General features: G+C 56.6%; 37 protein-coding genes. 23 read left to right on the forward strand and 14 right to left on the reverse strand.

Annotated elements, in window-relative coordinates:
* Positions 1-569, forward strand: a 569-nt coding sequence (locus tag Q4G72_RS17685) for a hypothetical protein (RefSeq protein WP_303312764.1), incomplete at its 5' end; no start/stop codon positions are given.
* A 241-nt stretch (positions 570-810) separates the two neighbouring features.
* On the opposite strand, the gene Q4G72_RS17690 is transcribed toward Q4G72_RS17685, so the two are convergent.
* Positions 811-1,743: a replication initiation protein gene (locus Q4G72_RS17690; protein WP_303312765.1), complete on the reverse strand. Its 933-nt coding sequence runs from the start codon at positions 1,741-1,743 to the stop codon at positions 811-813.
* A 766-nt stretch (positions 1,744-2,509) separates the two neighbouring features.
* On the opposite strand from Q4G72_RS17690, the gene Q4G72_RS17695 reads away from it, so the two are divergent.
* Complete coding sequence (locus Q4G72_RS17695) at positions 2,510-3,253, forward strand: ParA family protein (protein ID WP_303312766.1); 744 nt, start codon at positions 2,510-2,512, stop codon at positions 3,251-3,253.
* A 12-nt stretch (positions 3,254-3,265) separates the two neighbouring features.
* Positions 3,266-3,739, forward strand: a complete 474-nt coding sequence (locus Q4G72_RS17700) for a hypothetical protein (protein WP_303312767.1) — start codon at positions 3,266-3,268, stop codon at positions 3,737-3,739.
* A 1,850-nt stretch (positions 3,740-5,589) separates the two neighbouring features.
* On the opposite strand, the gene Q4G72_RS17935 is transcribed toward Q4G72_RS17700, so the two are convergent.
* Positions 5,590-5,922, reverse strand: coding sequence for a DinB/UmuC family translesion DNA polymerase (locus Q4G72_RS17935; protein WP_368409018.1), 333 nt, complete (start codon positions 5,920-5,922; stop codon positions 5,590-5,592).
* Between the two features lie 87 nt (positions 5,923-6,009).
* On the opposite strand from Q4G72_RS17935, the gene Q4G72_RS17710 reads away from it, so the two are divergent.
* The 9 genes from Q4G72_RS17710 (at position 6,010) to Q4G72_RS17750 (ending at position 14,062) form a co-directional block, all read left to right on the forward strand.
* The gene (locus Q4G72_RS17710) at positions 6,010-6,198 is read left to right on the forward strand and encodes a hypothetical protein (RefSeq protein WP_303312769.1); all 189 of its coding nucleotides are present in this window, start codon (positions 6,010-6,012) and stop codon (positions 6,196-6,198) included.
* A gap of 55 nt (positions 6,199-6,253) precedes the next feature.
* Entirely contained in the window at positions 6,254-8,587 is a 2,334-nt protein-coding gene (locus Q4G72_RS17715) for a S9 family peptidase (RefSeq protein ID WP_303312770.1), read from the forward strand.
* 741 nt (positions 8,588-9,328) lie between these two features.
* On the forward strand, positions 9,329-9,808 hold the full coding sequence (locus Q4G72_RS17720; protein WP_303312771.1) for an RNA polymerase sigma factor: 480 nt from the start codon (positions 9,329-9,331) through the stop codon (positions 9,806-9,808).
* Position 9,809: 1 nt separating this feature from the next.
* A complete protein-coding gene (locus Q4G72_RS17725) occupies positions 9,810-10,430 on the forward strand; it encodes a hypothetical protein (protein WP_303312772.1) in 621 nt (206 codons plus the stop codon).
* Positions 10,431-10,488: 58 nt separating this feature from the next.
* Positions 10,489-11,118, forward strand: coding sequence for a hypothetical protein (locus Q4G72_RS17730; protein ID WP_303312773.1), 630 nt, complete (start codon positions 10,489-10,491; stop codon positions 11,116-11,118).
* A 738-nt stretch (positions 11,119-11,856) separates the two neighbouring features.
* Complete coding sequence (locus tag Q4G72_RS17735; protein ID WP_303312774.1) at positions 11,857-12,678, forward strand: alpha/beta fold hydrolase; 822 nt, start codon at positions 11,857-11,859, stop codon at positions 12,676-12,678.
* A 215-nt stretch (positions 12,679-12,893) separates the two neighbouring features.
* A complete protein-coding gene (locus tag Q4G72_RS17740) occupies positions 12,894-13,058 on the forward strand; it encodes a hypothetical protein (protein WP_303312775.1) in 165 nt (54 codons plus the stop codon).
* 76 nt (positions 13,059-13,134) lie between these two features.
* Positions 13,135-13,638 carry a polysaccharide deacetylase family protein gene (locus Q4G72_RS17745; protein WP_303312776.1) on the forward strand — a complete coding sequence of 168 codons (504 nt, stop codon included), beginning with the start codon at positions 13,135-13,137 and terminating at the stop codon, positions 13,636-13,638.
* A gap of 250 nt (positions 13,639-13,888) precedes the next feature.
* Entirely contained in the window at positions 13,889-14,062 is a 174-nt protein-coding gene (locus Q4G72_RS17750) for a hypothetical protein (RefSeq protein WP_303312777.1), read from the forward strand.
* On the opposite strand, the gene Q4G72_RS17755 is transcribed toward Q4G72_RS17750, so the two are convergent.
* The 4 genes from Q4G72_RS17755 to Q4G72_RS17770 all read right to left on the reverse strand — a co-directional run bounded on the left by Q4G72_RS17755 (position 14,059) and on the right by Q4G72_RS17770 (position 15,738).
* Positions 14,059-14,268, reverse strand: coding sequence for a hypothetical protein (locus Q4G72_RS17755; RefSeq protein ID WP_303312778.1), 210 nt, complete (start codon positions 14,266-14,268; stop codon positions 14,059-14,061). The two genes, Q4G72_RS17750 and Q4G72_RS17755, sit on opposite strands and share 4 nt — an antisense overlap.
* Before the next feature lie 146 nt (positions 14,269-14,414).
* Complete coding sequence (locus Q4G72_RS17760; protein WP_303312779.1) at positions 14,415-14,771, reverse strand: hypothetical protein; 357 nt, start codon at positions 14,769-14,771, stop codon at positions 14,415-14,417.
* A gap of 96 nt (positions 14,772-14,867) precedes the next feature.
* Positions 14,868-15,140, reverse strand: coding sequence for an RNA polymerase sigma factor (locus Q4G72_RS17765; RefSeq protein ID WP_303312780.1), 273 nt, complete (start codon positions 15,138-15,140; stop codon positions 14,868-14,870).
* Between the two features lie 373 nt (positions 15,141-15,513).
* Complete coding sequence (locus Q4G72_RS17770; RefSeq protein ID WP_303312781.1) at positions 15,514-15,738, reverse strand: hypothetical protein; 225 nt, start codon at positions 15,736-15,738, stop codon at positions 15,514-15,516.
* Between the two features lie 271 nt (positions 15,739-16,009).
* On the opposite strand from Q4G72_RS17770, the gene Q4G72_RS17775 reads away from it, so the two are divergent.
* Positions 16,010-16,942 carry an alpha/beta fold hydrolase gene (locus tag Q4G72_RS17775; protein WP_303312782.1) on the forward strand — a complete coding sequence of 311 codons (933 nt, stop codon included), beginning with the start codon at positions 16,010-16,012 and terminating at the stop codon, positions 16,940-16,942.
* On the opposite strand, the gene Q4G72_RS17940 is transcribed toward Q4G72_RS17775, so the two are convergent.
* Positions 16,832-17,182 carry a ferritin-like domain-containing protein gene (locus tag Q4G72_RS17940; protein ID WP_368409021.1) on the reverse strand — a complete coding sequence of 117 codons (351 nt, stop codon included), beginning with the start codon at positions 17,180-17,182 and terminating at the stop codon, positions 16,832-16,834. The genes Q4G72_RS17775 and Q4G72_RS17940 overlap by 111 nt on opposite strands.
* Before the next feature lie 598 nt (positions 17,183-17,780).
* Between Q4G72_RS17940 and Q4G72_RS17780 the strand changes: the two genes are divergently transcribed.
* The gene (locus tag Q4G72_RS17780) at positions 17,781-19,391 is read left to right on the forward strand and encodes a hypothetical protein (RefSeq protein WP_303312783.1); all 1,611 of its coding nucleotides are present in this window, start codon (positions 17,781-17,783) and stop codon (positions 19,389-19,391) included.
* Between the two features lie 265 nt (positions 19,392-19,656).
* On the opposite strand, the gene Q4G72_RS17785 is transcribed toward Q4G72_RS17780, so the two are convergent.
* The 6 genes from Q4G72_RS17785 to Q4G72_RS17810 all read right to left on the reverse strand — a co-directional run bounded on the left by Q4G72_RS17785 (position 19,657) and on the right by Q4G72_RS17810 (position 28,730).
* Positions 19,657-20,673, reverse strand: a complete 1,017-nt coding sequence (locus Q4G72_RS17785; RefSeq protein ID WP_303312784.1) for an alpha/beta hydrolase — start codon at positions 20,671-20,673, stop codon at positions 19,657-19,659.
* A gap of 560 nt (positions 20,674-21,233) precedes the next feature.
* Entirely contained in the window at positions 21,234-22,454 is a 1,221-nt protein-coding gene (locus Q4G72_RS17790; protein WP_303312785.1) for a 5'-methylthioadenosine/S-adenosylhomocysteine nucleosidase family protein, read from the reverse strand.
* A 3-nt stretch (positions 22,455-22,457) separates the two neighbouring features.
* Positions 22,458-22,913 (reverse strand): response regulator, encoded by a 456-nt coding sequence (locus Q4G72_RS17795; protein WP_303312786.1) that lies wholly within the window; start codon positions 22,911-22,913, stop codon positions 22,458-22,460.
* Positions 22,894-26,349 (reverse strand): hypothetical protein, encoded by a 3,456-nt coding sequence (locus Q4G72_RS17800; protein WP_303312787.1) that lies wholly within the window; start codon positions 26,347-26,349, stop codon positions 22,894-22,896. The genes Q4G72_RS17795 and Q4G72_RS17800 overlap by 20 nt, the downstream gene beginning before the upstream one ends.
* Before the next feature lie 114 nt (positions 26,350-26,463).
* Complete coding sequence (locus Q4G72_RS17805) at positions 26,464-27,444, reverse strand: tyrosine-type recombinase/integrase (RefSeq protein WP_303312788.1); 981 nt, start codon at positions 27,442-27,444, stop codon at positions 26,464-26,466.
* Positions 27,445-27,620: 176 nt separating this feature from the next.
* The gene (locus Q4G72_RS17810) at positions 27,621-28,730 is read right to left on the reverse strand and encodes a Fic family protein (protein ID WP_303312798.1); all 1,110 of its coding nucleotides are present in this window, start codon (positions 28,728-28,730) and stop codon (positions 27,621-27,623) included.
* 486 nt (positions 28,731-29,216) lie between these two features.
* On the opposite strand from Q4G72_RS17810, the gene Q4G72_RS17815 reads away from it, so the two are divergent.
* The 4 genes from Q4G72_RS17815 (at position 29,217) to Q4G72_RS17830 (ending at position 34,265) form a co-directional block, all read left to right on the forward strand.
* On the forward strand, positions 29,217-30,353 hold the full coding sequence (locus tag Q4G72_RS17815; protein WP_303312789.1) for an SWIM zinc finger family protein: 1,137 nt from the start codon (positions 29,217-29,219) through the stop codon (positions 30,351-30,353).
* The gene (locus Q4G72_RS17820; RefSeq protein WP_502213692.1) at positions 30,350-31,351 is read left to right on the forward strand and encodes a DUF5691 domain-containing protein; all 1,002 of its coding nucleotides are present in this window, start codon (positions 30,350-30,352) and stop codon (positions 31,349-31,351) included. The genes Q4G72_RS17815 and Q4G72_RS17820 overlap by 4 nt, the downstream gene beginning before the upstream one ends.
* Positions 31,352-31,844: 493 nt before the next feature.
* Positions 31,845-33,173, forward strand: a complete 1,329-nt coding sequence (locus Q4G72_RS17825; protein WP_303312790.1) for a DUF2254 domain-containing protein — start codon at positions 31,845-31,847, stop codon at positions 33,171-33,173.
* A 129-nt stretch (positions 33,174-33,302) separates the two neighbouring features.
* Positions 33,303-34,265: a 1-phosphofructokinase family hexose kinase gene (locus Q4G72_RS17830; RefSeq protein ID WP_303312791.1), complete on the forward strand. Its 963-nt coding sequence runs from the start codon at positions 33,303-33,305 to the stop codon at positions 34,263-34,265.
* Between the two features lie 70 nt (positions 34,266-34,335).
* On the opposite strand, the gene Q4G72_RS17835 is transcribed toward Q4G72_RS17830, so the two are convergent.
* On the reverse strand, positions 34,336-34,692 hold the full coding sequence (locus Q4G72_RS17835) for a hypothetical protein (RefSeq protein WP_303312792.1): 357 nt from the start codon (positions 34,690-34,692) through the stop codon (positions 34,336-34,338).
* A gap of 229 nt (positions 34,693-34,921) precedes the next feature.
* Between Q4G72_RS17835 and Q4G72_RS17840 the strand changes: the two genes are divergently transcribed.
* The 5 genes from Q4G72_RS17840 (at position 34,922) to Q4G72_RS17860 (ending at position 41,875) form a co-directional block, all read left to right on the forward strand.
* Complete coding sequence (locus tag Q4G72_RS17840) at positions 34,922-36,265, forward strand: sigma-54-dependent transcriptional regulator (protein WP_303312793.1); 1,344 nt, start codon at positions 34,922-34,924, stop codon at positions 36,263-36,265.
* A 195-nt stretch (positions 36,266-36,460) separates the two neighbouring features.
* Positions 36,461-38,218 (forward strand): ATP-binding protein, encoded by a 1,758-nt coding sequence (locus Q4G72_RS17845; protein ID WP_303312794.1) that lies wholly within the window; start codon positions 36,461-36,463, stop codon positions 38,216-38,218.
* A 44-nt stretch (positions 38,219-38,262) separates the two neighbouring features.
* Positions 38,263-40,245 carry a KUP/HAK/KT family potassium transporter gene (locus Q4G72_RS17850; RefSeq protein WP_303312795.1) on the forward strand — a complete coding sequence of 661 codons (1,983 nt, stop codon included), beginning with the start codon at positions 38,263-38,265 and terminating at the stop codon, positions 40,243-40,245.
* A complete protein-coding gene (locus tag Q4G72_RS17855; protein WP_303312796.1) occupies positions 40,242-41,369 on the forward strand; it encodes a porin in 1,128 nt (375 codons plus the stop codon). Before Q4G72_RS17850 ends, Q4G72_RS17855 begins: the two co-directional genes overlap by 4 nt.
* Positions 41,370-41,482: 113 nt before the next feature.
* On the forward strand, positions 41,483-41,875 hold the full coding sequence (locus tag Q4G72_RS17860; protein ID WP_303312797.1) for a hypothetical protein: 393 nt from the start codon (positions 41,483-41,485) through the stop codon (positions 41,873-41,875).
* The last annotated feature ends 114 nt before the right edge of the window (positions 41,876-41,989 follow it).

The following is a 41,989-nucleotide window of genomic DNA, read 5'->3' on the forward strand; positions in this document are numbered from 1 at the left end:
TGTACTTTCTGGCAAGAGTAGGCAAAAGATTAATAGCTTCCCTTCTCAGAAATTTCCCTTTACATAAGATTAGGTATGGGACCCGCCTCGGAAAAATGGTAGGTTTTACCTCCTCTAACCTTACCCTGGAATGGTGGTACTTTCGCCTTACCCACAGAGTACATCTGATGCTTGGTTTTCCGCGCTATCCCATGACCTGTTCTGATTCCTGTTCTGCAGAAGGTGCCTTTGTCTTCGGCGAAACGGGCTTTCGCCTCATCCAGCCCTATGGAAAGGGGCATTATGAGTGGGCTGCTCTGCAGAGTGCGTTTGGCTTTAAGCTCGACTGCCTCACTACTGACGAAATCTGCCTGGACCTGTTCTTTAGCAATGGATCGTACTTGAGGTTGACGGAATCCCTTCTCGGATGGCCCGCTTTTTTGCAGCAGCTCAGCAACCATTTTCCGAGCATCCCCTTGGGGTGGGAGTGGGACGTGATGCAGCCGCCCTTTGCCACCAACATGACCCTGCTCTTTGACCACGTCGGGCGAACCCTCCAACAAGCCGAAGACGCTTGGTATAAAGCCTAGCATCGTCCTCATTCCTTTACAAAACAATGCTTTAACCAAGGCATTGGCGGGCCTTAGCGCCCTTGTCCCATCTTACAAACGGTGGTTTCAGCAAAGCGACAAGCGCGAGATAGGAGGCCTAATAACTCTGCCATTATAAAATCATGACTTATAAGCCATTAGAGATTATGATAACATAGTGTTACTGATATTACTGTGTAACATTTAGTTTGGATGCACTTATAAAAAGTGGTTTTTCGACTTATCGTAAACCCTGCATCTTCAGAAATAACCCCCCTGGGTTACGATCAGCCTTTACTTTATCTGTTTTGAGCTTATACATGAATTTGAATAGCTCATCTACTAGCCTTGGCTGGCTTAAAATCTGCTGCACTAATTCGACTTGCGCAATACCTAACGTTTCCAAATGCTGCCGGGCTATCTGCGTCCGCGTATCATCCGGCCCATCGCCAAAGAGAATAGGTAATTGCTGTGGCTGTTGGCGCTGCACATAAAAGCGAACCCCAGTGAAAGACCTCCCCTTCTTCTGTAGCTTATAGTCAATCTGCAGGTCAGTGTGCTCATTGATCTGCCGAACCGCTATATCCAACACCCGGGCTTTGAGTTGACTGATGTTCTGGAACTGCTCGGGTTCTTTTCCGGTCGGATCCTTGAGCTTAAGCATGAGCTTAAAATCTTCCAAGTCATAGGCTTTCGTCTCTCCAATGTCCTTCCACTGTGAAGCCAGCTGGTAAATGCGCTTAGCATATTTGCTAGTCAGCTTAAGAGCAGAATGCAATTGATAGGAGGTGAAGTTATCTTTCAGCTCATAGAGGTAGGGGCGGATATGACGCGAAAGCTCAATCTCTAGATAGCCCTTCCCTTTGATGTATTCTACCTTCTGAAACATCCAGATCTGCTTATACACCTGGGCATTTTCCACCTCAAACATCCGTGAACCCATATCGGCGGTGGCTTCACGCAACTGCTGGTAATTCCACTTACGGCCAGTCATGTCCTCGATATCTTTGACGTAGATGCAGTATTGGGTATCCGGCCCATCATCTTTCCGCAGCTTGGAAAGTACATAGAATAAGATATCTAACTGACATGCCGAGTAATCGTACCGCGCAGTGGTTATCGCATTGTGCTGGCGAATAGCTAAGGCCGATAAGGATGTACTATCTTGCTGCATAGGGGGAATATTTCGCTAAATGTAGGAAAGAGACAGTACAAAAACCACTAGTCTTTTTATACGTGGTTTTACACTTATAATATGTGGTAGATAGACTTATAAAACGTGGTTTTTCGCTTATAAAACGTGCGTCCTAACTGATAAAAAGTGGTATAAAACTTATAAAACGTGGTTTAATACTCTTATATACCATTGATATTTAGTGAGTTATATCCCCTGCAAATAGATAAATGCTTAAAGATTTCACAAATTTGATGTTACCCTCTGACTTAAGCTCTTAGAGATGTTGTGCCGCTTATAAAACGTGGTTTTATCAGAACAGCAACAAAAAGCATCAAATGGGTGGGAAAGACCCATACGAGCTCGGCGATTGCACTATGTTAAGTATTTGTATTACCAAACTAATATAAAACCACATTTTATAAGTCGCTTTCTAAAAACCACGTTTTATAAGTTTCAATACCCCCTGCCAGTTCAAGCCCTGGTCACATTCCTACCTCAAATAACAAGATGGCGTCACCGCGCTTAGTAAACCACAATAGTTAGGTGCCGATCCCTAGCATCTCTACCTAACTATTGGTATTCCATAAATTGTAGGATTAATAAACTGGTGTCACATTAACATGTTACGTGGGTAATACCTGGAACATTAATAACAAAATGAACATAAGTAACACTAGTAACATTAATAACACTTGAAACATTTATAACACGCCCGTGCATCAGTAACATATATAACCTGAATTTCTATTTGTAGTATTGCCGCATGAGCAAGATTATCGCTTTCACAAACCAAAAAGGTGGGGTGGGCAAGACCACCTCTGCCGCTAACGTGGGTGCTGGATTAGCCCGGGAAGGGTATAAAGTACTCCTAGTCGATTTGGACCCTCAGATCAATCTAACCCGTGGACTGGGCCTAACGGATGCTGAGTTCAACGTGTATGGCGCCCTGCTGCAGGAGTATAAAGTCAAGGCGTATCCTCTTCAGGAGAACCTTGCTCTGATTGCCGGCTCTCCTGCACTGTCCAGCTTTGAGAAAGTGAAAGGGGATGAGCTTGACAGGGAATTTCTGCTGAAGGAGCTTCTGGAACCACTACAAGAGCGCTGCGACTACATCCTTCTGGACTGCCCTCCAGCGCTGGGACTGATCACCCTCAACGCTTATGCCTGCGCTGATGCTCTGTATATTCCGCTGGAAGCGCAGCTCTACGCGACGGATGGGCTGGAAAAGGTACTGGAGATGGTTTCCCGGGTTAAGAAGCGCCTAAACCCAGGTTTAACGGTGGGAGGTATCTTCTTTACCCGCTTCGATGCGCGCAAAGTGTTGCGGCGTGAAACGGCCGAGACTATCCGGGAGAAGTATCCGGATATGGTACTCACTAGTACGGTACGGGAAACTATTGCCCTGGGCGAGGCACCCCACTTGGGCCAGGATATCTTCAGCTACGCCCCTAGCAGCGCTGGGGCTGCCGACTACCACTCGCTCATTCAGGAAATTTTGACGCGTTAAACACGGCTCTTTATGGCAAAATCATTTAAACAGTTGCCGGCTAAACCGGAAGCCGCCAAACGGATATCGGAGAAGGACATCCTAGATTTTCTAGAACAAGACCGTAGCCCAGTAGATTTGCAAACGGTAAAGGAGAAAGCTGCGCAAGCAAGGGAAAGGATCAAAGTCTTAAACGCCAGGGCCCTGGCTAGTAGAGAAGCCAATGATATTACTAGTGTTACTGATGTTGCTACTGTTACTAATGTTCCTGAAGAGGATATTGATGTTCGACAGACCTTCATCATTGGCCAGCAGTACCTAGAGCAGCTAAAAGACTACGTGCATACCAAGCGCACGAAAGGGCAGTACGAGTACACCCAAAAGCAGGCTTTACATGAAGCCCTAGACATGCTCTTTAAAGGAGCGAAAATAGAACCACGCCCGGCCCATATCCGGCAGCAGGAGGAAAGCCGAAAGCAGAAAATCCGGCGCGGAATTCCTAAGTAGAAGGAAGTCCATAGTAAAGGTTAGCTTGTTTAATGTGCCTTAACTAGCCGAAGCTTTTTGGGCTTGAAGCATGAATAAATATTCCTGATAAAACTTCTTCCGGTTGGTACCTATCACCTCGGTAGCATACGTTACTAGCCTACACTCTAGAAGCACCGGCAGAAAGCCGTTGTTCAACAGGCAACATTAGGGCTAGGAATAGAGGCAACCAAACCATACTTCAAGTAATACTTGAGGTTCTCAGCAACTCTGTATTCCTCACAAGCACTTATGGAACTTCCGTAAGTGCTTGCTGAAGTACTTCTCGGAGTGTTACAAGAACTTTGTATCAGCGGCACGACGCGCCACTTACTCGGCAAAATACCATTTTCCGGGAAATTGATTCCTATGCTCCTCAAAGGGGGTACTGCGCGGCCTTTTTTGCAGGAATTTTCGCTGGAAACAGTGGCGTTTCACGCGCGAAATGGGGGCTCTTCTCCACGAAGGAAATCGCGACAGGCAATAGGAGGGGTGTTGATACGGAAGCGCCTGCTCGCCATGGGATGGCATGACGCGTCCGCATAGCGTGTAAAACCGCGTTTGCAGCTCATGGGCTGTGACAGGGGGGGGCGCTGCTTTCCAGCAGACGACACGGAAGCCTGCTGTTCTCCCCTGTACCAGGTGCCGTTTTTCACGGTATTTGGCGTACGCGCACCGGCTGTTTTCTGGTCCGCGGCATCCTGCGAACACGCTCCCTTCCCGATGCCCGGAAAAGGCGGGACAGCGCATCCGAAAACAGCGCCTATTAACGGCGAGAGACCCGTAGAATTATCCTGTTTCGGCCTGAATTTTCGCGGTAGGCACCTGATTTCTCTGTCCAGTTAGGCCAACAGGGGAGACGACGAGCTCGCTTTTCCGTATTTCCAAGGGTTTCCAGTAGATACAAGGTTTCAAACCCTTGTATCTACTGGAAACCCTTGGAAATACGGGCGCAGTACGTGCTGATAGCGCGCACGATAACCCTGGCTTCTCTACCTAGGGCAGCTGGTGAAGCGAAAAGAGCGGCAAAATGCAATTTTTACGGCTAGCCGTTAATGGGCACGCAAATAGGCGGCTATTGATGGGGCATTTTTCAAGGTATTTCAAGCGAAAAAAGGCAGTACCGGCACCAGGAAAGAGGACTCCCTATCTGCCCGGCAACGAGGCGCAGCAAAATAGCGGATGACCATAGGAGCGGGCATGCTGGGCCACGCGGGTTGCAGCGTGGGCGCGGGCAGGCAAAAAGGGCGTTTGCAGCGAATGGGCCGTGCCGAAGCGGCTGTTTCTAGTGTCTCCCGGTGAAGCACGCATATGGGTCGTGTCAAGTACCGGCAGTAGGGGGGCTTTTGGCATGTAATCCCTATACGGTACGGCCTTTTTTTACGGGCCCAGAGGGGGCTCGTGCACTGCCGCCCTCTGCCGCAGCGGCAGACCCCGAAAAACGGGTCGGAATCGAGGTGTTTTTTGCCAGGTACGCCCTTGGAATCGGACTATTGGGCGCGTTCTTTCCTTCTTTTGCGGGCGGCGGCTCGGATCAAGCCGTATTTCCCCGTACTTCCCAGGGTTTCCCAGTACTTACAAGGACTTCCAGTACTTCCAAGGGGTTGAAGTACTTCCCAGGGTTTCCAGTACTTCCAAGGGTTTCCGGTACTTACAAGGACTTCAACTCCTTGTAAGTACCGGAAACCCTTGGAAGTACTGGCCTGCAGCCAGGCGGAGCGAGCCCTCGCCTACCGGCCACGGATGCCGCCCCACTGGGAAGTCGCAGCACCTGGACGAGTTGAGCCTTACGCGTACCTCGGAGGAGGCTTGCCGCGGCAGGTTTTAGCGCACTAGCAGCAGCTTCTCCAAGCGGGTAGTATACTGCGGGCTGCGCCACTGGACTTGCCCTTCCTAGGGCGCCCGCGCCTGGCCGGGTAGGCGGGTGGTGGCTGCCAGCTGCACGGTGCCTTTCCCCAAGCGACGGTTGAGTGCGTCGAGCTCCAGCAGCAGGCGCTGGCGCTGCGCCGACACGACCGGGGCTCGAACAGGGTCAGCTGCTGCTGGCCCTGTTCGAGCCCATCGAGCACAATGCCGGCCTTGGGGTAGTGCTGCCCCGGCTGCCACAGGCGTTTTAAGCCCGTTCTAGCATCGCGTACGAGCTTCACCGTGTCTTGAGTGGCCACCGGTCACCGGTAGGGTCAGCACGGTGGTGCTCGTGTAGGGGGGCAATTCCAGGCCAAACCGGCTCTTGCTCCAAAACACGGCAGCAGGTGTGCCTGCACACTAAAGGCATGACCCGCGCGCCGGCCATCAAGTACAGGATGGACAACGAACCCATCTCGGAACAGGGCGCCACGGCCGAAATAGAGGGCTGCCTTGTTTCGCCGGGGCAGGATGCCGCTGGCCGTGCTGGAGGGGAAGATGGATGCCTGGGCCGCCCAGCAGAAAAAGGCGCTTGAACTCGCTACCTTGCCTAGCCAATCACTCCGACGCTCTGCTTTTTTGACAACGGCTATGCACAAGTATTTTCCCGGGCTCCTTGCCGCGGCGCTTTTGGTTTCCGCCACGGCTTCGGCCCAGCAGCCTACCCTCACCGACCAGGACTACGCCCGGGCCGAACGGTTCATGGGCTACAACACCGCCCCGCTGGTCGATGGCCTGGCCGATCAGCCGCACTGGCAGGCCAACGACCGGTTCTGGTACCGGGTGATGACGGCCCAGGGCAGCCAGTTTGTGCTGGTAGACCCGGCCCGCAAAACCCGAAAGCCGGCCTTCGACCACGCCCAGCTCGCCGCCGCGCTTTCTACGGCCAGCGGCAAAACCTACGAGGCGAGCCGGCTGCCGTTCCGCACGCTCACGTTTTCGCCCGATGAGAAGACCATTTCCTTCGCGGCGGGCGGCAAAAGCTGGAAATACGACGTCGCCCGCGGCCAGGTGAGCCCCAACACCGAGCCCGCGGCCAAGCCCAACCCCAACGCCGCAATCGAAATAGAGTCGCCCAACGGCCAGCTGGCCGCCTACATTCAGGACTACAACCTGTGGGTACGCGACACCAAAACCAATCAGAAAACCCAGCTCACCACCGACGGCGCCAAGGACTACGGCTACGCCACCGATAACGCCGGCTGGACCCACAGCGACAAGCCCGTGCTGCGCTGGTCGCCCGATTCGCGCAAGATGGCCACCTTCCGGCAAGACCAGCGCAACGTGAGCGACATGTACCTGGTCACCACCAACGTGGGCAAGCCCACCCTGAAAGCCTGGAAGTACCCGCTGCCCGGCGACAAGGACATTGCGATGATAGAGCGGGTGATTGTGGAAGTGAACACCCCGAAAGTGGTGCGCTTCCAGATGCCGCCCGACCCGCACCGCGGCTCGCTCTCCGACGATATTGCCAGTAGCGGCACCTTCGACGACGTGGACTGGAGCCCCGACGGCAGCCAGCTGGCCTTCGTATCGACATCCCGCGACCACAAGCAGGCCAAGATGCGCATAGCTGATGCCGCCACTGGCGCCGTGCGCGACGTATTTGAAGAAACCGTGCCCACGCAGTACGAGTCGGGCCAAGGGGCCATCAACTGGCGCTACCTGCCCAAAACCAAGGAAGCCATCTGGTATTCGGAGCGCGACAATTGGGGCCACCTGTACCTCTATGATACCTCCACCGGCAAGGTGAAGCACCAGATTACCAAGGGCAACTTTGTGGTGACGCAGCTGCTGAAAGTAGACGAGAAGAAGCGCGAGCTCTACTTCCTGGCCGACGGCCGCGAGCCCGGCAACCCCTACTTCACCCGCCTCTACCGCATTGGGCTGGACGGCAAGCACCTGACGCTGCTCACGCCCGAAGCCGGCAACCACCAGGTGACACTCGCGCCCTCGGGCCGCTATTTTATCGATAGCTACTCGCAGCCCGACCGCCCCGGCGCCACCCTGCTGCGTGCCGCCGATGGCAAGCTGGTGACGCCGTTGGAAAAGACCGACATTTCGCGCCTCACCGCCACGGGCTGGAAGGCACCCACGCCCATTATGGTGAAAGCCCAGGATGGCCAGATTGACCTTTACGGGCTGATGTTTACGCCCACGAACCTGGACCCGGCGAAGAAGTATCCCATTATCAACTACATCTACCCCGGGCCCCAGGGCGGCGGCGTGGGCAGCTGGTCGTTCTCGGCCGCGCGCGGCGACAACCAGGCCTTGGCTGAGCTGGGCTTTGTGGTGGTGGTGATTGAGGGCAGCTGCAACCCGCTGCGCTCCAAGAGCTACCACGACCTATGCTACGGCAACATGGCCGAAAACACGCTGTCGGACCAAGTGACCGGCATGCGCCAGCTGGCCCAGAAGTACCCCTACATCGACCTGAGCCGGGCCGGCATCTGGGGCCACTCGGGCGGCGGCTATGCCACGGCAGCGGCCATGTTCCGCTACCCTGATTTCTTCAAAGTGGGCATCTCGGAGTCGGGCAACCATGAAAACCGCAACTACGAAGACGATTGGGCGGAGCGCTACGTGGGCCTGCTCACCACCAACCCCGACGGCACCACCAACTACGACAACCAGTCGAACCTCACGTTCGCCAAAAACTTGAAAGGCAAGCTGCTGCTGGCCCACGGCCTGATGGACGACAACGTGCCGCCCGCCAACACCCTGCTGCTGGTCGAGGCGCTCACCAAAGCCAACAAGAGCTACGACCTGGTGGTGTTTCCGAACGCCCAGCATGGCTACGGCAGCTACTCGCCTTACATGACACGCCGCCGCTGGGACTACTTCGTGCAGCACCTGGCCGGTGCCCAGCCCCCGCAGGACTACGAAATGAAGCCCAAGCCCGACCCGCGCAACGCCGTGCTGTAAGAGAATTGACAGGCAGTAGGTTGGTTTCAGGCTACCCGGAAAGCCCGTCCTTGCGCCAAATAAAGGCAGGAATCAGCGCATCGTTGCGTCACCCATGCAGGCGCCCGTAATAGTATCCGCAAATCGGCCACTTATCAGACCTATCTAGTGCCTGATAAGTGGCCGGCTTATCCGTACGTGTCCATGGCTGGTAATAGGATAGAAGTGGTCGTGAGCACGACGTCAAAAAAGTTGGCCTTGGTTAAAAGTTTGGTACAGAAGGTAAGCAGGGAGACGCTTCCACAGGAGCACCCACTCGCTTCACTTCCGCATTCAGCCGGTAAGCGGGTGGTTTGTTTACGGAAACCTCTCTATCCCTGTACCCCTTGGCTGCGTACGCAGCAGCTGGCGAATCAGGCAGAAGACACGCCCAGTTGGTACAGCTAACGTGTTCAGCAATCAACGTATAAATAACCTTGCCTGCGCGATCGGAACATGGTCCTGTGCCCACGCCAATCGTTCCCTAAATGCGCTCCTTACGGGAAGCGTTGGCACGCACTCACCTGCCAGTGTACCGACCTGGAGCTAGCAGGAATGGCCTCGTCCGATGGCCAGCAGCGGGGTGGGCAAGCGCGAGACCTCCGTAGGGAGAAAAAACAATTGAACTTTTTCTCCCTGTAAGTCAGGTGGATACCCGTCTACATCCAGAGCTTCCCTAAGGATTCCTCGCTTTCCCCGACTAATCGGCAAACACCGAGCATCTTGAAAGAGCAGTTCCTTCTCCTCATCGAAAGCCACCCGGGCCTGATCCAAAAGGTCTGCAGCATGTACTGCCATTCCAAGGAAGACCGGGAAGACCTCTTTCAGGACATCGTGCTGCAGCTCTGGCGTTCCTACCCCAATTTCCGGGGCGGCTCCAAAGTCACCACCTGGCTGTACCGGGTCGCACTCAACACCGCGATCACCCGGCTGCGGAAGGAAACCAAGGCCGAGCGGTTCGCCGAACTGGGGCCTGAGGCCTTCCAGGTTCCGGCCGCGGAGGGTGGCCCCAGCGAGGAAATGGCGGCCATGTACCGGGCGATCCGGCGGCTCTCCCAAGTGGACCAGGCCCTGACTCTGCTCTACCTGGAGGACTGCAGCTACCGGGAGATGGCCGAGGTGCTGGGCATCTCGGAGGCGAATGTGGGATATAAACTCAACCGGATCAAGGCCCAACTACGAACACTCATCAGCATAGCCTAGCATGGAACTGGACGAATTCAAAAAAAACTGGGGCGCCGCCCGCCGGGAAGGGCCCGAACAGGGGGGACCTACCCGGGAGGCAGTAGCGAGGATCATCGAGCGCAACACCAGCTCTTTGGGGGAGCTGCGGGAGAAGAGTGCCTTCTGGAACCGAATCGGCGGGTGGAATGCCGCCCTGCTGGTGCTGCTGACGGTCGGTTACCTGGGGTGGCAGTACCACCGGGGCTTGGCAGGGGCCGCGCTGGCCGCAAAGATTCCCCTGGTTGCCGTGCTGGTAGGTTTCGCGCTGTTCTCCGGGTGGACCTACCGTCGACAGGAGGAGATTTTCTCGCAGAATACCGACGCCAGCTCGCGGGAAGCGCTCCGCCGGACCCTGGCGGCGTTTAAACACTACTACCGGTTCACCAACGCTGTATTCCTGGTGATCTCCCCGGTGGCCTTCTACGCGGTGTTCGAGGTGCCTGGCATTGGCCTGTCATTTTCCGCCAGCAGCCTGGCTGCCGTGGCCCTGACGGGTTTCTCTTTCCTGCTCCGGTACGGGTACTACCGGGCGGTTTTTTTCCGGCGGATCAGGGCCATGGAAGCCAACCTGAGCGACCTGGAAGATACCCCCGGCTTCTAAGCCTCTTATCGGCGTCCTTCTTACCCACTAACCCTTTCTAAACCCTTACCCTTTCCACATGAAACAGATTCTATTCACCCTGGCCTTGGTCGTTAGCTGCCTTGTGGCCCCTGCCCAGAACTTTGAGGGCAAAATCGTGTACCGCAACACCTACACGAGCAACACCCCTGGTCTCTCCGACGGGCAGCTCAACACTATGATGGGCAATGTGCAGACCTGGTACCTAAAAGGAGGGGATTATTTGTCCGAGATCAACGGAACGCAGCTGATCTGGCAGTTGTACCGTCACAGTGACAACAAGCTGTACAGTAAGGTCGTCGGTTCTGAAAAGTTACTCTGGCAGGCGGGCGCCTCGAACCCCGACAGCGTACTGAGCACAACGCTTCGCAAAGGCGCCATCGAGATCCTGGGGTACAAATGCGACGAGTTGACCCTGGTTTGCAGAAGCGGGGTGCAGAAATACTACTTCAGCCCGCGACTACCCGTGCAGCAGGATCTGTATAAAGGGCACCGGTACGCTAACTGGTATGCCTACCTCTCGCAAGCCGGGGCAGTCCCGCTGAAGATCGTGATCGAGACCCCTCAGTTTAGCCTGGAGAGCGTGGCGACCGGTGTCCACCCGCTCCAGCTCAGCGATACGCGCTTCGCGCTCCCCGCCGATGCGCAGATCAGGAAGAGCCCTTACTGAGTCCTGCCAGGTTCTGCTTGCCAACGGGCGGATTCACACCCTAACGTTTAACTCCTCGTTTCTGCTGGATTGCTTGGATTTGGCCTTTTTAAGCCGGTTTCTGGGTTGCCCTTTCTGATAGGGAGGCTTAGCGTGTAAATCCACCTGTTTGCAGAAAAACTCGATATATACCTGGTTTTCTTCCGGAGGAAAGTCAATGCCCAAGCGCTGTTCGATCACTTCCAGGACCAGATCCTGTTAGAGCTGCCGCGTGGGGCGGTCTGACGGTTGGGACATGGCCGGTACTCGGACGCGCCGCTGCTGAGGACAAGCAGTAGCAGGAGGGTAGGATAGCAGAGGCGCATCGGATAGGACGAGAAAAAAAGGAATAGAAGGCGAAATGTTCTATCCCCGAATCCTGTAGTGAACCAGGCTTAAACTACGACATTTCCCAGCCGCGTCTGCGATCTACCATTACGTTAAGGGACACAACCCAGATGGAGGCGGGAGTATTTGCACTTCTCCACTGCCCCCATAATCCTGTTTTGTGCAGAGCGTGGGAAAACCACCGTTAGCCCAGACGCGTCAGGCCGCCTTTGAGCAATTGATTCCGCTCGTAATGGCTCAAAACCAATTCGCCACCAGTATTCCGTTGTAACGGGAACCCCTTGGGGACGGCTTTTTTTATTAGCCTGGCTACGGAATTATCCAGCAATATTGGGGATAATCAAAGTGAACCCGGCTATTTCCACCCCACCTATGCGCCCTTTTCTTCTCCTACTCTGTTTGCTATTCCCCGGGCTGCTCGCTGTGGGTCAACCCGTGCCCTACGGCCATAACCCGGCCGCGGGCCACTATCAACTAGTGCGGGGAGTCAAGCTCTACTATGAGGTGTATGGCAAAGGCCAGCCCCTGCTGCTGATTCACGGCAATGGTGGGAGTATCGAGAAGTTCAAGGCCAACATCCCCTACTTTGCCCAGCGCTACCAGGTGATTGCGGTGGACAGCCGGGCGCACGGCAAGTCGGTGGACCCGGGCGACTCGCTGAGCTTTGAGATGATGGCCGATGACTTTGCCGGCCTGCTCACCGCGTTGCACCTGGACTCGGTGAATGTGCTGGGCTGGAGTGATGGCGGTATTAACGCCCTGGTGCTCGCACTCCGGCACCCCAAGAAAGTACGGCGCCTGGCGTCCACGGGGGCCAACTTGTCGCCCGACTCCGCGGCCCTCGTGCCGGCGGTATGGAAAGAACTACAGTTAGCCTACCAAGCGGATAAAGGCAAGATCTTCACTGACCCGGTGCAGCGTAATGAGTGGAAGATACTCAAGCTGGATGTGCTGCAGCCCCACATTCCGCTACCGGCGCTGCGGCGGATTGCGGCGCCGGCTTTCATCATCGCCGGCGACCGGGACGGAATCACGCACGCCCATACGGTGGCTATCTACCGCCACTTGCGCCGCTCCTGGCTGTGGATAGTGCCCAACAGCGGCCACGCCACGCTCCGGGAGCATGCCGACGAGTTCAATCGAAAGGTGGACGAGTTCTTTCAGGCTAGCGTAATACCGGCCCTGGCGCATTGACGACGGGAGTGCTTCGCGCCGGGTGTGTTTTGACCTCAACGGCAGAAAACCTGCCGATAAGTTCAGTAAAAGGGTCATATAAGTCGAATTATGTTTATCCGTAGGGCATCTTGTTCCCTCACCTAAGAAGCCCCGTTCCCCGTCTTTCGAAGATGGATGGCCCGGCCGCACTATCCCATGGGGCTACGATCGGAGAAAGCCCCTACCTTTCCCCCATGTCTACTCCCACCTCGATTGAAGCTGCCTTGCAGAGTTTAGCTGACCGCCACTTTAATGGTAATGGCGTCTACACCGAAGTCCGGCTGGCCGATGGCAGCACAGCCGTCTTTGTGCGCTCCTGCAGCGGGCATCCCTGGCGCCATCGTCCAGCCCGTCCGTAGGCCCCGCGGATCCCTACCTCGCTAGCGGCAGGAAGATTCGGCTGAGTCTGCGCCTGTTGAGTGAGATAGGGCAGCTATGCCTCGTTACGAAAGTGCCACAGTAGCCCCTCTTCTATCTGATTCGCTGGCCTCTGTTATCGTTAGCACCCTATCCATGAAAGTCACCGACCGGCAGGGAAGAGTTTTTCTCACCATCGAATACGATGCTGCCCATCACTGGCTCTGCAACAAGTGGCAAGGGTATCAAACCTATGAGACCACTGTGCAGGGGTCGAATGCGTGCCTGGCCTGGCTGGCCAAACACCATTCCCCCTATTTGGTCAATGATATGCGCCAGGTGGTGGGACTGTGGGACCAGGCGGAGCAGTGGCTGCTGACGCAGTGGATTCCCCGCGCCGTCCAGCTAGGCCTCACCCACATTGCGCAGGTGATCAGTCCCGAGACGCTGGCCTCTGCCTCCGCGGAACTCATTCAGCAGGGGAGTGGGGAGCTAGTCACGATGCGCCTGTTTCTGAGTAGGAAGGAGGCGGAAGCCTGGCTGCAGCAGGCCCAATTGGGATCGGCTGCCCCCCGGTTGTAGCCTTCTTCCTGCCCCATATGCTTTACGCATTTATCCCTACCTGCTGCTACACCTGCACCCCGGCCGCCGGACAGCCCTGGAAACCGAATGGCTGGGATTCGTGAGCAGCGCTGACTTTCGCCGCTATGTCACCGAGGCGCTTGACCTAGCTAGGGAACACAGCGTCACGGCCTGGATTGCGAATGACCGCCTGCTAGGGGCCATCCGTCCAGTGGATCTGCAGTGGGTCGGAGAGTACGTGCTGCCCACGATGGTGGCCTTAGGGATTACCCGCTTTGCGCGCCTGGAAGCGGACCAGGCGGTGAACCGGCTGCTCATCGGCCACCTGTACCAGGAGGCAAGCCCCGAACTCCCCTTGGAGATCCGGGCTTTTGTCAGTCTACCGGAAGCCCGACAATGGGCCGGCGATGAGCTACCGGACTAGACCAGGAGGCGCAGCACCTGCTGGAGCACCTGGTACGCCTGGAGCCAAGTGGGCAGGGCCTGCACCGGCAGCGGCTGGGCGAGCGAGCAGGGCAGGGGCAGCGTGCGTAACAGGCGTTGTGCCTCTGCTATGCTGGCTCGGACCTCAGCGGCGGCGGGCATGCTTTCTCCCTGCAGGCTCGTGGCCGGCCACTGGGTGAGTGGCACGAGCTGCAGGCAGTAGTCGAGTTGATCGGCGATGCGCAGGAGCCGTGCGCAACTATAGGGGGCGCGCGGCGGCAGGGCCAGCAATTGGTTGCGGATAGCCCGCAGCAGAATGGTAATATCTTGCGGGAGATGGATGGGAGGCATGTTTAAGGGCGTACAGCGGGGGCGATCCGTTTCCTCCTGGGACCGCCTGCTCCGGGGGTGCGGGCTTGCCGGTTCAACTGCGGAGGGGAGGCGACCCATACCTGCCGCAGGATCGCCAGACCCTCCCCCAGCAGGTCGCGTTGCGCTTCCCAGCCCAGGTGCTGGTAGGGTGAGGGCGCCAGCAGCGCCAGCACCTCCTCGGCGCGGTCGGGCACCTGAGGCTCCTGGGCCAGGTGCTCGAAGAGAAAGGCCCGCGCGGCCTCCAGCGGACCCTGGCGGCTGCCATCGAGCGGGTCCGGGGCGTGCTCTAAGGCATGACCCAGCGCCGCTAACTGGATCAGGAGGGAAGGAGTATCCATTAACCGAAATAAGAGGGTGAGGTGTTTGGCCAGCGCATCATCAGGGGAATTCCCCCTTTACGTCATGGAGGCCCCGATGGATGGGGCCGGGAGGTCCTAGCGGGGATGGAGGGAGTCGCGCGCCTGGTCGCAGCAGAGTCGAACCGTCCAGGGAAATAGGCGGTCGCGCGTAGCATCATAGCGGGTGAGGGAAAACGAAAGATGGATCAGGCTTTCCTGCAATACCGCTTCGGCCAGTAGGGGGCGGTGTACGATGCCGAGAATGACGCGATACAAGGCCACCCCATAGTGGTCATAAAACGCCGCCAGGGCGGCGGGCTCTCGGGCAGTCATCCGCTGCACGAGGGTAGATTCTTCAACAGGCGACATGATGAGCAGTAGGTGACAAGCTGCAGAGAGGAAGACAAAGGTGCCGGCGGGACCCGGATAGCGACGCTCGCTATCCGCTGGGTTGTCCTGGCTTCAGCAAACGGCTTGGGAAAGGAGAGGAAAAGAGAGCAAACCCGTAGTCTCCTGCCAGGGGCTCATCCGTGGGAGGGATACGCAATAGTTACGCCCAGGGTGGGCGTCGGCCGCGCCTTTTCGATCAAACCCACTCTTTCCCCTGTGAAAACCCCCTTACCCTCGGTCAACCACTGGTATTCCTGTCTTTACCTGACGTGCCCCCGCGGGTCGTACTAGTGACCCGAGCTGACTCTCGGGCTTTTGCCTGCGTAAGGTGTTGGGAGTGAGGGGATCTAGTTTAGCCGGACAGAAGAAGGACGTATCTTCCTTCTGTGATGACCGCAAAAAAGAGCGGGCCGTCGCCCGATAAACGGCGCCAATACAACGAGGCCTTCAAGGCCGAAGCCTGCGCCTGGCGGCGGAAAACCGCCGCACGCAAGCCGCTGCGCAGCAGCTGGGCATCAGCGCCAAGCTGCTCTACCGCTGGCAGCAGAGCGTCGGGAAAGGGGTAGGCGGAAGCCATGCGGGACGGGAAGAAACCAGCGGGAGGGGATGGCCCGCCGGTGAAGAGGCAACTTAAAGCCGACCGTAACCGGCCGTAAGGCAATGGGTACAAAAAGGGACGCGAAAGCGACGGGCCAGCCACGGGTCATTGGAAGGCACGAGCGACAACCCGCAGTTTGTGGCCCGTTGGGGCAGTTTTTCGTTTTTGGGCATGCCTCGTTCAGCCGTTTCGGGGGGCCGGCTGTTATAGGGCTGTACTTTCTTTTTCACGCGTTTTCATTCTCCCGTTTATGGAGTTGCATTTTGTCCGCCGCGGCACCGGCCGCCCCCTGTTACTGGTTCACGGCATCGGCGGCAGCTGGCGGTCCTGGAACACCATTATCGAGGCCCTGGCCGCCGAGCGCGACGTCATTGCCGTCGATTTGCCCGGCCACGGCGAAACGCCCCAGCTGGCCGGCGAAAACTCTATCGCCACCTTGGCCGACGCGGTGACGGGCTTTCTCACCCAGCACGACCTGCTCGGGATTGATGCCGTGGGCAGCTCGATGGGCGCGCGGCTGGTGCTGGAGCTGGCGCGGCGCGGCGGCGTGCTGGGCGCGGTGGTGTCCCTGGACCCGGGCGGATTCTGGCAGGGCTGGCAGATTCCCTTTTTCTACCACTCGGTGGACGTGTCGGTAAAGCTGGTGAAGGCCCTGCAGCCGGTGATGCCCGCCCTGGCCGGCTCGGCGGTGGGCCGCACCGTGCTGCTGCCGCAGTTTTCGGCCCGGCCCTGGGCCGTGGACGCGCAGCAGGCCATCGACGAGATGTACACCTTCGCCCACTCGCCCGCTTTCGACGAATTGCTCGACCAGCTGGCGCACGGCCAAGTGCAGCAACCCGCGCCCAAGGGCAGCATCCCCGGGCCCTTGGTCATTGGCTGGGGCCGGCAGGACCGGGTGTGCCTGCCGAGCCAGTCGAAACTGGCGCTGGCGAAATTCCCTGATGCGCGCCTGTATTGGTTTGAGCACTGCGGTCACTTCCCGCAGTGGGACCAGCCCGCCGAAGCTACGCGCCTGATTTTGGCCGTTACCAGCCGCCAGCCCTTCACCGACGAATCCATTGCCTTGTCAAAATCAGAAGAGGCGGCCCCGGCTTTGCCTAAGGCGGCCGTCGTAGCAGCCGCGCTGGCGCTGCTGGCCGGCGGTATTTGGCTGCTCTCGTCGCGGCGAAAACGGGGGCGATAGCAGGGGCGCACGAGAGTAGGAACAGAAAACCCCGCTAAGAAATCGGATACTGCTCATTACCTGGGTGCCGACGTCTTCCAGGGTGAGGACCATCGTGAGGACGCTGGTGCGGCCGGCGAAATTGACGGAGGAAAAATCAAACGGCAGCTTAGGTACTTTTTTCAAGGCTAGCACCTCGCGGAACCATTCGCGGTGGACGATTTCATCCTGGCGGATGTCGACGAGCAGGTCTTTTTTCAGCTCGGTCGCCCCGGCGTAAAAAACGGGCTGTCACTTTGATGTAAAAGGCCGCCTCCAACTGCTCCAGGGCATAGGCGTAGTTGAGCACGGCCAGAGCGTGCTTGCCCACGTTCACGCGGTTGGTCTCTTCATCTTTGTTGGCGGGGGCACCCGGCCGAGGCCAGGGCTGCCCCCGCCACGCCAAGGCCCGTAAACGTTAAGAAGCCGCGGCGGAGCAGGGACGCCGGTTGGGGCGGGGTTGCACTGGGTCCAAGGAGTGACGGGGTGAGAGGAATCGTGGGGTTGCCTGGTGAAAAGGGAAGCGTCGTTTGCCACTAACAAGTAGCCGGGTAGCCACCGCTTGCCGCCAGCGGTAAAAAGCACGGCGTTGGCCGTTTTCACCCTCTGGAAGAACTCCTCTGCCACTTGGGCCATTGCCTGGTCCCGGCCCGCACTTGCTCCCAGGGCACGGGCTGGGAGCAAGTGCGGGCCATCCACCGTTACCACCTGCCGGACGAGGGCTTCGGACCGGTTAACTTAAACCACCTCACAGTAACCTAGGCGATTAGGGACTCGTTAGCCAAATAACTTTTGTTTTCACGCTTCACCCCAACCCGCTATGGTTTCTTTTACGAAATGGCGACTGCCCACCCTGGGCCTGTCCGCCCTTGCCGTGATGACGCTGGCCATGTGCCAGGGCAATTCCAGCAAGACAACCGAGGGCACCGCGCAGACGGCCGCCGATTCGACGGGGGTTGCCCCTACGGTGGCGAGCCCCACCGGCCATGCCGAAGCGGGCCGGGACGTGTTTCGAAACGAAACCTTCGGCACGGAAGGCTACTGGACCAACGCCGTGCGCATGCCCCAGGGCATGAAAGCGGCCAAGCTCACGGTGCTCGACGCGCTGAAAGCCGGCGTCAGCTTCGACGTGGACGCCATGCCCGCCGATGTGAAAGCCGCCTTCGCCAACGAGTTAAAAACGGACCATTCGCCGGCCAAAGCCCCAAAGCTCAACGACCCGGCCACGATGGAGGCGCTGGTGAAGGCCAACGCCGTCATCGGCATGGTACCCAAGGGGGCCCTGGTAGGCGTGAGCTGCGCCCTGTGCCACGCCGTGACCGACAAGTCGATGTTTGACCTAGGCGGTAAGGGCAGCATCGGAAAGCGGATTGACGGGCCCACGCCCCATCAGCTCAACGTGGGCAAGCTGCTGGCCACCGCCGCCAACTCGCGGGCCCTGTTCACCACGCTGCAGCTGCAACAGCCGGACGGCAGCACCATTGGCCGGGCCCCGAAGGGCCTCACCGCCACCTCCACTGAGGCAGAGGTAGACGCTTACCTGAGCAACCCCAAATTCTACCCCATCGGGACCTTTGACGACTCGCCCGATGGCAACGGCAACCCCGTCCACATCACGCCTTTCTTCCGCCAGGATTTGGCCGCGCCCTTTGGCAGTTCGGGGCAAAACGACAAGCTGGACGATTTCAACAACACGGTCTATACGGCCCTGTTCGACCAAAGCAACCTGCTCTCGCCCGGCGGCAAGCAGTTTATTCATGTATTGGGGGGGGCCAGCGGCGACGCCATGCTGGCCGACTACGCGAAGGTACTGGCCGCGACCGGGGTCACGGGCTTTCCCTACGTGACCGCCTCCACGGAAGGCAAGCCCGGCGAGGCGCCCACGCCCACCGGCAAGCGCGTCGACGAGCAGAAGCTGCGCGATTTGAATGCCTACGTGTCGGCCCTGGCGGCCCCGAAAGGGATGGTAACGGATGCCGCGCTTGTGAGCCAGGGCCGGGCGTTGTTTGTCTCGAATAACTGCACGAATTGCCACAACACCGACCAAAGCAAGCCGGTGATGGCCAAACTGATTCCGATGAATCAGATTTACCCGGACTACAAGCCCAAGGTCTTGGCCCAGCGCCAAGCGCCGCTGAGCCCCATTCAGAATGCGCCCGGCACGTTCGACGACAAGATGATTGTGGTGGATGCCAGCCCCGGCGGCGGCATTCGCGGCAACGCCCTGCCGCTGCTGCTCGACCTGGCCCGCAAGCCCGTGTTCCTGCACGATAATTCCGTGCCCAGCCTGGAGGCGCTCCTCAATCCCAACCGCGGCAAAGGCGCTCCCCACCCGTTTTACGCGGTCAGCGCCCAGGAGCGGACGGCGCTGGTCGCGTACCTGAAAAGTTTGGACACGGGGCCTGCCAAAGGCGTGGCCATGCGTCGGTAGCGCAACCGCGAGTTACCCACCAGCAACGGAGCCGGACTTCCTCGTAGGGGGTCCGGCTTTTTTTATACCTCGTTCGGCAAGTCAGGAATGATACCACCAGAAGTGGTCGGGCAATTCACTTTTGGCCTGTTTTAAAAGGCTGGTTCAAAAGTCGCATTTGCCAGTGGACTACGCTGGCTTGCGCACCGAAAATCCGTCGGCTGGGCCTGGACCGAAACGGTCGCCCACCACCGCACCAAAGGCAAGGCACGCGGGCGGGCGGGGGTTAGCGTTTCAGCACGGCGGTCATGGCCAAGCGCACCAGGGCGTTGGCTTCTTGTTGGGCCCGGGACACAGGCTGGTCGGTGAGCAGCACGTGAATCTGCCCGGGGAAGCAGTGGTACCACACGCGCACGCCGGCCTTGACCAGCCGGGCCGCATAAGCAGCTCCCTGGTCGCGCAAGGGGTCAAACTCGGCCGTCACCAACACGGCCGGGGGCAGCCCCGCGACATCCTTGGCCAGAATGGGGGCCACGGCGGGGTTGGTATAGTCTTTGGGGGCGGCGTACGTCTCCCCCGCAAAGAGGACGCCGGCGGTCGTCAGAAAATAGCCCGTGGCGTTTTCCTGCATGGAGGGATACCGGGCCGCGTGGCGGGGGTGGTCGGTGGCGGGGCAAATCATCACCTGCAGCTTGATGCGGTGGGCGAGGCCCGCTTGCTTGGCTCGTTGGGCCACAACGGCCACCAGGGTGGCGCCGGCACTTTCGCCTTTCAACACGAGGCGACTGGTGTCGCCGCCGTAGGCCGTGCCGTGCTCGCTAATCCACTGGAAAGCGCGGTAGCAATCATTCCCGGCGGCGGGAAACCGGTGCTCCGGTGCCACCCGGTAATCCACGGCGAAAACAATCGCCTGGAAAGTCTGTGCCTCCTGCCAGTAGGCCTGCTCCATCCAGGGCACCAGGGGCTGAATAAACCCGCCGCCGTGGTACTGGATGATGATGGGCAGCCCTTGGGCATGGGTGGGATGGAACACCAGCACCCGAATGCTGTCGGGGGTGATGGTGAGGCGCGTGACATCAGCCGCCGGGTAGGGAAGGGCCGGGGGGCCGGCCTGCTTGTATTGGGTGAAATTGGTGGTCTGCCGCAGTTGTTGCAGTGAGCGGTTGTCGGGGGGCATGTTTTTCAAAAAGCGCGTGACGGCCGGGTCTACGTGGCCCGTGTGGCAGGTTTGCGCCCAGGCTGCTGGGGCCTGAAGGGAAAGAACGGCGAGGAGCAAGGCGAGGCATTCAGCTGCTTTTTGCATGGCAGTGGGGGCAGAAAAAGAGGGAAGTAGCGGCAGGGCTTCCCCTTAAGAGGCAACCCTTCGGGCGGTGCTCGGAGGCTTTCCAGAAAGTCCTGGAAACGGGCGCGGCCCTCCTGGAAGGTAACAAGACGGGCGCTAAATCGCACGCGGAATTCTGTCTCATTCTGCCTTGAAGGTCTGGCGGGACACGGGCGCATCGGCGCAGCGGGTCGGCTTGTCTTCGAACAGAGCCCGGTAGGTAGCACGCCGCCCCGAGGGCCATCACTCGCTTGTTTACCGGGCCCAGGGGAAAGCTTGTTTCGCGCCGGTAAGAGTCGACCGAAACGGGTGGGGTATGGGTTAGTCTAAGTAGCGTGTCACATTTCTTAAACGCTCCTTGAATAGGTGTGACAGCAGAGCAGATAGGTTCCGATAAAGTTTACGAAGCGGAACCTATCCCGAAAGCGCCCGATAAGGTCCGATAACATTCACTTATCACAACTTAAAAATTAGTGAATCAGTTATTAACTGGTCACAAAACCTTCTTTTGCAAAGCAAACTATTTGTGGAAATCAGTACAGTCAATCGACTCCGGTTTCCATAAGGTGTCGTAGGACTTGTGCACTGGCAGAAGCGCAGAAATGCCGGAAACTATCATCCTTATGGTCATCTGCAAAATCACTAGCCGCTTTAATAGAAATAGCCCTTGGCCGTGGCATCGTTGCTTCAGCAGCAGCACTGTACAATCCATATGACTCCATTTCTATTCCAATCAACTTTCGGTGTTGAGCTTGGATATGATCCGTCATCTTTTGAGTTGATATAACAGCTGAACCTGAGGCAACTGGCCCTATATGCATTTTTAAAATGGTCTCGGGTTTGGGACCATCGCTTAGCTCACGAATGGCTGCCATAGCCATGCTGTTGCGTTTTAATCTTAAAGCGGCCCCGTGAAGGTTCGACTCAAGTGAAAGGTGGTGAGGGCCGGGCACAAACAATGCGTTACCATCAAGTTGTGTCCATTTTCCCATTCCCCAATCCCAACATTCTTCGGCGACAATGACATCTCCCAAATTAGCTTGACCTCGTACGGCACCAGTAATACCGGTCATAGCGAGAATTTCGGGACGAAATGCTTCAATCAACTTAATTGAAGTTATTGATGCAGCGCTCATTCCCATTCTTGGGCAAAGTGCCGCAACAACTTCTCTACTGATGCCTTTTTGCGAAAAGTGTCCTTTAATATAGACAGTGGAATCGCCATCTATATAATAAGGCTCAAAAAACCAAGGTAACTTTTGAATGGCATCAAATTCAACCTCTAATGCACACACAATACCCAAATAAATATTATAAGATTTTTTTGTACTGTTCTCGGCATTTTTAGTGGCTATTATTTGGCGTAACTGCATAATAAGCGGCATTTCCCACGAATCAGACTTATGGTCATAATGAACTAAAATGACTCCGTGGGCCTGAAATTCGGCAGATAGTTCACCAGCAAGATTTTCATAACCGGTTAATCCGATAATTCGCCTAGGCATGTGATATTCTTCACTTTCAAGTAAATCTTCAAGTAAGTGTCTGCCGCCGTCTGGATTCGCTCTTTGTCCCAGCTGTTCGGGCACCAAGAGATCTAGTACTAATAAATCAAATTGTTTATCTCTAAGCCGAATACGAGCAGATAATGTATCAGCAACATTTACAATTGATGAACTGTCAACGAGCCCAGTGCGAATTAATGTGCTTGCTATTGCAGTAAGTTTATCGTTATTATCCTCCAGAATCAATACTGTAAGCATTTGTTAAATTTTAAATTTTTGGTTAATTAGCTTTAAAAGCTCATCCTGCCATCCATCTTCAAGTGAATTATACCATACACAGCCTACATACTGTTCTGGGTAATCCCTTTTGAATTCCAAATCTAACTCGCTAAGAGTTACGGCATTATTGTCATCACCGAATCTGTCAAAGGCTGTAAAAATTATCACAGGAACATTTATGTCGAAATGAAACAAATGTTCCAGTATATCTTTCCCAGCATAAGAACTGTGTTGAAAGCCCTGTTCCTTAGCCGAATATGTAAAAACTGGCAAACTCATGTCCAAGACCATTAAGTCGGGCACAAAATGACGCAGGCTAGTCAATCCTTCTTGTACAGATTTGGCCAGTATAAGTTCAGGAAATTCTAGTGTAGACTCCAAGAAGTTTTTAAGCCTTTCCCACTTATGCTCGTCATCTTCAATTAGAAGTATTTTCATTTTGATTTAGGAAATTTGGCAAGCTAAAACTCACATTAAAAGTCTTATCATCTCCCACTTTAATACTTAGTTTGGGATCGAAAAACATTCCCTCATTAATTGTTTGAAAAACAGTATATAAGCCAGTCCCGGCCCCATTACCTAACTTTTCCTGATATGTATCGTCATTAATGCGGTTCATCATCATTTGCATTTTTTGCTTAAGAAAAAGAGTGTCAATTTCTTCTCCCAACAAATTAATTAATTCGAATCGTGGCACCCCATTGACTTCTGAATATCCAATATGAATGCTTGGATCTTCACCTAAACCAGCATGGATTATTACGTTATGGAAAAACACAACAAATATATCAGTAATTATATTTATTGCTAATCCAGGAATTATGATGTTATTAGATTTCGAATTGAATATAGCATTGAATCTAGGGTTAAAATGCTGCACCATTTCAATGGATATTTGAACGACGTCATTAAGTGGTAAAGGTTCGTTGGATATCTCGTAAGCTGTATTAAACCAAGCAATTACCCTGTCAAATGCACGAGGTACCGACCCCCTGACATCTCTGATAGAGTTAATCAGTGCAGCAGGAGCACAATTAATTGCTTGTAGTTCCCCCTCTAATCTATCAATCAGAGCTAATGCTCTTTGTTTAGCCTCATCAGCTAGGCGTTCACGTATTGCTGTTAAACCTGGCTCAATACTATTGGCACAGAGGAAGAAAATGGTTTGAGCGAAATCATCAAATGCGGTGACTCTGGATGCCAACCACCCTTCGACAGTGGCTATTTGGTTATCATCTAGACCCACGTGGATCAAACCTTTTTCCGAGTTCCCATGACGGATTCTCACCCATTCCTCATTTATCTCAACAATTAATGAATCGTATTGAAGAGCGAATTTGCTTAATACAGTATTAAGCAAATTCGCTTTTTCCATCTCTACTATTTTCAGTTCACCCAGCCAATAGTCATTAAATCTGTAATTGCCTTGAACATCACGAGACGTAACGAGTCGATTAGCAACTAAAGGGCTCCTTAACTCACTTTCCAGAACATTATGCCTAATTCTCGTTCTTAAAAAACCATCTAATCCATAAGTTTTATCTTTTGTGAATATATTAGTAAGGTCTCTAATGATGAGTTTGAACAGTTCACTAACTTCATCAATGGGAAGTGGCGAAGGCAGTTGAGGTGTTGCTGATTTAGAAGGCCCACTTTGAATATTTGCTACGGTCTCGCTTTTCAAGCCAGCTTCATTATATGCTAAATATCTATCGTAGCTTTCTTTGGTAGATTTCTCAGCTTCTTTTATTAATCCGGCGAAATTAAGCTCTATCTTACTCTGTTCGACCTCTATTCGTCTTGCTGCTAGTACAATACGCCTAGTCAAATTGATTATTTCATCTTGATAATCCTTTTGATTCGTTGGATCCAACTTTTTAAGCCACTCAAGCACAAGAATACGTTCCTCTAATAGTTCTTCAGTGCTAGTATAGCCCCCTGTCATGTAGATTATATCGGGCAAGCATGTATACCTTAAAAAATATATAAGTTTTTGAATTACAAATGTTGACTCAAACTTTCTAAGTTCAGATGGCCTCAAAGCTTCATTACCTTGAATGACCCCTGATACTGCTGGACGTAATAGTCTTTCATATGCACCATCTATATGCCTTGAGTAGATTTCATACAAAATTGCTAATGATATGTCAGATCGCATTTCCCGCCGCAAAGATTTATCAACCTTGTCAGCTAGCTCTTTAATAGGTAAAAAGTGATGAATCTTCGGGTTATTAATATATTCATCACTTACGAAGTTGACGCATTTCAAAATTTCATTTTTCTCAATAAGCGTAAATGAAATTAACCTGATAGCTTCAACTTCGTAAGAATTTACACCGCAGGTTTTAAGAGACTCAGCTAATTCAATAGCTTCACTAAACATACCAGAGGCTAAGCATTCAATTGCTTTTGATTTAGCAAGCTCTAAGGCATGGTAATCTTTTCCATTATATATCAACTTCTCATCTGATAACCTAAACTCTGTTCCATTCGGCTTATTAATTTTAAGGTAAACACTATTTATTTTATTAGCGACTTTTTCAGGTAAAAACCTCAATAGAAATGGATGGTACCCGATCATCGGTGAAAAAGCATACATCAACCTTGATTCTCGGTTATGAACTTCGCTATTCATTCTAGCCGTGTTACCATCATGATAACCTATTGGAATAGCTGACAATTGGCGCTCGGAAACCGCTTTAAGAGCACTTATTACCTCAAACCCCGGAAAAGCAATCGCGATTCTATCAATCTCTGCAGCATTATTATCAATTTCGCTGTCACCCGAAAACACACTAGATAAAGCGCTTATTAGTTGAGACGATATAGCAAATTTATTACTGCTTTGTTGATTAGTGATTGCAGCTATGGCATAATCGCCGATTTGAATTGGATTCTTACGCAATGCACCTAAGCATGCACTTGGAGTCTCATTGAACATTAAGCTATTGTAACCATGTAGATCGTGTTCTTCAAGCGGAATTGAGTCCTTTTCATTAAGAATAAAAATAAGCTTTTCGACTCGGGTATCTTTGATAACCGTTTGCAACTCTTGTAGAACAGATAATACTATTGCAGACTCCTTGGTCAAGCTTGATTGAGATGCAACTGTTCTTGCAACATGTAATAATGCTTCGTATAAATCAATTGCGGACTCAGCTAAAGAATGTCTTAGAACATGAATTGCGTCATCAAGTGCGCCATATCTTCCCCCAATTACATGGTATTTAAGAGCTTGTTTCCAACTTTTAGGAAAGGGGAATTGCTCGATTTCTTCCTCTAGTTGAAAGGTGAATCTGGAAGGTGTTACAGATGGCTCATTGCGAACACTTATTTGATGTACAATATATCCGTTTATGTTCCAGTTACCAAAATCATTTTTAATTTCGGTTGCAAATTTTTTCTGAGATTCGATTCCTTCTGAAACTTGAGATACAGCTAAATTGTGTTTAATCCACCAAAATGACACACCCAAGTTTGATCTAAGGATATTTAAATTTTCTTTAGCATCAATAAACTCACCTTGTAACACATATTGTTGAATAGCCTCACGAAGGCAGATAAATTGTTGTAGCTTCTTTGAATGTGATACGATAATGAGTTTAGCCCATTCCATTTCACGTCGCAAAGAGGTAGGCTCATATGTTCTGTATGCACCAAGTATCTGAGTATCCTCTGGGAAAGGAGGATGCAAAGCAATTAATAGATTAGGTTGGCGTCTTATCCACTCTAAAGATTCGGCAAAAAGAGGTAGTGGAAGCCATGTCCTTGCTTCAATCAGAAATGCCATTTTATCCCTAACGCCCCGGATTCCATCTCGAAACTTTATTCTGATTTGAGCGTCGGTCATCACACTTTTATTCTTATTATTCATATTTTCGCTTATATAATTTTAAAACTAATACCTTGGTTTGGATTTTTAACTAAACGAGGGACAGGCATTGCTTTCAGCAGTTAATCGAATGTTGATTAAATGATATTTATATAATCATAAACCCAAAAACTGAGCCGCATTAAACCGCTTAACATCATCCAATCGAGCGTACCGCTCAATCATGGCATCCGTTTTCTGCTTGGTCTGATTTTTAATGGCTTTGTTCGATTGCCCGGCTTCCACGGCAATTGTCACAAAGGAAGCTCGCAACGAGTGGGCCGAATACATGGCTCCCAAATGCCGCTGCACCAAATCATTTACACTCTGATCCGTCAACCGCTCTTTCCCAGGTTGCGCGGGTCGCTGCTGGTTGCCCCGGCTCATGCGCGTGAAGAGAGGCCCTTGGCTACGACCTAAGCATTCCACCCATTCCTGTACGGCCCGTACGGGACAGAAATCCGCACTCGGCGAATAGAATACGGCTTTGTCTTCTTCCAACCCATATTGATTGGTCTTGCTCTGGCGCAGATGAATCACCAGGGCCTGCCGGGTTAGTTCGGTATCCTCCACGTTGAGAGCCACCAACTCCGAGCGCCGAAAAGCACCCGCAAAGCCCAGCAATAACAACGCCCGGTCCCGCAGGCCCGTGGGTGTGGTCAGATCCAGAGTGCGAATGGCCTGCTTGAGCTCGGCCACAGTAAAGGCGGGGGCCTGCCGTTGCCGTTTTCCCACCACCCGTGCAATGCCATCGAGCACGACCTGCAACGCTTCGTGTCCCGTGGGCGAAGGCTTTCCTGCTAGCTGGTGCAGCTTGGCAATGGCGGCCACGTGCCGGCGAATGGTGGCCAGCTTTAGGCCGCGGTCCGCCATCTGCGAAACATACCCGGCAACGGTGGTGACCTCGGCCGGTAGATGAAGTACTTGGTGATGCGTGCAGTAATCCTGGAAGCTCCGCAGATCAGCGGCATACCCGCGCTTGGTATTCTCCGCCCCGTGCAGTCCGGCCTCGACATACTTACCTACCGAAGCGGGCAGTTCCACGAGGGAATGATTCCGGGTGGGAACCAGAACCGGCAGGGACGACAGGTTTTCCATGTACCTATATATAAGGAGCAAAGTTCAATCTTCACTCGAAAATACAAGATAGCAACTTAGTACCGATAAGTAAGTATTATCGGTACTAAGTTGCGGTAGGAGCAGTCAACCTTAGCAGTTCTTATGCGCGGTGGCATCCCTCGCCCTAGACGGTCGCGCCGCGCTGCCGCCGTGGCTTAGCTTGGTGGCGCTAAGCGGTAGCTCGTGCTGCGCCCGCCGGCGCTCTCCTTTACCAGAATGCCTTTATCAATCAGGTCGGCAATGTCGCGGCCGGCCGTGTCCTGGGAACACCGGGCCATGCGCGCCCACTTGGAAGTCGTCAACTTTCCCTCGAAGCCATCGAGCAGCCGCAGCACCAGCCGCTGCTGTCGCTCGGTCAACGGGGTGAGGCGATGCTGTTCCCAGAACCGGGCCTTCGCCAGGACCTGCGAGAGGGTCTGCTCGGCCCTGGTCAGCGCCCGGCCCAGGCACTGCAAGAACCAGGTCAGCCAGGGCGTTAGGTCCAGCGAGCCGCGCTGGCTCGTTTCCAGCAGGTCGTAGTACGTCTGCCGCTCGGCTTGAATCTGCGCCGACATGCTGTAGCCCCGCTGGGCCGTGCCGTCGGCCCGGGTCAGTTGCAGGTCGGCGATGGCCCGGGCCATGCGCCCGTTCCCGTCGTCGAAAGGGTGAATCGTCACAAACCAGAAGTGGGCCACGGCGGCTTTCAGCACGGGGTCCAAGTCGAGCGGGGCGTTGAACCAGGCGAGAAATTGCTGTATCTGCGCGGGTAGCACGTCGGCCGGTGGCGCCTCATAGTGCACGCGCTCCCGTCCCATTGGACCGGAGACCACCTGCATGGGCCCCGTGCGCCAGCCTCCCACGTGCACCGCATACAGTCCGCTGTACCCCGTGGGAAACAGCGCTTGGTGCCAGGCAAAGAGGCGCTCTTCCGTCAAGGGCGCCTCCGCTTGCTGGGTGGCGTCGAGCATCAGGGCCACGACGCCTTCCACCCGGCGATCCGCGGGTGGCAGCCCTCCCTGCTCTAAACCCAGACGGTAGGCAATCGAAGAGCGCACCGACGCCGGCGGTAATACCTCACCTTCGATTTCACTGGACTTCAGAACCTCCAGCGTGAGCGTTTGCAGCGTGGCCTCGGCTTGCAGGTCTAGGCCAAGCCCGTCGAGCCGCCCGAGCAAGCGTCCCTGCTGGTGACGCACTTCTCCCAACAGGCTTTCTAAGGCCGCCGGCTGCCAGGTGAACTGCGGCCAATCAGGCAGTTGATGAATGTAAGGGCCTATTCTCCGCATCATATGCGGTAAATATAACCACTATTCTCCGCAACTAGTTCTGCATTCCTGTATAGGACGAACGGCGCTTAGGAGTAACCTCCCGTGATCTGGAGCGGCTAGGGTCGCATAAGGAAACTTTATCGGAACCTATCCGCTCTGCTGTCACCACTCTTCAAGGAGCGTTTAAGAAATGTGACAAAGCCCCAACAGTCTGTGGTCATCTGATCAGGAGTCAATCAAAACTTGCGTACTTTCAGTAGGCCCACCCCGTAACACCCTGCCTACATGAACTGGAGCGAAGAACAGGTGCTCGCTTTGATTGCGTACCGCGAACATAACGAGCACATGCAACTGCTGGCCGCGGCCCACCACTGGACGGAGCTGGGGCAGGCCGACACGGTCTGCTGGGGGCAGGGGCAAGAAGGCGAGCAGGTCTGGCGGGCCGGGGTCGATTCGGCCAGTGCGCAGTTTGCCTGTTCCTGCCCCGACGGCAGTCATCCCTGCGTGCATAGTGTGGCCTTGCTCCTGTTCTGGATGCGCACGCCAGTACACTTTCCCCTGGCCGAGCCGCCAGAGTGGATGACGTGGTGGCAGGCGGAGCGCCCAGCCGATGCCGCGCGGACGGGCGGGCGCACCCGCTACACGCCTATCTGGGTCGTCCAGAAAGCCTTGGAGCACCCCGACCAACCGGAGCGGCTGGCGCGGCAGCAACATGGTGCCGCCACGTTGGCGACCTGGCTCCAAGCCCTGCTGGCGGAAGGCCTGCCCTTCGCCCAGTATCTCTTCTCTTCGATCTGGGAAAACCAGATCGCCCACTTGTTTGAGCACGAGCTGCCGGGCTTGGGCCGGGCCTTGCGCCAGATCGCCGTTCTGCGCCATCAACCGGGGCCACAAGCGCTGGATGACTTGCTGGCGGCCCTGGGAGACCTCTACCTACTGACCCAAGCATTTCAGCACCCCGAACCCTTGTCCCCGGCCGAGCGGGAGGACGTGCGCCTGCGCGCCGGCATTCACCTGCTGGCGCGGGAACGGGTGCTGGCCACGCAGCCCGGCGTGGCCGACACCTGGCGGGTATTGGCCCGGCATACCCAACCAGAAGAGCGTTTCGGGCCTTGGTATCACCGCCGGACTTGGCTCTGGGGCCAGCGCACGGGGCGCTACGCGCTATGGCTGGAATCGGATTGGAACCCGCCCCCCTCCTCCAGTGGGTTACAGCCCAGGGGGCAGTACACGGGTCCGCTGCATTTCTATCCCAGTGCGTATCCCTTACGGGCTACGCTGGACCTAGCGGGGTGGGTCCGACAGCAATCGGGGGGAGAAATGGTCCCCCCCGGCATCTCCCCCTGGCAACTGGCTGAGGCGTACGCGGCTGCCCTCCAGCAGCAACCCTGGCTCACCGAGTGGCCGGTGACACTGGGGCCCGTGGTGCCGGTGCTGACCAGTCCCACCGAAGTCCAGCTGTATCATCCCCAGGAGCAGTGTCTGGTTCCCTTGCACGGGCCGGCCCAGGAAGTGTGGCAACTGCTGGCTACCAGCGCCGGGGCCCCGCTCGCCGTCTTCGGGGAATGGAATGGCCAGGCTCTGCAGCCCTGGGCGCACTGGGCCGTCGCTGCTTCCCCAACGGAACTTTCTACGCCATGAGCTTTCCCATTTGGTCTCAGCTACGCGCCGTCGCCCTGGCCGGAACACGCCACTACTCCGCGCCGGTGCTGCCCGCGCACGAGCTGTTGCTGGCCGCGGGCACGCTCCGGCGCCAGGAGCGCGCCGCGTGGCAGCCGATGCGGGGCACGGGGACGACGCCTCTAGCTCCCCCACCGGAAACGCGGCCCGCCGTTGGGCCTCTAGGCCAGCAACTGCTCGAGACCATGCTCGCGGGCACTTACTCGAGCTTCCTGTATAGCTATTATCAAGACTTGGCCCTGAGCGGGCGGCGGGTGCCGCATCGGCTGCTGGCAGCCGCGCTGGAGCAGCAGATCCAGCACCCGCCCGCTTATCCGAACCCCTACCTGCTGGCCGCGCTGGGGGAGCGAGGCGCCTGGCTGGCGCGCCTGCAGCCGGCCTGGCGTTCGCTTGTAACGCTGCCCGAAGAGCGGACCTGGACCCATGGCTCCCCCCAGCAGAGGTGGCGCTTTCTGCTGGTTTGTCGAGAACAGGATCCCGCGCGCGGTCGCGCCTTGCTGGCCGCCTCGCTGCCGTTTGATCCACCCTGGTTGCAGGCCGACTTTTTATCTGCCCTATCCTGGCAGTTGACGGCCGATGACACCCCATTGCTGCGCCCCTGGCTTCACTCCCCGGACCGGGGCGTCCGCCAGGCGGCGCAGGGGCTGCTGCAGCAGCGCCCAAACAAGGAGGTAGTTACGCCTGCCCCCTGGCAGCAGGGCCTTCAGCTGTTGGAGGACACCCTGCGCCAGGCCGCCGAGAAAGGATATGGCCACGTGGAACGGACAATCAGGCAGCTGGTGCACCACCTCGTGGAGCAGGTCCCGGAAGCCCACGAGGAAGAGCTCGAACAACGCCTTCAGGGGGTAGTCGACGCCTGTGTCGGGCCGCAGGAATTCATTGGAAAGGAGTTAAACGTGCTCCGGTTCAAGCGCCAGCTCCGTTTGTCCCTGCTGGAGCCCCCATCGCAGCAAGACTAATTAAGCACCTTACTTCCGCCAGCCCTAGAAAGGTCCAGACCCGCCCGGCGTAGCACAATGTTCTTAGAAACTGCCCCGTACGCAGGACCAGTTGGACCATCACGTTTCCTCAAAAGATGCTGCTCCGAAAATTTTGAAAAAGCAATCCGCTCTGCTTTCACCGCTATTGAACGTCCGTTTCATAAACGTTATAAAGCCGGCCGCAACGCGTAAAGGATCAGCGTGGCCGGACCAGAAGCGAGAAGGACCAATAATTCCTAAGTGAGAGATGCGGACCACCGGCTATGCCCCGGCCGGTTAGTCCAGCCGGCTTACTACCCAATTCATCAACGTGTTGCGCCTGTTCGGAACACCTCCGGCTGCAAACAACCATTCGAGGTAACTTCGGTATAACTTTCTAACGAACCGATTGGGCGCAGGTGAGCGTACTCTCGTCGCGCTGCTGCTGGTTAACGTCCGCCCGCCGCCCTTCCGCAACCCATTTGCCTTTGGTATGAAGCTCCGCCTGCTCCAGCAGTGGCAGTTACTACGCGAATCGCTCTGGTTTGTGCCTGGGTTGATGGTGCTGACAGCCATTGCAGCGGCCTTTAGTCTGGTACGCTATGATGCGCACACCACCGTGCAGGGCACCAAGCACTTTCCCTTGCTCTTTGGCATTGGGGCCGATGCTTCCCGGGGCATGCTCACGGCCATTGCCGGCTCCATGCTGACGGTAGCTACGCTAGCCTTTTCAGTGACGCTGGCCGCGTTTTCTCAGATCAGTACACAATACTCTCCCCGGGTGCTCCGCAACTTCATGCGGGACGAAGTCAACCAGGTGGTCATGGGCTATTTCGTTGGCGTGTTTGCCTATTGCCTGGCCGTGCTGGGTACCATCCGTGGTCCCGAGGAAGGCAAATTCGTACCCTCTACAGCCGTGCTCGTGGGCTTGCTCCTGGCCATGGGCGGGGTAGCGGCCCTGGTGTTTTTCATTCACCACATTGCTGAATCCCTGCAGACCGGTACACTGGTGCGCCGCATTGCTCTGGAAACCCTAGAGGCCATCGGCAACCTGTTTCCCGGTCAGTTGGGGGAGCCGGTGGCCGAGGAAGCGCAACCAGCGGCCAAGCAGTTGCTACAGGAGGAAGTGGGCTGGCACCCGTTACCTGCCACCGTCTGCGGGTACCTGCAGCGCGTTGACGCCGCCGGCCTGCTGCGCTGGGCCCACCACCATCGGGCCGTGTTGCACCTGCACTTTGCCGTCGGCTCGTTTGTGGGCCAGGGCCAGCCCCTGTTTAGCGTCCGTCCCGGGCAGGACGCCCCCGGGGAACCCCGGACCACCTGGCCCGCGGACCTAATGAAATATGTAACCATCGGCCGTCATCGCAACATCGAGCAGGACATTGGCTTTGGCATTCAGCAGCTGGTAGACATTGCCCTGAAGGCTCTTTCCATCGGCATTAATGACACGACCACGGCCATCATGGCCGTTAATTACCTGGGCGAAATCAACGGGCAGTTAGCGCGCCGGGACTTTCCCGTGCCGTGGCGGGGCGATGGGCAGCACTTGCGCGTCGTGGTCAGCACGCCCTCGTTTGAGGACTACATCCGCCTATCCTTTGACCTGGTGCGCCTGAATGCACGCGGCAACCCGGCGGTGCTGCGGCACCTGCTGCGGGCCTTGGCCTTAGCGGGAGGCCAGGTGTTGTATGTCGAGCGCAAAGCGGTGCTGCGGGAGCAGGCGGCCCTGGTGATGGCCTGTGCCCAGAGTAGCATCACGGGTAACTATGAGCAGCAGCAGGTGCAGGCACTATACCAAGAGTTGCATGAGCGTTGGCAATAGGGACTTTGGGGTTGGTAAATGAATCGCCTACCACATTGGTGTCTCTCCCTTTTACTTCTGCGTAAATCAGAATTCCTCGGCCTATACCTTTCTTGTCTGCTGGTATTCTCCTCTTCCTTTTTCTCTGCTATGCCCTTGGACCCTACCCAAATTCTCACCCTCACGCTGAGCCCGGCCGTGGACAAGAGCTCCTCCGTGGCCGGCATCGTGCCCGACCACAAGCTGCACTGTGCTCCCCCGGTCTTTGAGCCCGGCGGGGGCGGGATTAATGTGTCCCGGGGCCTGCAGCGGCTGGGGGTCAGTTCCCGGGCGGTCTTTCCTGCCGGCGGACCGGTGGGCTTGCAGCTGCAGCAGCTGTTGACCGCCGAGGGAATTGCGCAGCAGGCGGTGCCCATTACGGGAAATACCCGGGAGAACTTTACCGTGGTGGATACCACTACCGGCCAGCAGTTCCGCTTCGGCATGCCCGGCACGCCCCTGACCAGTAGCGAGCAGCAGCAGATCCTGGATTTTCTGCGCACCTGCCTGCCCGTCCCGGCTTACTGGGTCATCAGTGGCAGCCTGCCCCCGGGCGTAGCGCCAGACTTTCTGGAAGAAGTGCTGCACCTGGCGAAGGCCCGGGGAGTAAAAGTCATTGCCGATACCTCCGGCCCCGCTTTACAGCGCATGGTGGAAGCCGGCGTCTATCTGATTAAACCGAACCTGCGGGAGCTCAGCCAGCTGGTGGGGGCCGGCGGCGAAATTGAAAGTGCCCAGCTGGCCCCCATGGCCCGCCGGCTGATTGGGGCGGGTCGCTGCGAGGTTGTGGTCGCGTCTTTAGGCCCGCAGGGAGCGTGCCTGATCACCCACGACCTGGAAGACCACATTCCCGCCCCCGCCGTCCCGCGGCGCAGCACCGTGGGAGCCGGGGACAGTATGGTGGCCGGCATCGTTTACGGTTTAGTTCAGGGCCTTCCCCTGCGCGAGGCCGCCCGCCTCGGGGTCGCCTGCGGCACGGCGGCCACCATGAACCCGGGCACGGAGCTCTTCCATAAAGCGGATGTCGACCGGCTCTACCACTGGCTACGGCAGGCGATGCCCGCCGCCGCCTGACAACCGGGACTTCCCTCCTGACCAATAGTGCGGGTCATGCATCCTAATAAGGGAGCTGCACTACCTGGGATTAATCGTTACGGTCCGTATCCGTCACCGTGATGACGTTGGAGCGGTCGATGGCAATGGTATACTCGTGGCACTGACTCACGTCCGTGGTGCTGACATAGTCCACGTTGTTGACTTTCAGCGTGAAGGTCGTCTGACCAGGGGCATAGCTGGCAAAATCCGAACTGGTGCCGGGGGCTACGTTGTTGATATTTATCGTGTTGCCCCCCGAGGTTTTGACCTGCACACTGGCCGTCTGCGTGCCATTGTTGGTGATCCGGGCCTGGGGATCTTCATCTTTGCATTTGTTGCAGCTACTGGCTACCAGACCGAGAAGGCTGGCTAGAAAGAATGTCGACAGGGAATTTCCAGCTTTCAAGGGAGAGAGGTTAAGGAATAAAAGCAACCCTGGCAGGCAGGTGGGCATGCCGGGGGTGCACAAGATACACGCTTGCCGCGAAGCATACGAAAGGGCTGGTAAAACCAGGCTAGGCCTTGGTAAGGGGCCCCATGCCCGCCGAGGAGCAGGTAAGAGCACCTCCCTTTATCAAAATGCCAGGTTTGTTGACTTATCTTCGCTGCGGGAAGCAAGCATCCTCCCAGGGCATATGCGAGAAGGCACCCTCCTGTTCATCGATGACGAAGCCAGCCTGCGGCAGGTCCTCTCCCGGGTTCTGGAGTTAGAAGGGTATGCCGTTTGGCAGGCTCCTGATGCCCGCCGCGGGCTTGAGCTGTTGCAACAACTGGCTGCCGACGTACTCGTTATCCTCTGCGATGTGAAGCTGCCCGATGCCCACGGGGTGGAACTGTTGACTCGTTTAAAGGCTATCGCGCCCTTGGCGGAAGTCATCCTGCTGACCGCCTACGGCACCGTTCCCGATGGGGTGCGCGCCATGAAGCTGGGGGCTTTCGATTACCTGACCAAGGGAGACTCGGACGACCAGCTGCTGGTTGTCGTCGAGCGGGCAGTGGAAAAGTCCCGCCTGCAGCGACGGGTGGCCGACTTAGAAAAGCAGGTAGGAGCGCAACACAGCTTTGGCTCCATGATCGGGAACTCTCCTGCCCTGCGGCAGGCCAAAGCGCTAGCGGAACGGGTTGCCCCCACCGAAGCGGCCGTTTTGCTGGAAGGGCCTACCGGCAGCGGCAAGGAGCTCTTTGCCCAGGCGATTCACCAGGCCAGTTCCAGGCACATCAAGCCCTTCGTGGCGGTCAACTGCAGCGCGTTTCCCAAGGACCTGCTGGAATCCGAGCTCTTTGGCTACCGGAAGGGGGCCTTTACCGGGGCCCTAACCGACAAGAAAGGGCTATTCGAGGAAGCACACGGCGGCACGCTGTTTCTGGATGAAATCGGGGAGCTCGACATCAACCTGCAGGCCAAGCTGCTACGAGTCCTGGAAAGCCAGGAGTTTAACAAGCTGGGCGACACGAAACCGACGAAGGTCAACGTACGCCTTATTGCCGCTACCAACCGCAATTTGCGGCAGGAAGCCGACCATGGACATTTTCGGGCCGATTTGTTTTACCGCTTATCAGTGTTTGTCGTACCTGTACCCTCGCTGAATGCCCGCCGCGACGACATTGAGACCCTGGCCCGTCATTTCCTGCAGCTGTACGCGGCCAAGCTGGGCAAGCGCCTACGGGGCATGGACCCTGACTTCCTCCACCAACTGCGGCACTACGACTGGCGCGGCAATGTCCGGGAGCTGAAAAACGTGCTGGAGCGCGCCGTGATCCTGGCCGATGAGGAGCTGCTGACCTCCGATACCCTGCCGCCGGAGTTTCAACAGCTACCCGCCGCCGAGGCAGAGAACAGCCGCTCGCTGCGCGCGATGGAAAAGCGCCAGATCCGGCTGGTCCTGCAGGAAACCGCCGGCAATAAAACCGAGGCCGCCCGGCAGCTCGGTATCGGCCTGAAAACCCTCTACCGAAAAATACAGGAGTACGGCTTATAAGCGTCGCGCCGGCTAAGTCTGCCCTATCCTTTTGACCACATACCATGTCAAAAGGATAGGGCTCTATGTACTAGACAGCTTGGCAACTCGGGGAATTTAATAAATAAGCAACTCTCCATCAGGGGCTTGCAAGTTGTTTTTAGAACCGGACCTACCCTGGCTTGTCATTGGCTTGCACTTGGACTGCTCTCCACTATGAACATCAAAACGAAAATTACGCTGGGCTTTCTGGCCGTATTGGTGCTCCTGTTGAGTATGGGTTGGTATGCCCATACGACCGTGCAGCGCCTGGATCGGAGCTCCCGCGCCATTCTGCAGGATAATTTTCGCTCGGTCCAGCTGGGCCAGCGGATGCTTCAGGCGTTAGATGTGGCCGAAATAGCTCCTAACGCGCCGAAGGGGCTCCCCCGCTTCCGCGAGCAACTCCACCAGGCCGCGGCCAACGTCACCGAAGCCGGGGAACAACCGGTTGTGGACAGCCTGACCGCCCTGGCGGGGCTCCCTATCCAAGCGGCCGGGTACCCCACCGAGCTAGCCCGGCTGCGCCGGCTCACCCACCGCCTAGTGGCCGTCAATATGCAGGCGCTGACTCGTCAAAATGAGCGCGCCAATCGCACCGCCGAGCAAGCCAGCTACTATTTACTGGGTTTCTTGGCGGTTAGCTTCCTCGTCGCGCTGGGCTTAGCCGTGGGCGTACCTGAGGTAGCCGTAAGCGGGCTGGCTAAGCTCTCGGCCAGCATCGAGCACGCCGCGCAGGGAAACTTTACCGCCACTATTCCCCTGGAAAGCCGCGACGAGTTTGGGCAGGTTGCCCTCGCTTTTAACCGCTTGTTGGGGCACCTGAATGAATTTCGCAGTACGAACCTGGCCGAAGTACTCACCGAGCGCAACCGGGTAGCCAGCATTGTGCAGACCCTGGACGAGGCCTTGTTCTTGTTGGACGAAGCCCGCGTGGTGCTGGTGGCCAACCCACCCGCCTGCGCCTTGCTGGGGTTACCCGAAAACCAGGTGGTGGGTCAGTCAGCTGCCCAACTGGCGCAAACCAACCGCGTGATGGCCTCCTTACTGCCCCAGGTGCTGGCGTCCGAAGCCCAGCGGGCCGCCGAAGCATTGCCCTTTACGCTCACCCGCGACGGCGAAGAAAATCACTACCGCCTGCTGGTGCACAATGAAACGTGCTTTAACCCGGTCCGGGGCCAGATGGAATTTCTGGGGACGATTGTGTCCCTGCACAACGTGTCGGACTTCAAGCGCCTGGACCAGGCTAAGTCCCAGTTCCTAGCCACCGTCTCCCATGAGATGAAGACCCCGCTGTCCACTATCCACTTTCACCTGAAACTGCTGCAGGACCAGCGCGTGGGTCCCCTGAATGCGGAGCAGCAGCAGATGGTAGCTACTCTCAAGCAGGAAAACCAGCGGCTCCTCAAGCTCACCCGCGACCTGCTGGACGTCGCCCGCCTGGAATCGGGGGCTATCCCCCTGAATGTACAGCCCACGGCCGTCCCGGCGCTGGTGGCCGCAGCCACGGACCCATTGCAGCTGCAGCTAGCCCCGAAAGGCCTGAAGCTGGACGTAAACCTGGCGCCCGACTTGCCGCTGGTGCACGCCGACCTGGAAAAATCCGCATGGGTACTCTTAAACCTGCTGGCCAATGCGGTACGCTACTCGCCCGATGCCGGTCATATAATCGTCAGCGCAGCCCTAACTCCTGACCATGGCGCCATACAGGTCAATGTACAGGACCACGGCCCTGGGATTGCTCGGGAGCACCAGGAGCAAATATTCCAGCGCTTTGCCCAAGTGCCCGATGCCGCCGGCATGTATCGCAGCGGCAGTGGCCTGGGCCTGAGCATTTCCCGGGAGTTCATTGCGGCCCAGGGCGGACAGCTCGGCGTGACCAGCTCACCGGGCATGGGCAGCACCTTCTTCTTCACCTTACCCTTGGCCTCCTAACCTTTGGGGCACGTACCACACCGCCTTCTTACTTGCTATTCCCTATGTCTACTCTGGAAAACGATAACGCGGAGACCCATCATACCAGCCGCATCACGACGGCGGGCCTGCTCATTGCGCTCGGTATTATCTATGGGGATATCGGTACCTCCCCGCTGTATGTCATGAAAGCTATCGTGCCCGGCCGGATCGATGCGAACCTGGTATACGGCGGTATTTCCTGTGTATTGTGGACGCTCACGCTGCAAACTACCCTAAAGTACGTGCTGCTCACCCTCAACGCGGACAACAACGGGGAGGGCGGTATTTTCTCCTTGTATGCCCTGGTGCGCCGCCGCGGCACCTGGCTATCCGCGGTGGCCATTATCGGCGGGGCTGCCCTCATGGCCGACGGGATTATTACCCCGCCGATTTCCGTGTCCTCCGCCGTGGAAGGGCTGGAAGCAGTCTACCCCCATCTCCCGACGGTGCCCATCGTCATCGGTATTCTGGTGGCGCTCTTCCTTCTCCAGAGCTTCGGCACCCAGATTGTGGGTAAGGCTTTCGGCCCCATCATGTTCGTGTGGTTTGGCATGCTGGCCGTGCTGGGTATCATGGGTATTCTGCATCACCCGGAGATCCTGAAAGCCGCTAACCCCTATTATGCCTATAACCTGCTGGTGAACACGCCGGGCGGCTTCTGGCTGCTGGGGGCCGTGTTTCTGTGTACTACCGGGGCCGAGGCCCTGTATTCCGACCTGGGTCATTGCGGCAAAGGCAACATCCGCATCAGCTGGATTTTCGTCAAGCTGTGCCTGCTGCTGAATTACTTCGGGCAGGGCGCCTGGCTGGTGGCCCACCAGGGGGAAGAGCTTTCGGGACGCAACCCGTTTTATGCCTTAATGCCGTCCTGGTTCCTGCTCATTGGCATTGGCATTGCCACCATGGCCGCCGTCATAGCTTCCCAGGCCCTGATTACGGGCTCGTTTACCCTGGTCTCCGAAGCTATCCGCCTGAATATGTGGCCCAAGGTGAAGCTCAACTACCCTACCGACGTGAAAGGGCAGCTCTACGTGCCCAGCATGAACCGCCTGTTATTGCTGGGCTGTATTGGCATTGTACTTTACTTTCAAAAGTCAGAGCACATGGAAGCCGCCTACGGGTTGGCTATTACGATTACCATGCTGATGACTACCCTGCTGCTCTCTATGTGGCTGCAGGCTAAAAAGGTGCCGATGCCGCTGGTGGTCCTCTTCCTGTTGGTCTACGGTTTGATCGAAGGCTCCTTTCTGGTGGCCAATCTCATCAAATTTCCCCACGGCGGCTGGGTGTCGGTGGCCATCAGCCTTTGCCTAATTTCGGTCATGTACGTCTGGCTGCGCGCCTACTACATCAAGCGCCGCCTGACGGAGGTGGTGCCCCTGGCTACTTACCTGGATGCTCTGCGCGAGCTCAGTAAGGATGAGTCCATCCCGAAGTATTCCACCCACCTGGTGTTCATGAGCTCAGCGGAGCGGCCAACGGAAATCGAGTCGAAAATCATCTATTCCATCTTCCAGAAGCGCCCTAAGCGGGCTGATATCTACTGGTTTGTGCACGTGGACACCACCGACCAGCCCTACACCATGGAGTACTCGGTGAAGGAGCTGGCCGTGGATGATGCCTACCGCATCACCTTCCGCCTGGGTTTCCGGGTGGAGCAGAAAATCAACCTCTATTTCCGCAAGGTCATTGAGGAGATGGTGCGCAACAAGGAAGTAGATATCACCTCGCGCTACGAGTCGCTGAGCAAGCAGCACGTCACCGGCGACTTCCGCTTTGTGGTGCTGGAAAAGTACCTGTCAGTGGAAAATGACTTCCCGCCCATGGAGAAAGTGATCATGCAGGCCTACTTCTACATCAAGCAGTTTATTGCTTCCGAAGACAAGTATTTCGGGCTGGATACCAGCTCTGTGAAAGTGGAAAAGGTGCCCTTGATCATCTCACCGGCTCAGGACATCACACTCACCCGCATTGAAGATCAACCCTCCCCGGTAACGGCCCCATGAAGCTGCTAGTAACCGCCGGGCTAAGCCTGGCGGGGGTGGGAGTTGCTTGGGCTCAACCACCCGTTGTGGCAGTGGCCACGGAAGTGCCGGTCCCCGATTCGGTGGCGGCCCCTGCTTCGCCGTTAACCTTTTACGGGTTTGTGGACGCCTATTATGGGTATGACTTTGGCCATGGGGACACGCATGATCGACCGGCCTTCCTGTATTCCCACGACCGCCAGAACGAGTTTACCGTCAACAACGCCGTACTGGGCCTTCGTTACCAGGACGAGCGGGTGCGCGGGGCCCTGGGCCTGCACGCGGGCTCCTACGTAGTAGTTAATTACGCCGCCGAGGAGCCGGTGATCCAGCATGTATATGAAGCCTACGCCGGCTTCCGGCCCTTTCGAAAGGCCTGGCTCGACGTGGGCATTTTCACCTCGCACATCGGCTTTGAGTCAGCCCTGAGCCAGGACAACTGGACACTGACCCGCTCGCTCATGGCCGAGAACTCCCCCTACTTCGAGAGCGGGGCCCGCCTGACCTATGAAGTCAGCCCGCCGCTGACCCTGACCGCGTTGGTGCTGAACGGCTGGCAGAACATCCGCGAAACCAATCAAAGCAAGGCCGTGGGCACCCAGGTGCAGTGGAAGCCCGCGGGCGGCAAATGGGTGCTGAACAGCAGCTCTTTTTATGGGAATGAGCAGCCAAGGGACTCGTTGCGCCGCCGGCGCCTTTTCCATGACTTCTACGGGAGCTACGCGGCGACCCAGCGGCTCTCCCTGGCCCTGGTTTTCGACATCGGCCAGCAGCAGGCTACAGATGATGGCAAGCGTGATACGTGGCATGCGGGGGCCGCCTTCCTGCGCTATCAGCTGGCCCCGCAGTGGACCGGTGCTCTACGGGCAGAATACTACCAGGCCGAGCGGGGGGTAGTGATTCAGTCTCTGACGCCAGCGCCCGGTGCTGCCGCAGTCACTCTGAGAGGCGCTTCCCTGAACTTGGACTATGCCCCCGCCCGCCAGGTGCTCGTCCGGCTGGAAGGCCGACTGTTAGCCGCCAGGCACCCCACCTTCCCGCGGCGGGAGGCAGGCCTCTCCAATCACTACGGCAATATCACGACCTCCGTAACCATCCGCCTATAAGTACCTGAGGGCTCCCCATTATATGCCGCTGGAGGGATAAGCCGGCCGGAGGTGCGGGGCGAAATTCATCTTAAAAACAAGCAACTATTCATGTTTCGCAAAGGACTTGGGGTATGAAGGTGCACAGCTCGTTTTGGCCACCCGCGCTCCGGGCGCTGTTGGGGCCGGCCACGCTCGCCGCCTGGCTGGTGACGTACCGCCCCGCGGCTTCCTTGGCCAGCTGGCTGCTGATCATAGGGGCGGCGCTGGCGGTAAGTTATGCCGTGGCCTTCCAGGATTTTGTGCACATCACCAGTCGGGATGGCATCCTGCTAGTTACTTACCCGTTCCGTTTTTCCCGCAAAACGTACTTGCTGGTGCTAGCGGAAATTACCGCGCTCTCCTGTCAACCGGGCTGGCCGAACGTCTTGGTATTTCATCTGGGTAAGCAAGTGTCGCTCCGGCTTCCTTTTGCCGCTTTAAGCTCCGCGGCTATTATGACTATGAAGAAGGAAGTGATGAGGTAAAAGGAGGCATGAACCTCTGGTAAGGGTAGCAGCTTACCATAATTCGACTTATCGGACTTGGATAGCGGCGAGTGGCTCGGTTCTGCGACCCGTACGCTTGGCGCAATCGCTTTC

Source organism: Hymenobacter sp. BT730, assembly GCF_030542105.1.
Lineage (GTDB): Bacteria > Bacteroidota > Bacteroidia > Cytophagales > Hymenobacteraceae > Hymenobacter.

Bases quoted from the DNA above. Each gene is read 5' to 3' on its own strand.
- Q4G72_RS17690 (WP_303312765.1), bottom strand. From the start codon at position 1,743: ATGCAGCAAGATAGTACATCCTTATCGGCCTTAGCTATTCGCCAGCAC.
- Q4G72_RS17695 (WP_303312766.1), top strand. From the start codon at position 2,510: ATGAGCAAGATTATCGCTTTCACAAACCAAAAAGGTGGGGTGGGCAAG.
- Q4G72_RS17700 (WP_303312767.1), top strand. From the start codon at position 3,266: ATGGCAAAATCATTTAAACAGTTGCCGGCTAAACCGGAAGCCGCCAAA.
- Q4G72_RS17715 (WP_303312770.1), top strand. From the start codon at position 6,254: ATGCACAAGTATTTTCCCGGGCTCCTTGCCGCGGCGCTTTTGGTTTCC.
- Q4G72_RS17725 (WP_303312772.1), top strand. From the start codon at position 9,810: ATGGAACTGGACGAATTCAAAAAAAACTGGGGCGCCGCCCGCCGGGAA.
- Q4G72_RS17730 (WP_303312773.1), top strand. From the start codon at position 10,489: ATGAAACAGATTCTATTCACCCTGGCCTTGGTCGTTAGCTGCCTTGTG.
- Q4G72_RS17735 (WP_303312774.1), top strand. From the start codon at position 11,857: ATGCGCCCTTTTCTTCTCCTACTCTGTTTGCTATTCCCCGGGCTGCTC.
- Q4G72_RS17740 (WP_303312775.1), top strand. From the start codon at position 12,894: ATGTCTACTCCCACCTCGATTGAAGCTGCCTTGCAGAGTTTAGCTGAC.
- Q4G72_RS17745 (WP_303312776.1), top strand. From the start codon at position 13,135: ATGCCTCGTTACGAAAGTGCCACAGTAGCCCCTCTTCTATCTGATTCG.
- Q4G72_RS17750 (WP_303312777.1), top strand. From the start codon at position 13,889: ATGGTGGCCTTAGGGATTACCCGCTTTGCGCGCCTGGAAGCGGACCAG.
- Q4G72_RS17760 (WP_303312779.1), bottom strand. From the start codon at position 14,771: ATGGATACTCCTTCCCTCCTGATCCAGTTAGCGGCGCTGGGTCATGCC.
- Q4G72_RS17765 (WP_303312780.1), bottom strand. From the start codon at position 15,140: ATGTCGCCTGTTGAAGAATCTACCCTCGTGCAGCGGATGACTGCCCGA.
- Q4G72_RS17770 (WP_303312781.1), bottom strand. From the start codon at position 15,738: ATGGCTTCCGCCTACCCCTTTCCCGACGCTCTGCTGCCAGCGGTAGAG.
- Q4G72_RS17775 (WP_303312782.1), top strand. From the start codon at position 16,010: ATGGAGTTGCATTTTGTCCGCCGCGGCACCGGCCGCCCCCTGTTACTG.
- Q4G72_RS17780 (WP_303312783.1), top strand. From the start codon at position 17,781: ATGGTTTCTTTTACGAAATGGCGACTGCCCACCCTGGGCCTGTCCGCC.
- Q4G72_RS17785 (WP_303312784.1), bottom strand. From the start codon at position 20,673: ATGCAAAAAGCAGCTGAATGCCTCGCCTTGCTCCTCGCCGTTCTTTCC.
- Q4G72_RS17790 (WP_303312785.1), bottom strand. From the start codon at position 22,454: ATGCTTACAGTATTGATTCTGGAGGATAATAACGATAAACTTACTGCA.
- Q4G72_RS17795 (WP_303312786.1), bottom strand. From the start codon at position 22,913: ATGAAAATACTTCTAATTGAAGATGACGAGCATAAGTGGGAAAGGCTT.
- Q4G72_RS17800 (WP_303312787.1), bottom strand. From the start codon at position 26,349: ATGAATAATAAGAATAAAAGTGTGATGACCGACGCTCAAATCAGAATA.
- Q4G72_RS17805 (WP_303312788.1), bottom strand. From the start codon at position 27,444: ATGGAAAACCTGTCGTCCCTGCCGGTTCTGGTTCCCACCCGGAATCAT.
- Q4G72_RS17810 (WP_303312798.1), bottom strand. From the start codon at position 28,730: ATGCGGAGAATAGGCCCTTACATTCATCAACTGCCTGATTGGCCGCAG.
- Q4G72_RS17820 (WP_502213692.1), top strand. From the start codon at position 30,350: ATGAGCTTTCCCATTTGGTCTCAGCTACGCGCCGTCGCCCTGGCCGGA.
- Q4G72_RS17825 (WP_303312790.1), top strand. From the start codon at position 31,845: ATGAAGCTCCGCCTGCTCCAGCAGTGGCAGTTACTACGCGAATCGCTC.
- Q4G72_RS17830 (WP_303312791.1), top strand. From the start codon at position 33,303: ATGCCCTTGGACCCTACCCAAATTCTCACCCTCACGCTGAGCCCGGCC.
- Q4G72_RS17840 (WP_303312793.1), top strand. From the start codon at position 34,922: ATGCGAGAAGGCACCCTCCTGTTCATCGATGACGAAGCCAGCCTGCGG.
- Q4G72_RS17845 (WP_303312794.1), top strand. From the start codon at position 36,461: ATGAACATCAAAACGAAAATTACGCTGGGCTTTCTGGCCGTATTGGTG.
- Q4G72_RS17850 (WP_303312795.1), top strand. From the start codon at position 38,263: ATGTCTACTCTGGAAAACGATAACGCGGAGACCCATCATACCAGCCGC.
- Q4G72_RS17855 (WP_303312796.1), top strand. From the start codon at position 40,242: ATGAAGCTGCTAGTAACCGCCGGGCTAAGCCTGGCGGGGGTGGGAGTT.
- Q4G72_RS17860 (WP_303312797.1), top strand. From the start codon at position 41,483: ATGAAGGTGCACAGCTCGTTTTGGCCACCCGCGCTCCGGGCGCTGTTG.